Genomic DNA, 57,671 nt, shown 5'->3' with positions numbered 1-57,671 from the left:
CTTGTAAATGGAGGAGGAGATAATCAGGACCGCCTGCTTTCGAATCTGTACCTGACATATTGAAGCCTCCAAATGGTTGATAACCAACGATAGCACCTGTACAGCCACGATTGAAATATAGATTCCCAACATGAAAATCTTCGCGCGCTTGTTCTAAATGATCGCGGTTATTTGAAATGACTGCTCCTGTTAATCCATATTCTGTGTTATTGGCTATTTTGATTGCGTGCGTAAAATCCCTAGCTTTAGAAAATGCTACTACAGGTCCAAAAATTTCCTCTTGCATAATCCGAGCATTAGGGTCAGCATCTGCAAAAATGGTCGGCTGTATGAAATAGCCTATTGTGTCATCACCTGCTCCACCAATCATTAACCGACCTTCATCCATGCCAATTTCAATATAGTTCATTATTTTATCAAAAGCATTTTGGTCATTAACTGGCCCCATAAAATGATCTGGATTTGTTGGATCCCCTACGGTTAGTTCTTTCGTTAATTCAACCGCACGGCCTAAAACTTGATCGTAAACATCCTCTACAATGATCGCACGGGAACATGCAGAGCATTTTTGTCCGGAGAAACCAAAAGCTGAACGAACTATGGATTGGGCAGCCAGTTCTAAGTCAGCTTCTGTATCAACGATAATCGTGTCTTTACCTCCCATTTCAGCGATGACACGCTTTAACCAAATTTGTGACTCATTTACTTTTGCAGCACGTTCATAAATGCGAGTACCTACTTCTCGAGAACCAGTAAAGCTAATAAATCGTGTTTTAGGATGATCGACAATGTAATCACCAATTTCCGATCCACTACTTGGTATAAAATTTACTACACCTTTTGGTAAGCCAGCTTCTATTAACACCTCAATAAATTTTGCTGCAATAATCGGTGTCGTTGATGCAGGTTTTAACAGTACCGTATTCCCTGAAACAAGTGCAGCTACGGTAGTTCCTGCCATGATTGCGAAGGCAAAATTCCACGGTGAAATGACCACACCTACGCCGAGTGGAATATAGTCATAGCGATTATATTCACCAGGTCTACTCTCCACTTTTTTTCCGTTCTTCATTTCTAACATTTGTCGTCCATAATATTCCAAGAAATCAATGGCTTCCGCAGTATCTGCATCCGCTTCGTTCCATGGTTTTCCAGCTTCCTTCACTAACAATGCAGAGAACTCATGTTTACGGCGACGAATAATGGCACTAGCTTTAAAAAGGATATTTGCTCGAACTTCAGGTTTCGTTTTTTTCCATGTTTCAAATGCCCTTAAGGCACTTTCCATTGCAAGTTCGACCATTTTTCGATCTGCTTTTGAGACACGTCCTATAACCTCTTTTTTATTCGCTGGATTAATAGAAATAATATGATCTTCCGTAGTGATAGACTCGCCATTGATGATTAGCGGATAGTCTTTTCCTAGATAACTTTCAACAAGTTGTATAGCTTTAGCAAATTCTTTTTGATTTTTTTCTTTCGTAAAATCAGTAAAAGGTTCATGTTTATACGTAATCAATACTATCACTCCTAAAAAATGTATTTAACTATTTTTTTGTTAGTCCCTTAAATGCAAAAGCAATATTTGCAGGCCTTTCTGCTAACCTTCTCATAAAGTAACCGTACCAATCCTCACCATAAGGTACATAAACCCTCACTTTATAGCCATCCTGAACTAGGATTGACTGCAAATTATTTCGCATTCCATACAACATTTGAAATTCAAATTGCTGCTTAGATATGTTCAAGTTTGTAGCCAATTCTTTAGTGTAGTCGATCATAGTATCGTCATGAGTGGCAATAGCAGTATAAAGGCCGTATTCTAAGCTGTGCTTAATCAGCTTTTTATAGTTATCATCTACATCTTTCTTATCAGCAAAGGCGACGTTAGGGGATTCTTTATACGCACCTTTAACTAACCGTAAAAATGGTTGGTACGTGCTAAGATCTTTCAAATCCTGTTCAGAACGATATAAATAGGCTTGGAGCACGGTACTTACACAGGTATAAGATTCTTTAAATTGCTTAAATAAATGAATCGTTTCATGACAACGAGTGGCATCCTCCATATCGATAGTAATCATGACATTGCTTTTTTCTGCCTCATCCAAAATGTTTACCATGTTTTTTATTAAGAGATCACGGCTAATATCTAAGCCTAAAGAAGTTAGCTTTAGTGAAACATGAGAATCAAGTTTTTTATCTTTAATCATTTGAATAGTATGAATACATTCATTAGCCCTTTCTTTAGCAATATCCTTAGAGTTAACAAATTCACCAAGATGATCGACTGTAGTGGATAAACCGCTCTCATTTAGTTTTTGGATGTAAGGAATCGTTTTTAAAAAATCCTTTCCTCCGATGATTTTCCCTGAAACAAAATGAACTCCTCTTTTCTTTGCGATTCTATTGAGCACTTTATTTTTAGACATGAACAAGAATACATTCCTAGTGATTGCTTGCATATCATCTCCGCCTTTAAAAATCAATTCCAAATCAATCGTATTACCTCGCAATTAATCTAACAATGTTTGTTTAAAACAATTATTTGAAGATTTAATTGTAGATAAGAGACAATTCGCAGTATTTAAATAAATTAACTTCCGTGTAATTTTGGAATCTTTTGCGAAATGGATTGATATACGGTGAGAAGTTTGTTATCATTTTCCTAATAGAAACCGATTACATTATGAAATGTGATTTTGATTATAAAAGTCGACATTGTAAAAAGGTGAGTATATGGATGAAAAAACATATTACAATTTATGATATTGCCAAAAAAGCAAACACTTCAACAGCANAAGTTCATTGGAATCCGATTTTCGAAGAAATGAAAACAAAAGCAAAAACAGCCCTTGAATGTGATAAGAAGGCAGCTATCTACGCTCGGCGCAAGATTGAGGTGGAAAGCGTGTTCGGTCACATCAAGGGCAATCGGTCATTCCGTAGATATTTACTACGGGGTCTTGAAAAGGTCCACACTGAATTCGGAATTGTGGCCTTGGCTCACAATCTCCTGAAAATAGCCAGCTATTTTCAGGTAATAAGCAAAAAAACACAAAAACAGGAGGAGAAAAAAGTGTCATTTTTCTCCTCCTGTTTTATTCGAGGGACTTATAGGACAGCCCCTTTATTCATCCGTTTTCATTAACTGTATATCAATATATAATTGACAATTCATTAGAAAGCTATCAAATTGAATTGAAGTTAATTCTGCAATTTGATTTAATCGATATTTTAATGTATTCGTGTGAATATATAATTGTTCAGCTGATGGCTTTAAACGACAGTTATTTAATAAAAACAACTCTAATGTTTCGATTAAGCTTGTTTGGCTTTCCTCATCTTTCTGCTTTAAGATTAATAAATCACTATTAGTATAATTTAATTTTGTGTGATAGCTAGAAATCGTTTCAAGATACCGCAAAATCCCAAGGTTTTTGTATTCGAAAGAGGGGAGCTTGCCTAAACCTAGGAATTTTCCCGTTTTTATCACTTCAAGTGCTTCTAAGTAGCTATGTTTTAATTTGAGAACAGATGAGTGTTCATTACTGATGCCAGAATAAATGGTTTGTTCTGGAAAATGATCTAAAATAAGGGATGTTAAGTTTTTGGTACTTTCCGTTAATTCGCGAGAAGGAGCTAAGTCACTTCCAATTAAAACGATAATTTTTAAATGATCTGTAAATAGATGAGTAGGGTATTTTAAAGTATTTAAATACAGTATTATTCTATCTAAAAGATCGTTAAAAATATGTTCGTTTTCTTGAGGTACGGAAAATACATTTAGAATAAAAAATTTTGGGAACTTAACATTCACATTAGCTGCTGCCGACTTCATTTGTTTCTCTGTTTGATAAAAGTCACCTATAACTTTTTTGAAAAATATATCTTTTTCTTGGCTTTTCTTAAGTTTATTTTGATTGTTTTCATATAGTAGCTTAGCAATATGAGAAGAAACCTCGTGTATGAATGCAAATTCTTTGTCAGTCAGTAGAGGAGCTGTTTCTTGTATCCATATATAGCCTAAGATTGTCCCTTTATATTTAGCGCTTACAACAACCCTCTGATTAAGGCCAATTTCTTTCATTTCCTTAACTCTGAAAGGTTTTGAAGATGTTTTAAGTTGGTCCACAATCCCTTCATCGAAAAATTTTTCTACAATGGAAATTGGCCAACGTTTTGCAAAGATCGTTAATTTGTTTACCTCATCAAACCGGTCAATGTAAAAGGAATTATAGGCCAATAAAGAAAATTGATGATCTTCAATAATGATCGGTTTTTTTAAATGATTGCTTATTAAATCGGCTATTTCATCAATATCAGATAGTGTAAAGATTTTTTCTAATAATGGCTTCAAGAATATTCACCTCGCAAAGCATTCTTACCATAGTCTACCATAGTGATAGCTTAGACAGTAAAAAAAGCTAGAGATAAAGGAGACACTCCCTTATTTCTAGCTCGATGCATGCAATTTGTTCAGAGCTCATCCCCTATGATAAGTCAAAGGGACCGAAGTTTGTACTTCGCTAAACAGTGCATTTTCGCTTTCCTTATTCAAAGCATTTCCGAAGTTGTTTTTGCTTGTAAATGGAGGAGGAGATAATCAGGACCGCCTGCTTTCGAATCTGTACCTGACATATTGAAGCCTCCAAATGGTTGATAACCAACGATAGCACCTGTACAGCCACGATTGAAATATAGATTCCCAACATGAAAATCTTCGCGCGCTTGTTCTAAATGATCGCGGTTATTTGAAATGACTGCTCCTGTTAATCCATATTCTGTGTTATTGGCTATTTTGATTGCGTGCGTAAAATCCCTAGCTTTAGAAAATGCTACTACAGGTCCAAAAATTTCCTCTTGCATAATCCGAGCATTAGGGTCAGCATCTGCAAAAATGGTCGGCTGTATGAAATAGCCTATTGTGTCATCACCTGCTCCACCAATCATTAACCGACCTTCATCCATGCCAATTTCAATATAGTTCATTATTTTATCAAAAGCATTTTGGTCATTAACTGGCCCCATAAAATGATCTGGATTTGTTGGATCCCCTACGGTTAGTTCTTTCGTTAATTCAACCGCACGGCCTAAAACTTGATCGTAAACATCCTCTACAATGATCGCACGGGAACATGCAGAGCATTTTTGTCCGGAGAAACCAAAAGCTGAACGAACTATGGATTGGGCAGCCAGTTCTAAGTCAGCTTCTGTATCAACGATAATCGTGTCTTTACCTCCCATTTCAGCGATGACACGCTTTAACCAAATTTGTGACTCATTTACTTTTGCAGCACGTTCATAAATGCGAGTACCTACTTCTCGAGAACCAGTAAAGCTAATAAATCGTGTTTTAGGATGATCGACAATGTAATCACCAATTTCCGATCCACTACTTGGTATAAAATTTACTACACCTTTTGGTAAGCCAGCTTCTATTAACACCTCAATAAATTTTGCTGCAATAATCGGTGTCGTTGATGCAGGTTTTAACAGTACCGTATTCCCTGAAACAAGTGCAGCTACGGTAGTTCCTGCCATGATTGCGAAGGCAAAATTCCACGGTGAAATGACCACACCTACGCCGAGTGGAATATAGTCATAGCGATTATATTCACCAGGTCTACTCTCCACTTTTTTTCCGTTCTTCATTTCTAACATTTGTCGTCCATAATATTCCAAGAAATCAATGGCTTCCGCAGTATCTGCATCCGCTTCGTTCCATGGTTTTCCAGCTTCCTTCACTAACAATGCAGAGAACTCATGTTTACGGCGACGAATAATGGCACTAGCTTTAAAAAGGATATTTGCTCGAACTTCAGGTTTCGTTTTTTTCCATGTTTCAAATGCCCTTAAGGCACTTTCCATTGCAAGTTCGACCATTTTTCGATCTGCTTTTGAGACACGTCCTATAACCTCTTTTTTATTCGCTGGATTAATAGAAATAATATGATCTTCCGTAGTGATAGACTCGCCATTGATGATTAGCGGATAGTCTTTTCCTAGATAACTTTCAACAAGTTGTATAGCTTTAGCAAATTCTTTTTGATTTTTTTCTTTCGTAAAATCAGTAAAAGGTTCATGTTTATACGTAATCAATACTATCACTCCTAAAAAATGTATTTAACTATTTTTTTGTTAGTCCCTTAAATGCAAAAGCAATATTTGCAGGCCTTTCTGCTAACCTTCTCATAAAGTAACCGTACCAATCCTCACCATAAGGTACATAAACCCTCACTTTATAGCCATCCTGAACTAGGATTGACTGCAAATTATTTCGCATTCCATACAACATTTGAAATTCAAATTGCTGCTTAGATATGTTCAAGTTTGTAGCCAATTCTTTAGTGTAGTCGATCATAGTATCGTCATGAGTGGCAATAGCAGTATAAAGGCCGTATTCTAAGCTGTGCTTAATCAGCTTTTTATAGTTATCATCTACATCTTTCTTATCAGCAAAGGCGACGTTAGGGGATTCTTTATACGCACCTTTAACTAACCGTAAAAATGGTTGGTACGTGCTAAGATCTTTCAAATCCTGTTCAGAACGATATAAATAGGCTTGGAGCACGGTACTTACACAGGTATAAGATTCTTTAAATTGCTTAAATAAATGAATCGTTTCATGACAACGAGTGGCATCCTCCATATCGATAGTAATCATGACATTGCTTTTTTCTGCCTCATCCAAAATGTTTACCATGTTTTTTATTAAGAGATCACGGCTAATATCTAAGCCTAAAGAAGTTAGCTTTAGTGAAACATGAGAATCAAGTTTTTTATCTTTAATCATTTGAATAGTATGAATACATTCATTAGCCCTTTCTTTAGCAATATCCTTAGAGTTAACAAATTCACCAAGATGATCGACTGTAGTGGATAAACCGCTCTCATTTAGTTTTTGGATGTAAGGAATCGTTTTTAAAAAATCCTTTCCTCCGATGATTTTCCCTGAAACAAAATGAACTCCTCTTTTCTTTGCGATTCTATTGAGCACTTTATTTTTAGACATGAACAAGAATACATTCCTAGTGATTGCTTGCATATCATCTCCGCCTTTAAAAATCAATTCCAAATCAATCGTATTACCTCGCAATTAATCTAACAATGTTTGTTTAAAACAATTATTTGAAGATTTAATTGTAGATAAGAGACAATTCGCAGTATTTAAATAAATTAACTTCCGTGTAATTTTGGAATCTTTTGCGAAATGGATTGATATACGGTGAGAAGTTTGTTATCATTTTCCTAATAGAAACCGATTACATTATGAAATGTGATTTTGATTATAAAAGTCGACATTGTAAAAAGGTGAGTATATGGATGAAAAAACATATTACAATTTATGATATTGCCAAAAAAGCAAACACTTCAACAGCAACTGTATCACGGGTCTTAAGCAATAGTGACTATCCCGTAAAAAAAGATCTCCGTGAGAAGATCCTAAAAGTTGCGAAAGAGTTAAACTACATACCCAATATGATTGGAAGACAATTGAAGACAAATAATAGTATGACAATTGGTGTCATTATTCCTTCTATTACAAACCCTTTCTATGCATCTCTTGTATTAGGAATCGAGGATATTGCCCAAAGCCGTGGGTACCATGTTTTATTATGTAACTCACATAGGAATCCTGAACTTGAAAAGAAATATGTAAAAACCCTTTTTGAAAAACAGGTCAAGGGGGTGATTGTTTCCTCTATTTCTTCAAACCAAAGATTACTAGGAGAATTGATCGAAAAAGGTTTGAATCTAGTAGCTTTTGACCAAACGGTTGAAGGATTAAACAGTAGTCAAATTCATTTCGATTATCGCAAAGGGGGATTTATGGCTGTTGAATATTTAATAAATAAAGGTCATAGAAAAATTGCGTTTATTAGTTCCCCTTTAAGCAGGCCTAGTCGAAGAAGCACCTATCATGGTTATAGGGATGCATTAGATCAACATGGTGTGCAAATCAAGGAAGAATGGATTCAAATAGCTGCAAGGGAAGAAGAGGATTCGGAAAAAAACTATGAATTTCATAATGGCATTGAAATGACGAAAAAATTACTTGAAAAGCAAGAATTACCAACAGCAATTTTTTGTTGTAATGATATGACAGCATTTGGTGTCATGAATGAACTAGCAACGCAAGGGATAAGGATTCCAGATCAAATATCGGTTATGGGGTTTGACAATATAGAGTTTGCGGAGATGGTAACTCCTCCTTTAACAACTATTCAACAACCCGATTACGAAATGGGAAGGATGGCGTGTAATTTACTGCTAGATACATTAAGTAGAAAAGTAAAGGAAAATGTTAATATTATGTTGCAACCAAAAATTGTGGAACGTAAATCAGTATCGATAATTGAAGAAAGTTTATGATTAAATTTAAGTTATTAAGAATAGTAATCGGTTTCTAGAATATAATTTGCTGTAGTAATAATCTAAAAATATATCAAGTACAAAGTTACGAGGTGATCCTTTTGTCGGATAAAATGAAATTTGCCATTGTTGGCGCAGGTGTTATATCGGATTTTCATGCTAAAGCTATTACAGCCCATAATGAAGCTGAATTGATTGCAATTTGCGATATCGAAATTGAAAAGGCGGACAAGTTAGCTAAAGAATATGCAAGTTCAGCTAAAGTCTATACCAATTATGAAGATATGTTTGCAAGTGAATCGATTGATATTGTCTCGATTTGTGTTCCTAGTGGAAATCACGCAGAGGTAGCGATTGCTGCTGCCACAGCTGGTATTCATATTTTATGTGAGAAACCATTAGATATTAAAGCTGAAAAAATGACCGAAATGATTGCTGCTGCCCGAAATAACAATGTAAAACTAGGCGGTGTGTATCAACGAAGAACACTAGAGGCGGCTATTATTACGCGCAATGCTATCCAGGAAGGGAAACTTGGAAAGCTCGTTCTTGGAGATGCTTATTTAAAATACTATCGTAGTCCAGAATATTACAAAAGTGCAGGTTGGAGAGGAACATGGGAATTAGATGGCGGCGGCGCTCTCATGAATCAAGGTGTCCATGGTATTGATCTAATTCAATGGATGGTCGGCGATATTGAGTCAGTTTTTGCTTATGCGGCTCCGTTAGTTCGCGACATTGATGTTGAAGATACTGCAGTTATTACAGTGAAGTATAAAAACGGGGCATTTGGAGTGATACAAGGAACTACGTCCGTTTATCCTGGTCAAGAAACAAGATTTGAAATTCATGGAGAAAAAGGCTCTATCATCTTTGGGGATAGCGGGATTAAACAATGGGAGATAATCGATAGTAATGAGGGGCCGCCAGAAGTAACTAATCAAGAAGGTGGAAGTAATGATCCGAAAAGCATCTCCAATCAAGGTCACTATATTTTCGTTGATGACATTATTCAAGCTGTAAGAGAAGATCGAGATCCTCTAGTATCGGGAGAAGAGGCTAGGAAAGCCGTTGACTTAATACTAGCAATCTATGAATCATCGAGAACAGGAAAAGAAGTTAAGGTAAATTATTAATACTTTAAATAAAGGGTGATGAAGAGATGAACAAAATGAAAATTGGTATCATCGGTTTAGATACTTCACACGTATCCGCCTTCACGAAACTGTTAAATGATCCGCAACATCCTCACTATGTCCCTGGGGGAGAAGTAGTAGTTGCTTATCCAGGTGGATCATCTGACATGGAACTTAGTTACTCTCGAGTGGAAGGGTTTACAACAGAGTTGCGTGATCAATTTAACGTCGAGATTGCTCAGACCCCTGAAGAGGTTGCAGAAAAGTCAGATGCGATTCTTTTAGAATCTGTCGATGGACGTGTTCACCTTGAACAATTTCAAAAGATCGTATCCTATGGGAAACCCGTTTTTATTGATAAACCGTTAGCCATCTCATCAAAAGAAGCCAATGAAATCTTTAAACTATCTGATCAATATGGGACACCTATTATGAGTTGTTCCTCTCTCCGATATAGTGAAGGTTTTTCAAATGCGTTAGCAGATCCAGAAAAAGGAGAAATTATTGGAATCGACTGTTCTGGCCCACTTGCGATTGAGCCCAGTCATGGTCTATTTTGGTACGGTATTCATACGGCTGAAATGCTCTACCGTGCACTTGGTTCAGGTTGCGAGAAAGTAACCGTAGTGAAAAACGATGACCATGATTTAATCGTTGGAGAATGGAAGGACGGAAGGATCGGAAGTTTGCGGGGAAATCGCAAAGGGAACTCTGTTTTTGGAGCTCTTATTCATCGAGAAAAAGGAACACAGTTTGTAGATGTAAGTGAAGATAAGACGCCTTTTTACGCATCTTTGATGGAAGAAATTATCCATCTTTTCAAGGACGGTGTTGCTTCTATCGATCGAGAAGAAACATTAGAAATTATCCGCTTCCTGGAAGCTGCTACTGAGAGCCGTTCCACGGGGAAAACTGTACTTTTATAAAAAGGAGGTATGAATTTCTTGGTATTTAATCGATTAGGCATCCTCACTGATGAAGTTTCACAGAATTTAGTCGAGGCTTTGGATTGGGTTGTTAACAATGATTTAAAGCATGTAGAACTTAGGACTTTTGATGGGATGAATATCTCTGATGTTACAGATGAAACATTGGACAAAGTGATGGGTGAAATAGAAAAAAGAAATATATTTGTGTCGGGAGTGGCTTCGCCCGTCTTTAAATGTGCACTTGATCCTACAAGGCCGGTTGCTTCAGGTGATACATTTGGTCAAGCAGAAGAAAGTGTTGAAGCACATTTTCAAAAGCTTGACAGAATGATTGAAATTAGTAAAAGGTTAAAAACGAACAAGATTAGAATATTTTCTTTTTGGAGGGAAGAAACTCCTGAAAAATACGAAGATGAGATTGTAGGTCATTTAAAGAAAGCTGCGAAACGTGCTGAGGAAGAAAATATACTTTTATTACTTGAAAATGAAGTTGCTTGTAACGGGGGCTATGCGTCTGAGGTCGCGAGGATTGTAGAAAAGGTAAATTCTCCAAATCTTAAAGCATTATGGGATCCGGGAAATGAAGAGTATGGTGGTCGTTCTTCTTATCCAGAAGGTTATGAAAACGTGAAAAGTGTGATCGGCCATATCCACTTGAAAGACGCTTATATTCAAGAAAATGGCGAGCCTAAATGCGTTCCCATTGGTGAAGGAAATGTACCTTACCTTGATCAACTCCAAGCACTTGAAGAAAGTCAATATACTGGCTTGTTTACTATTGAAACCCATTATGTGCCTGTTTCTGGGACACCAATGGAAGGCAGTAATAGGACATTAATTGGTTTACAGAACATCATTAAAAAGATGAGAAACCTCACATAGAAAATACTTGAAGGGAGTTTGTTCGAATAGAGTGAATACAAAAAATCAACCTGTTAAAAATTTTCGGGCCGATAAACTTAATGTAAAAGTGTATCAAAATCGACTATCCATGGGTCAGGCAGCTGGTGAAGAGGTTGTTAGAAAATTAAAAGAGCTGCTAAAAAATCAAGATTCTGTTCGAATGGTATTTGCATCAGCTCCATCACAAAATGAATTTCTAGAAACTATAAAAAGTGCTGATATTGATTGGGCACGTGTTACAGCATTCCATATGGATGAATATATAGGGCTTGCACTAAACCATCCACAAAGTTTTGGTTATTTCTTAAAGATACAATTATTTGATGTGGTTCAACCTGGAGTTATTCATTATATTAACGGAATGAATGATAGTGATAAAGAGATGGAAAGATATAGTAAACTTTTACAGGACGCACCTATTGACATTATCTGCTTAGGGATTGGTGAAAATGGACATATCGCATTTAATGACCCACCTGTAGCAGATTTTCATGATCCTTATATTATTAAAATGGTAGAGTTAGATGCGATAAGTCGTAACCAACAAGTAAATGATGGTTGTTTNGCTGCCACAGCTGGTATTCATATTTTATGTGAGAAACCATTAGATATTAAAGCTGAAAAAATGACCGAAATGATTGCTGCTGCCCGAAATAACAATGTAAAACTAGGCGGTGTGTATCAACGAAGAACACTAGAGGCGGCTATTATTACGCGCAATGCTATCCAGGAAGGGAAACTTGGAAAGCTCGTTCTTGGAGATGCTTATTTAAAATACTATCGTAGTCCAGAATATTACAAAAGTGCAGGTTGGAGAGGAACATGGGAATTAGATGGCGGCGGCGCTCTCATGAATCAAGGTGTCCATGGTATTGATCTAATTCAATGGATGGTCGGCGATATTGAGTCAGTTTTTGCTTATGCGGCTCCGTTAGTTCGCGACATTGATGTTGAAGATACTGCAGTTATTACAGTGAAGTATAAAAACGGGGCATTTGGAGTGATACAAGGAACTACGTCCGTTTATCCTGGTCAAGAAACAAGATTTGAAATTCATGGAGAAAAAGGCTCTATCATCTTTGGGGATAGCGGGATTAAACAATGGGAGATAATCGATAGTAATGAGGGGCCGCCAGAAGTAACTAATCAAGAAGGTGGAAGTAATGATCCGAAAAGCATCTCCAATCAAGGTCACTATATTTTCGTTGATGACATTATTCAAGCTGTAAGAGAAGATCGAGATCCTCTAGTATCGGGAGAAGAGGCTAGGAAAGCCGTTGACTTAATACTAGCAATCTATGAATCATCGAGAACAGGAAAAGAAGTTAAGGTAAATTATTAATACTTTAAATAAAGGGTGATGAAGAGATGAACAAAATGAAAATTGGTATCATCGGTTTAGATACTTCACACGTATCCGCCTTCACGAAACTGTTAAATGATCCGCAACATCCTCACTATGTCCCTGGGGGAGAAGTAGTAGTTGCTTATCCAGGTGGATCATCTGACATGGAACTTAGTTACTCTCGAGTGGAAGGGTTTACAACAGAGTTGCGTGATCAATTTAACGTCGAGATTGCTCAGACCCCTGAAGAGGTTGCAGAAAAGTCAGATGCGATTCTTTTAGAATCTGTCGATGGACGTGTTCACCTTGAACAATTTCAAAAGATCGTATCCTATGGGAAACCCGTTTTTATTGATAAACCGTTAGCCATCTCATCAAAAGAAGCCAATGAAATCTTTAAACTATCTGATCAATATGGGACACCTATTATGAGTTGTTCCTCTCTCCGATATAGTGAAGGTTTTTCAAATGCGTTAGCAGATCCAGAAAAAGGAGAAATTATTGGAATCGACTGTTCTGGCCCACTTGCGATTGAGCCCAGTCATGGTCTATTTTGGTACGGTATTCATACGGCTGAAATGCTCTACCGTGCACTTGGTTCAGGTTGCGAGAAAGTAACCGTAGTGAAAAACGATGACCATGATTTAATCGTTGGAGAATGGAAGGACGGAAGGATCGGAAGTTTGCGGGGAAATCGCAAAGGGAACTCTGTTTTTGGAGCTCTTATTCATCGAGAAAAAGGAACACAGTTTGTAGATGTAAGTGAAGATAAGACGCCTTTTTACGCATCTTTGATGGAAGAAATTATCCATCTTTTCAAGGACGGTGTTGCTTCTATCGATCGAGAAGAAACATTAGAAATTATCCGCTTCCTGGAAGCTGCTACTGAGAGCCGTTCCACGGGGAAAACTGTACTTTTATAAAAAGGAGGTATGAATTTCTTGGTATTTAATCGATTAGGCATCCTCACTGATGAAGTTTCACAGAATTTAGTCGAGGCTTTGGATTGGGTTGTTAACAATGATTTAAAGCATGTAGAACTTAGGACTTTTGATGGGATGAATATCTCTGATGTTACAGATGAAACATTGGACAAAGTGATGGGTGAAATAGAAAAAAGAAATATATTTGTGTCGGGAGTGGCTTCGCCCGTCTTTAAATGTGCACTTGATCCTACAAGGCCGGTTGCTTCAGGTGATACATTTGGTCAAGCAGAAGAAAGTGTTGAAGCACATTTTCAAAAGCTTGACAGAATGATTGAAATTAGTAAAAGGTTAAAAACGAACAAGATTAGAATATTTTCTTTTTGGAGGGAAGAAACTCCTGAAAAATACGAAGATGAGATTGTAGGTCATTTAAAGAAAGCTGCGAAACGTGCTGAGGAAGAAAATATACTTTTATTACTTGAAAATGAAGTTGCTTGTAACGGGGGCTATGCGTCTGAGGTCGCGAGGATTGTAGAAAAGGTAAATTCTCCAAATCTTAAAGCATTATGGGATCCGGGAAATGAAGAGTATGGTGGTCGTTCTTCTTATCCAGAAGGTTATGAAAACGTGAAAAGTGTGATCGGCCATATCCACTTGAAAGACGCTTATATTCAAGAAAATGGCGAGCCTAAATGCGTTCCCATTGGTGAAGGAAATGTACCTTACCTTGATCAACTCCAAGCACTTGAAGAAAGTCAATATACTGGCTTGTTTACTATTGAAACCCATTATGTGCCTGTTTCTGGGACACCAATGGAAGGCAGTAATAGGACATTAATTGGTTTACAGAACATCATTAAAAAGATGAGAAACCTCACATAGAAAATACTTGAAGGGAGTTTGTTCGAATAGAGTGAATACAAAAAATCAACCTGTTAAAAATTTTCGGGCCGATAAACTTAATGTAAAAGTGTATCAAAATCGACTATCCATGGGTCAGGCAGCTGGTGAAGAGGTTGTTAGAAAATTAAAAGAGCTGCTAAAAAATCAAGATTCTGTTCGAATGGTATTTGCATCAGCTCCATCACAAAATGAATTTCTAGAAACTATAAAAAGTGCTGATATTGATTGGGCACGTGTTACAGCATTCCATATGGATGAATATATAGGGCTTGCACTAAACCATCCACAAAGTTTTGGTTATTTCTTAAAGATACAATTATTTGATGTGGTTCAACCTGGAGTTATTCATTATATTAACGGAATGAATGATAGTGATAAAGAGATGGAAAGATATAGTAAACTTTTACAGGACGCACCTATTGACATTATCTGCTTAGGGATTGGTGAAAATGGACATATCGCATTTAATGACCCACCTGTAGCAGATTTTCATGATCCTTATATTATTAAAATGGTAGAGTTAGATGCGATAAGTCGTAACCAACAAGTAAATGATGGTTGTTTTGCGGAATTGTCCGAGGTTCCAACCCATGCATTGACATTGACAATACCAACTTTAATGGCGGGAAAACATTTATACTGCATGGTGCCTGGACCGACAAAAACGAATGCGGTTAAAAAAGTTCTGAACGATGGAATTTCAACTGATGTTCCCGCCTCAATTTTGCGTCAGCATTCAGATTGTACTCTTTATTTAGATAATGAATCCTATGGTGAGGTAGACTAATATGAAAAATCAGATTGTCGGGATTCATTATGCAACCAAAAAGCCAACAGTCATCGAAGTGGAGGATGGGTTCATAACCGATATTCAGCCACTAGACGATGATACACTAGAGACATTACCTTATATAGCTCCTGGGCTAGTTGATTTGCAGATTAATGGCTTTCGTGGATTTGATTTTAATAGTCTGCCTTTTTCCGAACAACTAGTTATTGACGTAACGAAAGAACTTTGGAAAGAAGGCATCACTACTTATTATCCTACTGTCATTACGAATAGTGACGATGCCATTGAAGAAGCGGTAAGAACGATTGTTCGAGCGTGTGAAAAAGATCCGTTGACATGTGAAACAATCGGTGGAATTCATATTGAAGGACCATTCATCTCTCCGGAGGATGGTCCTCGGGGTGCTCATGGAAAAGAATATGTGAAAGCACCAGATTGGGATCTTATGCAAAAATGGCAAAATGCAGCTAAGGGAAAAATAAAAATTGTCACCTTATCCCCTGAATGGGAAGGATCAGCAAGTTTTATAGAAAAATGTGTGGAAAATGATATAATTATTTCTATCGGTCACACAGCTGCTAACTCAGAGCAAATATCGGAAGCTGTTCGAGCGGGAGCAAAAATGTCAACACATATAGGCAATGGTGCTCATTTAATGTTACCTCGCCACCCTAATTATCTCTGGGAACAATTAGCTGATGATCATTTATGGGCATGTTTAATCGCTGATGGATTCCATTTGCCCTTGTCATTCCTCAAAGTTGCAATGAAAGTGAAGGAATCCCAAGCCATGCTTGTTAGTGATGCCGTTTATTTAAGTGGGTTAGAACCTGGTGAATATGATACTCATATTGGCGGGAAAGTGGTTCTAACACCTGAAGGAAAATTGCATACAAAGGACAACTCGAATATTCTAGCAGGGTCTGCACAAATGTTAATACATGGAATTGCTCACCTAGTTAACAACCAAGTGACTACTATTCAAGAGGCTTGGGAAATGGCCTCGGTCCGGCCATCTGTTTTTATGGGGCATACTACGCAACAAGGTTTATCAATAGGTGCGCCAGCCGATATCGTACTGTTTAAACAGCCAGAAAACACAATAAATGTCCTACAATCTTACAAATCTGGATGTTTAGTCTATTCCGTGTAATCGTTTTGCGGAATTTGCACAACCCTTTTTGCAAAATTCTATTTTTCCTAAATAATTGCCACATTTTGTAGCATATGATAAAATAAGTGTACTTTCTGGTGGTACATATTCTATCGAGTGGGGACAGTTTATACCCTTTGGGAGGTAAACTGTCCTTGTTTACTTATATAGACTATCCCTTCACCCATTGAATTTAAGGGTATTTCTTAAGTTTAGTAGTATTAATAAGATTTGAAAAAAATGTTTTATTACAGTAAAATATTGCAGAATAAGGAGGATGATCATATGAATGATTCTGCTGATTTGAATTCGGTGTTACGTAGTGATGTCAAAAAACTTGGCAATATATTGGGCGAAATCCTAATACATCATGGCGGGGAAAAACTTTTTAATGAAGTAGAAGTTATTAGGGAGATGACCAAAAGTCTGCGCAAGGAATTTGATGAAAAGATTTATATGGAATTAAAAGATAGGATAAAACAACTGAAACCCCCCATTCGTCAGCAAGTCATCAGAGCTTTTTCAATATATTTCCATTTGATTAATATAGCCGAACAAAATCATCGGATTAGGCGGAGAAAACAATATCAACTGAACGATCAGGGTGGACAACCATTTTCGATAGAGAACGTAGTATCTAGGGTGAAAGATTATCAAATGTCTCATGATGCTCTTCAAAGTGTATTAAACGAATTATCGATTGAATTAATTATTACTGCGCATCCGACGGAAGCAACTAAAAGAACCGTGTTAGAAATTCAAAAAAGGATTTCGACGATTCTCCAAAAATTAGATAGTCCTGCGTTATCAAAAAATGAGCGAAAAAACTTGGAGAACAGTCTTTTTGATGAAGTGACCGCGTTATGGCAAACTGATGAATTGCGTCATAGGAAGCCAAGAGTACTTGATGAAGTACGTAATGGACTATATTATTTTGATGAAACATTGTTTAATACAATTCCTTCTGTACATGAAGAATTGGAATTTCAACTAAAAGAACATTTCCCAAATTATGAATGGGATGTTCCTAACTTCCTTCATTTTGGTTCATGGATTGGTGGCGATCGTGATGGAAATCCGAATGTAACACCAGATATTACATGGGAAACACTAGAGTTGCAACGAAGTCTTGTTTTAAAGAAATACGATGAAGCTATTAATGAACTGATGAAAAGATTTAGTCATTCCTCATATCGAATTTCAGTTTCTGATAAATTAACAGATTCTGTTGAGCGAGAAGAAAGGATCTACCTAAATGAAGAAGAAAAATGGCCGGTTGAATCTGAATTGTATCGTCGCAAATTCGCCATTATTCTTAAACGGCTTCACGAAGTAGGAAAATCCGAGCTTGGTTATAAGAATCCGGATGAACTTTTAAATGATTTAATCTTAATACAAGATAGTGCAGAAAAACATCAACCAACGGGACATACATTGAAATCAATTCGTACATTAATTAGACAAGTCCGACTATTCGGTTTTCATTTGGTGACACTTGATATACGAAACCATAGTGGTGAACATGAATTTGCAGTAAATGAAATATTAAAAGCTGTTAATATTACAAAACATTATTCTGAACTACCTGAAGAGGAAAAAATAAAAATATTAAAAGATGTTTTAAGTGATCCTCGACCACTCCTGCTTTATGAAGAGGATTATACGAAACAAACACAAGGTATTTTAAAGGTATTTAAATTAATTAGACAAGCACATAAGGAGTTTGGCAAACGTTCGATTCAGGTTTATTTAATTAGTATGACTCAATCTTCGAGTGATCTTTTAGAAGTGTTATTACTAGCTAAAGAAGCTGGAATTTATCGTCTATATTCTGATGGAACTGTCGAGTCAGATTTAAATGTGGCTCCTTTACTAGAAACTATTGATGATTTAATTGCAGGTCCTAATATTATGAAACGCTTGTTTGAAATGGACGTGTACCGAAACCATCTTAAGGTAAGGAATAATCATCAAGAAATTATGTTAGGATATTCTGACGGTAGTAAGGATGGCGGAACTTTAACTGCTAATTGGAAGCTTTTCAAAGCACAGCAAGAGATTCATAATATGGCTAAAGAATTTGATATTCGTTTGAAATTCTTCCATGGTCGCGGTGGCTCATTAGGGCGTGGCGGCGGCTCCTTGAATACTAGTATTCTTTCACAGCCAGTAGAAACACTAGGAGATGGCGTGAAAATTACTGAACAAGGAGAAGTATTATCTTCAAGATATTTACTAGAAGATATCGCTTTTCGTAATCTCGAACAGGCAGCATCTGCGCTCCTTGAAGCGTGTGCTCGAGTTTCAACAGAGTCTAAAGTCGATTATTCTCGCGAAAAAGAATGGGAAACAGCTATGGAGGAAATTTCCACTCATTCGTTAAAAAAATATCAATCTCTAGTATTTGGGGATCCTGATTTCTTAACTTATTTTAATCAGGCTACACCATTAAAAGAAATAGGTGCTTTAAATATTGGATCACGTCCGATGAGTAGAAAGAACAGCCAACGATTTGAAGATTTACGAGCTATACCTTGGGTATTTGCATGGACTCAATCGAGACATATGATTCCCGCGTGGTATGCCTCTGGGACGGGGTTAAAAACATATATTGAAGAAGATGAAAGTCATTTAATAACATTACAGACTATGTACCAAAAATGGCCATTCTTTAGATCAACTATCAACAATTTACAAATGGCTTTAATGAAAGCTGATATGACGACAGCTAAGGAATATTTAACATTAGTTAGCGATCCGGATGTCGCCGAGCGGATTTACGGTGACATCAGAAGTGAGTATTTCCGGACGAAAGAAGCTCTATTAAAAATAACTGGTAATGAAGAGCTACTTGCTCATACACCAAATATTCAAGAATCTGTCTATAGAAGAAATCCATACGTGGATCCGTTGAACTTCTTACAAGTCTACTTAATTCATGAATTAAGAGAAACAGATGAGCCTTCAGAAGATTTAGTAACAGAAGTACTATTAACGATCAATGGAGTAGCTGCTGGACTTGTGAATACAGGTTGACCCTATCTGAACTCTTTCTTTTAAAAACCTTGAACACATAAAGTGTTCAAGGTTTTTTTGTATTTCTTTTTATATTTCAAATTCCTCTCATAGTCTAGCAATTCTCTTCATAAGGATAAATAAAGCCAAATTATTAAGGGAATGAAGCTAATGTTTAAAATTGCCGCAAGATCTACATTATCCATTATCGCCATTTTTTGTCTAACATCTGTCATTGCTTTTTCCAGCATTAAAGTTAGTTCGCTCTCTTTTTTAGGTAATGATTTTTCACGTAGCGAGTCGCTTCTGTATATCATGTCTCTTGAAAATCACTCTTTTACAACGGTGTTGCCAAATCAGCAAGAAAGATCATTAGGAGAAGTAGCTCTAGAAATTTTTACAAATATTAATCTTGCTGATATGAAAACATTTTTAATAACAGAAATTTCTGGTCTCCGAGCAGTTACACCTAAAATACTGATTGCTGGAGAAGGTACAGACTTTACTAATTTACCAATTGAGTCGCCTCCACCCGATGATTTTGCGTATTGGGGCGAGGATGAGTCGGATGCAAAGGAAGATGTACCAAAAGACAAACCTTTAACGAAAGATTTCAAAGCGTATATATATCATTCACATAATTATGAATCCTTTTTTGATATGGTACCAGGAGCAAAAACACCAAATGAAGCATTCCATAAAGAAAAAAATATTTCTATGCTAGGTAAGCGATTGGGGGAAAAGCTTGAAGAAAAAGGAATAAAAACATTAGTTGAAACTACCGACATACAGGCGCTATTAGTAGAACGAAATATGAAATATTATCAATCGTATACTGCATCACGAGAGGTTGCTACTGAAGCAATCAAGCAAAACAAAGATGTTGAGCTAGTATTTGATCTTCATAGAGACGCTGCTAGAAGAGGGTTAACTACTATTGAAATTGGTGGGAAAAACTATGCGAAATCGATGTTTGTCATAGGAACGGGCAACCCTAATTTTGAACAAAATCTTGAGATGGCTAATTCCTTACATCAGATTTTGCAGAAAAAATATCCAGGTCTTTCTAGGGGGGCAGTTGAAAAACCAAAAACGAGTGGGTCAAATGGGGTTTACAATCAGGACTTAGCTAGTCATTCACTTCTTATAGAGATAGGTGGAGTTGATAATACTGAGGAAGAGTTGAATCGTACAGTTGATGCCTTAGCGGAAGTTATTAGCGAATATTACTGGGGAGAGGCAGTGGAAACTAGTAAATAAGTAAACCTTAATTTTGGAGAACTATACAAAAAAACGAAAACGAGCCTTAACTATAATAGTAATAGCTAGGGCTCGCATATATCAATGAATATCATTCCGATAGAGACCAATTACTTTGCCTAAAATGGACACATCCCGTAACACGATAGGTTCCATACTTGAATTCTCTGGTTGAAGTCGAAAATAACCATTTTCTTTGAAAAATCTTTTTACAGTCGCTTCGTCTTCTTCAGTCATGGCAACTACGATATCTCCATTGTTTGCTGTATGTTGTTGACGGATGATTACATAATCACCATTCAAAATCCCTGCTTCAATCATACTGTCACCGACTATTTCTAGCATGAAAACTTGTTCATCAGCGGGAGCAAGTTGTTCAGGGAGTGGGAAATACTCTTCGATGTTTTCAATAGCAGAAATAGGTAATCCTGCAGTTACTTTACCAACAATCGGAACATTAACGGTATTTTGTTGAGGAATCTGCTCCTCTTCCGATTGTAAAACTTCAATAGCTCTCGGTTTAGTAGGATCACGTCTAATCAATCCCTTGCTTTCAAGCCTAGCAAGGTGTCCATGAACAGTGGAACTTGAAGCAAGACCTACAGCCTGCCCAATTTCACGAACAGAAGGTGGATAACCTTTAGTTTTGACTTCAGCTTTGATGAAATCCAGTATATCCTGTTGTCGTTTTGATAACTTTACCAAATCACTCACTCTCCCCATCTCTTTTTATCTTATCCATATTATAGCATGAACTACTAGAATGGACAAACGTAGGTTCGAAAAAATGTTGACAACAAACGGACGTTTGGTTAAAATGGAATCAAATGGGAACAAACATTCCAAGAACAAGTATTCGGAAGAGGGGATTTATAATGAGTCATGTATGGAAAAAATATTCATTTGTAATCTTATTTGTTGCTACTAGCTTTTTGATGTGTATGTATATTATAAATACAGATTCAGACAACTTAGATAAACAAGTTATTGTAAAGGTACAAGAGGGAGATACTCTTTGGTCTATAGCTAAACCATACGCTGAGTCTTTTGGGGTTAATACATCAAGTGTTGTACAATGGATTGAAAGAGAAAATCAATTGAATGGATTACCTATTAAAGATGGAGATCAGCTTGTTATTCCGGCAGTCTTCAGTAAGGATCGAGATGTAGAGGTAGCCTTGGAAAGGGAATGAGAGGTGCAAAAGTTTGAAAACAATCATCTATTGTAGAGTGAGCACAGATAAGGAAGCTCAGCAAACTTCACTTGAAAGACAAGAGGAAGAGTTAGTTTCAGCAGCTAACCTTTGGAATTTGGAAGTTGACACTATTATTTGTGACCAAGCCAGTGGGTATGATTTAGATCGACCTGGTGTTTTTACAATGCTAGACCTCATAAAAGAAAAGGAAATCCAAGCTGTTCTCATTCAAGATGAAACGAGACTTGGTAGAGGAAATGCTAAAATAGCTTTACTACATTGCTTAGTGAAAGAGGGAGTAAAAGTATATAATTTTTCTCAGGATGGTGAACTTGAACTATCAGAAGCGGACTCTATGGTTCTAAATATTGTTAGTATTGTTGAAGAGTACCAAAGAAAACTCCATAATTTGAAAATAAGAAGAGGGATGAAACGGGCTGTTCAGAATGGCTTTCGGCCAGAGAAGAATTTAAAACATAAAGGGAATATAGATGGACGCGAGCGAAAGATTATCCCAGTTGATGAAATTATTCGGCTTCGTCATAATGGACTAACATTTGACGAAATAGCAGCTACTCTAAGAGGATTTGGGTATGATGTTTCTAAAGCTACTGTACATAGAAGATATCGTGAATATGAACAGGATGAAATTGTAAAACACTAATCGGGGCAGATCATTTGTGATCTGGCTTTTTTTTTAGTAGGATTTCATAAAGCATGTTAAAAAATAAAAGGGGTAATTCCATGTTATCAAAGGATAAAATTTCAAGGATAAATGAATTGGCAAAAAAAGCAAAAAGTCAAGGATTGTCAACGGAAGAAGCTAAAGAACAGTCAAAACTTCGCGCCGAATATTTAAATAGTTTTCGCTCGTCAATGCGGGAAACTATTGAAAACGTCCGTGTTTTCGATGCTGCTGGAGAGGAAGTAACTCCACAAAAAGTAAAAAATATCCAAGCAAAAAAAAGATTACATTAATCGAAAAAGTGAATGCCCGCGTTATAGCTAATATGCTGTCGCACTGAAATAAAGGAAACAGAATAATAATGCAAAAAGCGATTTTTCAATTTTTCTAAATGCTTGTTAATTCACATATCAATTATGGTAGAATATAGGAGATAGAAGAGAAAGGGAGTTGCCAATGTTTACACAAGTAGATCAATTAGCTGTTAATACGATTCGAACTTTATCGATTGATGCAATTGAAAAGGCGAATTCAGGACATCCAGGTTTGCCAATGGGAGCAGCACCAATGGCTTATACACTATGGACACGATTTATGAACCATAATCCTCAAAATCCAGATTGGTTTAACCGAGATCGATTTGTTCTGTCTGCTGGACATGGTTCAGCGTTACTTTATAGTTTATTACATCTCTCTGGTTATGGTGTTGAAATGGAAGACCTTAAAAATTTCCGTCAATGGGGTAGCAGAACACCAGGTCATCCAGAATATGGCCATACGCCAGGTGTAGAGGCTACAACAGGCCCGTTAGGACAGGGGATTGGTATGGCTGTTGGTATGGCTTTAGCTGAACGTCATTTAGCAGCGGTGTACAACAAAGATGGATATAATATTGTTGATCATTATACATATGCTCTTTGTGGAGACGGTGACTTAATGGAGGGGGTAGCTTCTGAGGCGGTATCCCTAGCCGGTCATTTAAAACTTGGAAAAATGATATTATTATATGACTCCAACGATATTACACTTGATGGTGAACTAGATAAATCTTTTTCTGAAAATGTTGGAGACCGATTTAAGGCTTATGGCTGGCACTATGTACGAGTTGAAGATGGTAATAATCTGGAAGAGATTGCGAAAGCCATTGAGGAAGCTAAAGCTGAAACTTCAAAACCAACAATGATTGAGGTAAAAACAATTATTGGTTATGGTTCCCCAAATAAATCAGGTAAATCTGCGGTACACGGGGCTCCGCTTGGTGAAGATGAAATGAAGCTTACGAAAGAATATTATAAATGGACGTATGAAAAAGACTTCTATGTACCATCTGAAGTATATGAAGAGTTTGAAAAGACAACTGTTCAGAATGGTAATGATAAGGAAGCGGAATGGAAAAGTCTCTTTTCGAAGTATAAGCAAGACTATCCAGAACTAGCTACTCAACTTGAAACAGCAATATCCGGAAAATTACCGGATGGTTGGGATAAGGATCTTCCTGTCTACGAAGAAGGTAAAAGTTTGGCAACAAGGAAGTCAAGTAATGAAGCTTTAAATGGTATTGCAAAAAATTTCCCGCATTTACTCGGTGGAGCTGCTGACCTAGCAGGGTCAAATTACACAATGATCAATGGCGAAACAGACTTAGGCGCTGAAAATTACTCAGGCAAGAATATTTGGTTTGGAGTAAGAGAATTCGGCATGGGTGCGGCCATGAATGGGATTGCTCTTCATGGTGGTCTTAAAGTGTTCGGTGGAACATTCTTTGTATTTTCCGATTATTTGCGTCCTGCCATTCGTTTGGCAGCCCTAATGGGACTTCCTGTCACATATGTTTTCACACATGATAGTATCGCGGTTGGAGAAGACGGTCCTACTCATGAGCCTATTGAGCAGCTTGCTTCTTTGCGTGCAATGCCGGGATTATCAATCATTAGACCGGCTGATGCAAATGAAACGGCAGCAGCATGGCGTCATGCTTTAAAATCAAAGAATAAACCAACAGCCCTTGTATTGACACGACAAAATTTACCTACTTTACCTGGTACTGCAGAAAAAGCGGATGAAGGTGTCGAAAAAGGAGCTTATATAGTCTCTCCTACAATTGATAAGAAAGCAGATGTTCTATTGCTTGCAACTGGATCAGAAGTTAGTTTGGCAGTCGATGCTCAAAAAGCATTAAATGATAAAGGTATTCAAGCTACAGTCGTTAGCATGCCTTCTTGGGATCGTTTTGAAGAACAACCGAAGGAATATAAAGAGTCCGTTATTCCATCTGATGTAAAAAAACGGTTAGCTATTGAAATGGGATCTTCACTCGGTTGGGAAAGATATACAGGTAATGAGGGTTCAATTATAGCTATAGATCGATTTGGAGCGTCAGCACCTGGGGAGAAAATTATAGAAGAGTACGGCTTTACTGTAGACAATGTTGTAGCCAAAGTAGAAGAACTCTTGAAAAATGAATAGTAAATAAAAGAGAGGGCTCGTTCCTCTCTTTTGTTTATAAAAAATTAAAAAGTTTGTATTACAATACAGTTTTAGACAAATATTTTACATTACCTCATCTACAATGGAAGAAAGAGTGGCTGAGGAGTGAAAAATAGGTGAGAGTATATTTTATTTATTTAATAGAAGATGAATTTGCCGAATACTTTTATGGTCGCGAATACAAAATAGTAGAGCTTTTTAAAGCTGAACGGAAAATGAAAGGTGAGCAATTAAGTATTACAAAGAAACAGATCAATCATATCACTAGATCTTTACCTTATTTTGATTTACATAAACATCTTGCTTACTCAGTAGATAGCAGAGAAATTTTTATTAAAGGTAAGGTTTATTGTTCTAATGTTAATGGAATCAATGAAGGAGCGGAACTATTTATAGGTGAAAGATGGTTACAATTAAAAGCGTGGGGCAGCTTTGAAAGTGAAACCGTCTTTTTTGAAATACTGAGAAGGTTTGATGGCCGTTTCTTAGCGATAGATCTCGAACATAACCATTACGGCTGGGTTAAACCAATGAAAGAAAGAAAATATGTGTAAAAACGGGATGCTATATTGTATAATATTCAGGTATTTAGTAAACTGAATGATAGACAACTTGAAGGAGGAAGACATATATGGGCTGGTATATTCTAACGGGCGTATTATGCTTAGCTGCTGGTGTAGCACTTGGCTTTTTTATTGCTCGTAAATATATGATGGATTACCTAAAGAAAAATCCACCAATTAATGAACAAATGCTAAAAATGATGATGATGCAAATGGGTATGAAACCATCGCAAAAGAAAATTAATCAAATGATGAGTGCTATGAATAAGCAAATGAAGTAGTAACCCCTTGATATAACAATGTTTACAAAGGATTCTGTCTTCATTAACATTGACAATTTGATTGATCCTTCAAAACCACTTTTTCTGTTAAGATTCAGCAGAGAGGGTGGTTTTTTCGTACTTTTACAGGACAAGATTAAGAAATATGCCAATCATTTGCTGATTAAAGGTCTTACAAATGATAAACAGAAATTAAACACTGTTTTTTAAATAAACTCTACATTAAACCTTTACATTAATTTCATACCGTTTAAACAAAGAAGTGTTAAATTGTATGTGATAGAAAAAATGATATAAAATGAGGTGATTAGATGTTTAAAAGAATTCTATGTTTTTTTAAAGGCGAATCTAATGAAGATGTTCTTTATTTTGATGAAGAATATGAATTTGAAGATGAAGAATACGAAGAAGAGTGTGAATCTGAAGATTGGACTTATTACCATTAGGTGGTGAAGGCTTGTTTATTAGGGTAAGTATACTCTTTATTCTTATAATGGCTCACTTGTATATAGCCTAAATAATGTTTGCTAAAAATTCACATCTCTATTGAGGTGTTTTTATTTTGTCTAAAAAGTGCAATCAGATAAAGGATTGATTAGGGAGGAATGCTCCTTTAGTTGAATGGTATAGCAGTAGTCGGGGAAGCTTTCAGAAGTGATTATGATTTTCTTATTCAGAACCATTTTTAACGGTGATCGTTCATAACTTTGTAACGATTGCATATTATCACAGAAGATTCACAGTGTATAACAATCTTATTAAGCGATTATTTGTTAAAATAGATAGAAATGAATGTAGGAGTTGTGTTTATATGACAGGGGATATTAATCTGTTTCTAGCGTTCGGTGCTGGGTTTTTAAGCTTTATTTCTCCATGTTGCTTGCCTTTATACCCGGCATTTCTATCCTATATTACTGGCATGTCAGTTAGTGAATTGAAAAATGAGAACGCAATGTTTAGGCGTAGAAGTATGTTGCATACTCTCTTCTTTTTATTAGGATTTTCAGTCATTTTTATTGCCCTTGGATTCGGCTCGTCGTTTATTGGTAATTTCTTTAAAAGTTATCAAGACCTAATCCGCCAAGTTGGGGCTGTTTTTATCGTGTTTTTCGGTTTAGTAGTTTCGGGAATTTTTTCTTTTGATTTTTTAATGAAGGAGAAGCGGTTTGAATTCAAAAATCGCCCTGCAGGTTATTTTGGTTCTTCACTAATTGGTATGGCATTCGCAGCAGGTTGGACACCTTGTACCGGTCCTATTCTTATGATTGTTCTAGGTTTAATTGGATCGAACCCTAGTTCGGGGGTTGTTTATATGTTATCATACACCCTTGGTTTTGCTATTCCGTTTTTTATCCTTTCATTTTTCATCGGTAGAATGAACTGGATTCGCAAACATAATGTTAAAATAATGAAAATTGGCGGATACATTATGATTTTAGTAGGAATTCTACTTTTCTTTGATGGTTTGACTTATATAATTAGCCTGTTTCAATTATTATTCGGAGGATTTACAGGGTTTTAACTAAGATAGGGCTAAATCTGATTGGATTTAGCCCTATTTTAGTTCTGGTATTATGTAATAAATTCTATTGGAAATATTCTTCATATGGAGAAATATCAATATTCATTTGCCCTAGTTTTTTTCTCAAAAATTTATGATCCCTTTTTGGCGTTGCTAAAATATATCCCCTGATTACGACATCGAGATCAATTTTCTTAACTCTTTCCTTTAAGGCTAATTCTCCAATTTTTCCAGCAATTTTTTGTCTAGCGATATCTCGAAAAAGTTCTGGAACCGGGCTTACCAATTCATCGAGCAAAGATTCCTTTTCAGGAGTCCATAATTTTTTTGTTTTTTGAACGTAATATTCTTCCCAATCTAGATCGGATTTACCATCTTCTTTAGGAAGTCTTTTTAAAAATTTCCTGAACATAAAAAAACCGCCGATTCCCATAAATGAAACAAGGATCACAACCCAAAAAAGTATAAACCATAAGAACCAACCTTCTAGCATTTTCTCACCCCTTAAAGATGATGTCATCTTTCTAATTATTATACGAATGGGTAAATGTAAATACAAGCAACAAAAAGTGAACAATTAACTCTTAGTTATTTAATTGATGGTAAATATAATACTTTATAGATGTTCATAATCTTGTTTGTTATAATGATAAGACTCTACCTTCAGTAGTGGAGCGTTTTGGCAAAGTTATCTCTCTTCTATAGTCATAACTATTTCAATTTTCTGTAATATAAGTTATACAAAAAGAACCTTTCTCCGAAAAGAGAAAGGTCTATACACTAAGTTATCTAAAGGCGAGCATTGTTGAATAGGCTTATTAGACCTTTTAGAATGATCAAAGCTGCAAACAACAGAATGACAATAATTCCAATAGTTTTTAGAACGTTAGCTACAACGCCTAAAAGAACTGTCACTCCTGGAAATAATAGTAATCCAAGGACTGCGAATCCTGCCAAGATACATACAAAGTACAGTGAGATTTTACTATCCAATTGCATCATTCTCTTCACCCTCCTTACGTTATTTTACGTACAAGGGTGTTAATCTGTGTTGGCTAAAAGTCAAAATGGTTATTAAACTATTAATTGTTTTTTGTGCAAGGAAGACAAAAAGAAAGGTGATCCAATTGCAAACTGCGGCTTTAAAATCGCATCAACAGTTATGGACGAAATCATTTTCGATGATGGTTATCGCTAATTTATTTGTATTTATGAGTTTTCAAATGTTAATTCCAACGTTACCGCCGTATGTAAAATCATTAGGCGCTTCTGGGTTTGAAATAGGAATGATTACCACGATGTTTTCCATTGGCGCTGTGTTGATTCGCCCTTTTATCGGTTACTTGTTAGAATTTAGCAAAAGACGGCATTTGGTGCTAATTGGAAGTGCCGCCCTTTTATTTATGACAATAATGTATCCACTTTCGCAAATAGTTATGTTGCTTTTATTATTACGGTTACTACACGGTATCATGTGGGGATGGTCGACAACCGTTAATGGTACCGCTGCAGTTGATATTGTCCCTAATAACAGAATCGGTGAAGGAATAGGCTATTTTGGTTTATCTATTACTATTGGTATGATTATGGCCCCTAGTCTAGGAATCTATATTTATCAACATTTTGATTTTAACGCTGTAATTATCATTTCTGCTGTATTGGGATGCATTGCGTTTGTTTTACTTTCGCTTATTCACTTTGAAACACCGCAATCAGTTAAAAACATAAAAAAAGCTGATATTAAGTTTTCCTTTTTCGGTTCCTTAATTGAAAGGAATAGCTGGTACCCGGCTTTTGTAACATTAATGGCAACTTTTGGGTACGGAACTATTGTCACATTTATTGTCATTTTTGCTGAGGAGAGGAAAATTGAACAAATATTTGTATTCTACCTTATGAATGCATTAATGGCCACTTTGATTCGTCCGTTTACTGGTAGATGGTTTGATAAAAGAGGACCTAAAGGGTTGGTTATTTTATGTTCAATACTTGCGTTTGTAGGTATGTGGGTTTTATCCTTTTCATTTTCATGGGTGGGCATATTAGTAACAGGTATCATTTTCGGTGCTGGATACGGATCTTTGATTCCAGCATTGCAATCTTGGGTTCTTGCCAAAACGCCAAAGCTGCGTAGAGGTGTTGCTAATGGCATGTATTACTCTGCCATTGATTTAGGAATCGGATTAAGTGGTTTAGTCTTTGGTATTTTTGCGAAATTCCTTGCGATAAACTATTTATTCCAAATTTCTTCTAGTTTTTTTCTAATCGTTATTATTTTTACAGTATGTGCTAACAAAAAACAATTTTCAATGTACTCTACTGATTAAGGGTAATTTTTAAATACATAATGCATGTTCAAGTGTGAATTTTAAAAAAGTTTAATAAAAACAGTCTCTTTTTGAAGAGCACCCTAAAAGTTAGAGTCAAAATCTAACTTTTGGGGTGTTATTTGTTTGAAATAAGTGTGTGATTGGTAAAACCTCCAAACGAAAGTGTTCATTATTTATTAAGAACATTTCTTTAAATATGTTTTTGTTTTGAATAGAAAAAAAGAGGGAACTCTAACGAAAAGGAGGTATAAAAATGGACAGTGCAAGAATTGTTGGAATTTTTGATAGTGAAGAAGAAGTAGTGAAGGAAATAAAAAAATATGAGTCAGATGGCGTTACAAGTGATAATTTTTCTGTATTAGCAAGAGATGATCAAGTAATAAAAACATTAAAAGAACAAATCAATTTGGATGAGGCGAAACCAGATGGATTAGGATTATTGGGTGGATTCTTTACTAATTCAGGTGGGACTGTTAATGCTGGAGCATCTTCAATGACTGGAGGAGCGACTGGTGCAAATCCAGGGCCTGGTATGTTTGCCTTTGGTCCATTTGCTCCTGGAGTTATCGATAGTGAAGAATTAATAGGCTTAGACAGTAATGGGAAAGAGCGATACTTAGAAGAATTGGATAACGGAAAAATTATCCTCTTCTTAAAATAAACATTAGAAGCACCTAGGGTTCGCCTAGGTGCTTCTGTTTTGTGAAATTTAAAACGGAAGTTCAAACTGCTGTTTACGTATTTTTACGACCTCTAGCTACTGCGCCTAAAATTAAACTTAGAACAAATACAAGTATTAACGATCCAATTAATGCTGGGACTATAGCAATTCCCGCAATATCTGGTCCCCAGTCGCCTAGTAATGCTCCACCTAACCAGGCACCGATAATTCCAGCGATGATATTACCTACTACACCGCCAGGAATGTCCTTACCAAGAATCAGACCAGCTATCCAGCCAATAATCCCACCTACGATCAAATATAGCAAAAAGCCCATATCCATTCATCTCCTTTAGGATAAATTCATTAACCGAGGCTTCTATTATTATTACCTCAGATAGAGATACATAAACATGAAATTTAGTGTTATACTTCATTCCCATCATTTGGCATATTACTCAGATTTTTAAACTTTTCATTTTCTTTAAACGAATTGTTTGATATGATAGACAGTGGATTAATTTCCGTTGTCCAACATAAACTACATAAGTTTCTCTTATCAAAAACCATAACTTTCTTAATATTTACTTATACATAATATTGTATTAACATTGTAGTAAGGAAAGATGGTTAATTTTAATTAGTTAAGTTGTTGGACTTAATATGTATTACTCAGGGAAATGGGGGATTAATTTTATGCCTAAATCTAAAAACGATCAATTTAATGCAAGATCATCGTTTGAATTGAATGGCAAACGCTATCACTATTATCGTTTGTCTGCATTAGAAGAGGCAGGGGTGGCTAAGGTATCACGTTTACCTTACTCTATCAAGGTATTGCTTGAATCCGTGCTTAGACAAATGGATAACCGCGTAATTAAAAAAGAACATGTAGAAGATTTAGCAAGATGGGCTGAAAATCAAACAAATGATGGTGAAGTACCTTTTAAACCATCTCGTGTAATTTTACAAGACTTTACAGGTGTTCCAGCTGTAGTTGACCTTGCTTCGCTTAGAAAAGCGATGGCAGACATTGGTGGAGATGCTGAGAAAATCAATCCTGAAATTCCAGTAGATCTAGTTATTGACCACTCTGTACAGGTAGATTCTTACGGAACGCCTCAAGCTTTGCAAGTTAATATGGATTTTGAATTTGAAAGAAACGCTGAGCGCTACGAATTTTTAAGTTGGGCTCAAAAGGCCTTTAACAATTACAGAGCTGTACCACCAGCAACCGGTATTGTGCACCAAGTTAACTTAGAATATTTAGCGAATGTAGTTCATTCCATCGAAACACCTGATGGAGATTTTGAAGCTTATCCTGACACATTAGTTGGTACAGATTCTCATACAACGATGATTAATGGAATCGGTGTATTAGGATGGGGAGTTGGAGGCATTGAAGCTGAAGCTGGTATGCTAGGTCAACCATCATACTTCCCTATTCCAGAAGTTGTAGGTGTGAAACTTACTGGAGAATTGCCTAATGGTGCAACGGCTACCGATCTTGCCCTAAAAGTTACACAGGTACTTCGTTCCCATGGAGTTGTCGGGAAATTTGTTGAATTTTATGGTCCAGGAGTGTCTACTCTTCCATTGGCTGATCGTGCAACGATTGCAAACATGGCACCAGAATATGGAGCTACTTGTGGTTTCTTCCCTGTAGATGAAGAAACATTAAACTATTTACGTTTAACAGGTCGCCCTGAAGAACAAGTTGCACTTGTTGAAAAATATTTATCAGAAAATGATATGTTCTATACGATTGATAGGGAAGATCCTGTTTATAAAGATATTGTAGAGCTAAACTTATCTGAAATTGAAGCCAATTTATCTGGTCCTAAACGTCCGCAAGATTTAATTCCACTTTCACAAATGAAAGAAGAATTTGAAAAGGCGTTGCAAGCACCTATTGGAAATCAAGGTTTCGGATTAAAGTCTGAAGAAGTAAATAAAGAAGCGATCGTCAAATTTGATGATGGGGAAGAAGTAAGTATGAAAACGGGCGCAGTAGCTATCGCAGCTATTACGAGTTGTACGAACACTTCTAACCCATATGTTATGTTAGGTGCGGGTCTACTCGCGAAAAAAGCGGTTGAAAAAGGTTTGAATGTGCCAAAATATGTAAAAACGTCGCTAGCACCTGGTTCCAAAGTTGTAACAGGTTATTTACGTGACGCTGGATTGATGCCATATTTGTCACAACTTGGTTTTGATCTTGTAGGTTATGGATGTACGACATGTATTGGAAACTCTGGCCCGTTAAAAGAGGAAATTGAGAAATCGATCGTTGAAAATGATCTTCTTGTTACTTCTGTTCTTTCAGGTAACCGAAACTTTGAAGGCCGTATTCATCCACTTGTTAGAGGAAACTATTTAGCATCTCCTCCACTTGTTGTTGCCTATGCGCTTGCTGGTACAGTCGATATTGATCTGAACAATGAGCCGCTTGGAAAAGATAAGGACGGAAATGATGTATTCATGAAAGATATCTGGCCATCTAAAGAAGAGATTGCCAATGTTGTGAAGAGTACTGTTACTCCAGAATTGTTCCGTAAAGAATATGAACATGTATTTAGTGATAACAAGCGTTGGAATGAAATCAAAACAAGTAATGATCCATTGTATAAATGGGATGCTGATTCAACTTATATTCAAAACCCACCATTCTTCGAAAATCTATCCAATGATTTAGAAATCGTTAAACCATTAACTGGGTTGAGGATCGTTGGAAAGTTTGGGGATTCTGTAACAACAGATCATATTTCTCCAGCAGGAGCTATAGGTAAGGATACTCCAGCAGGAAAACATTTACTTGAAAAAGGCGTACAACCTCGTGATTTCAATTCATATGGTTCTCGTCGTGGCAACCATGAAGTTATGATGCGTGGTACATTTGCAAATATCCGTATTCGTAATCAAATCGCTCCTGGTACAGAAGGCGGTTTTACAACATATTGGCCGAATGATGAAGTTACAACCATTTATGATGCATGCATGCAATATAAAGAGGACGGAACTGGCCTTGTTGTACTAGCGGGTAAAGATTATGGAATGGGCTCTTCCCGTGACTGGGCTGCTAAAGGTACAAATCTGTTAGGTATTAAAACTGTCATTGCTGAGAGCTTTGAAAGAATTCACCGCTCCAACCTTGCAATGATGGGAGTACTGCCTTTGCAATTTAAAAAAGGTGAAAATGCCGATACACTTGGGTTAACTGGTAAGGAAGTACTGAATGTCCAAGTGGATGAAACGGTGAAACCTCACGATCTTGTAACTGTAACAGCAGTTAAAGAAGATGGAACAGAAATCAAATTCGAAGCATTAGTCCGTTTTGACTCAGAAGTTGAAATTGACTATTATCGAAATGGTGGAATTTTACAAATGGTTCTGCGAGGAAAGCTTGCTGAATAAATATTCAGCTAGAACACTTTGTCGGATAAAACGGCGAAGTGTTCTTTTTTAAAGTGAAGTGTTTGAAAATTGGGTTTAGTCAGTCGCCCGTTGGTTAATAATAATAGTAGTATATGTGAAGGAGTGAATAAGTGATGAGAAGAAATAGGAAAAAATCATTTCTTGATCTTGTCAAAGAAAATAAAGAAGCGTTACTAAACGATTCTAAAGCAATGAAAATAATAGAAACAAGGCTAGAAGAAAAACATTCAAAAAGGGCTTAAATCGATCTCATAAATCATCTCCCTCTTGGTAATGATAAGATAGAAAGGGGGAGAGCAAAATAAATAAGCCAAAACATAGTCAAGAAAACTTTACTACAAATCACAAAGGTGAGAAAAGTGTAGCAGTTGACGCAAATAAAGGCAGGAAAATGGCGGATAAATCCGGACAACATCCTGATGTGATCCAGACAAAAGGGGAGTAATTATCAACGATTTATCATCTAAGAAAGGGTGTTTTTGAATGGTAAATGACAAATACAAACCTAAGCCTGATGATCGCAGCGATAACGTTGAAAAGCTTCAAAATATGATACATGATACTATCGAAAATATGGAAGAAGCGGAAGCAACGATGGAATTTTCTGATGGCGAGCAAAAGAAGCAAATTGCTGCTAAAAATGAAAGAAGACGCCAGAGCATCGAGGGAATGCGCGAAGAAGTAAAAGATGAAGCGGAAGACCATTATAAATAATTAAAACCGGCTAATGGCCGGTTTTTCTTATGTATGAGAGTGTTTTTCTACATAGATGAACATGCATATGCTAAACTTTAATTGATTATATGAAGATAGGGGTATTTTTGATGGTTATTTCTGAGACGAATATTGAAGTACGTTACGCTGAGACAGATCAAATGGGGATCGTTTACCATGCAAATTATCTTGTTTGGATGGAAATTGGAAGGACTAAATTAATAGAAGACTTAGGCTTTAAATATACTGAAATGGAGAAAGATGGTATATTGGCACCTGTTATTGATGTTAATGTATCTTACCATCAACCTATTCGATACGGAGATAAAGTTAATGTGAAAACCTGGATTGAAGAATATAACGGATTAAGAACTACATATGGTTATCAAATCTTTTCAAATAATGGAGATCTTGCTGTTAGCGGTTATACGAAGCATGTTTGTGTGAAAAAGGAGAATTTTAAACCGGTCTCCCTTCGAAAGTTATATCCCAATTGGCATGAAGTATATACGAATGCAAAAAAGAATTCTGAAGGAGAAGGATAAGGAAATGGCGTTCGGAATTTCAAGAAAAGAGCTAGACCAATGGAAGAAGGAAATCGATGGAGGGAAGCTCGCTTTTATCACCCATTATTGGCTTGATGAACGTTTTCCTGATTGTAATACAGTAACAAAAGTTGGATGTAATGATTTAGTTAAGTTGGCAGAGTGGGGGAAAGTCTATCATTTAAAAGAAGAGTGGATTCATCATAGAAAAGATGGCTATTCCCATTTTGATTTATTAGGTCAAAAACAGGTGAAAATTTTGACTAAAGAAGGTTTACTACATCAGCTTAACCATTTGAAGATATTAGGGAAAAAATAAACGGTTGAAGGGCGAACCTTTCAACCGTTTGATCTATTTACTAAACATAAAATCATTTATTACTTTACTATTATGGTTTGTAAAACCTTTTTCTTTCGCTTCATCTATAGGATAGACTCGATAATTACGGAATTGTTGACTAGAGCTAAATGTTGGGTAAAAATTAACTTCTTTAATTGTTGTGTTTTTTTGTTCGGGCCCAACATTCTTTTCAAGGGTTACTTCAATCATTCCACCAATATCCTTATAGTCTCTAATTTGACCGGATAGGAAATTTCCTAATGAATAGATTACTAAGCCCTTTTGCCCGTCAGGTTTTTCAATCCATTCAATCGGTTGTAAAACATGGGGATGGTGTCCGAAAATTATATCGGCTCCTGCTTCAATAAATTGATGGGCCAAGTCTTTTTGGTTTTGATTCGGTTCACGGATATACTCATCACCCCAATGTAAAGCAAGTAAGACGATATCTGACTTCCCTTTTGCTTCCTCGATATCTTTTAGGACCTTGTCTGGTTCCAACATACTTACAAGATAATCTTTACCTTCTGGAATAGGAATTCCATTCGTTCCATAAGAATAAGCTAAAACGGCGATTCGAATTCCATTTACTGTCATAATTCTCATGATTTCTTTATCTTCAGGACTTTTAAAAGATCCAGTATAAGGCAAATTTTTCTTTTCATAATAGTCAATGGCGCTTACAATGGCTTTCTCGCCTCTGTCTAACATATGATTATTAGCGGTTGTTACCATATCGACCCCAGCATTCATTATAGCGTCAACAATCTCATAGGGACTATTGAAAGAAGGGTAACTAGAAATACCGATTTCTTCACCGCCTGGAACAGATTCTTGATTTGCTATTAAAAAATCTGGTTTTTGCAGTAAATCTTTCACAGGGGCAAACATAGGGTTGAAGTCATATCCACCATTTGTTTTGGCGTCATTATATACCCAGTCATGAATTAAAATATCTCCAATCCCGCCGATTGTAGCTTCTGTAGTAAAATGCTTCGGTGTGTATGAAACATCATTCGTATAATGTTGAGCTACATTCGTCAATGTTGGTGGTGTTTGGTTTAATTTTTGGAAAACGAGTAAAAACGCAATACCTATTAGTAAAAGAAAGATAAGAAGAGTAATAATAGTTTTTTTATATTTCATATCTATCCGTCTTTCTGCCACTGGCCTTGATATTTAAATCCATTTAACTTTTGGCTCCGTTTTATTTCGAATGCGTTTAATGTTTGTCCTATGGCGAACAATTACGAAAACGGCTAAGATCGTCACGATAATAATTAATGGTATATCTTTTGTGAATAATGTATAGATGATAGCAAAAATTGAAACGATGATCGATGATAATGAGACATATTTAGATAATTTTAAACTAATCAAGAATACGATAACTAGTGATATAAAGAGAATGGGATCGTACCCTAAAAGTAATCCGCCAGAAGTAGCAACTGCTTTTCCACCGCGAAAATTGGCGAAAATCGGGAACATGTGGCCTACTACAGCAAAAATACCAGCTATAAGTGGATGAATATCGTCGAAACCAAATAACACGGGTAAAAAGATCGCTAAAGTTCCCTTTAAAGTATCAGCAATAATGACAACTGTACCAGCTTTTTTTCCTAGTGTTCGGAAACTGTTCGTTGCCCCTAAATTGCCACTGCCGTGTTCTCTAATGTCTATTTTGTAAAAAACTTTACCTACGATCAGTCCCGATGGGATTGATCCTAGCAGATAAGCCACTAAAAATACTAAAATATACTGCATATACATAGCTCCTTTAAAGGATAAAAGTAATTTGGTTGCTTTACAGTTTATAAGTAAGTAATGAGTACGAATAATCTTAACGCTACCGTCCATTCATTGTACCATGAAGACTAAAATGAAAAAACAATTTTTCCAAAAAATGAATCATTGGTTATCAAGGTTGATTATGAATTTGTTATCTATTACGATAACTATAGAAGCGTAATTAAAAGGAGGATCTTTTATGGCTATTGAAAACCCAGATCGTCAAGAAATCGGTAAAATCCTTAAAGACGCTAAAAGAATTGCAGTAGTTGGACTAAGCGATAATCCGGAAAGAACATCTTACATGGTGTCTAAAGCTATGAAAGATGCTGGCTATGAAATTATTCCGGTTAATCCTACGGTACAAGAAGTATTTGGAGTTAAAGCAGTAGCTTCATTGAAAGAAATCACAGGCCATGTTGATATCGTAAATATATTTAGGCGAGCGGAGTTTTTGCCGGAACTTGCGAAAGAATTTGCTGAAATAGATGCCGATGTTTTTTGGGCTCAACAAGGGATCGAAAATCAAGAAGCTTATGATTTTTTAAGTGAAAAAGGCTACACAGTTATAATGAATCGCTGTATCAAAGTGGAACATTCTTTATCGAGATCGGACCGATGATAAGCGCACATAAGCGCTTATTTTTTTCGCTCAAAAATACATCTTTACCAAATGCAGCTATTATCATTCATTTTTAGTATGATGGTTATTTGCCAAAAACATTTAAACAGATATAGAATAAGATATATTTGAATTTATATGGTAAAATAGAAGGTAACGCACGTTTGTTCGTCTTTGAAGTTTGGAAAGGGGTATATGAGTGTCTAATAATGTAAAGAACTTTGAATATAATGATGATTCAATTCAAGTCTTAGAAGGGTTGGAAGCAGTTAGAAAACGCCCTGGGATGTATATTGGATCAACAGATGCACGAGGATTGCATCACCTTGTATACGAAATAGTCGATAATTCCGTTGATGAAGCATTAGCTGGTTACGGAAATGAAATTATTGTTACTCTTCATAAAGATCATAGTGTCAGTGTAAAGGATAAAGGTAGAGGAATGCCTACAGGAATCCACCAAACAGGGAAACCTACAACAGAAGTCATATTAACGGTACTTCATGCGGGTGGTAAATTTGGACAAGGTGGTTATAAAACGAGCGGGGGTTTACACGGAGTAGGAGCATCTGTTGTAAATGCCTTGTCTGAATGGCTAGTCGTTACGATTAATCGCGACGGCATAGTTTATGAGCAGAAATTTCAAAACGGTGGAATTCCTGTAACAACACTTGAGAAAGTTGGGAAAACAAGGCAATCGGGTACAACGATTCATTTTAAACCCGATCCGTCTATTTTTAGTTCGACAGTATTTAATTATGATACTTTGTGCGAAAGGTTAAGAGAATCTGCCTTTTTATTAAAAGGATTAAAAATTGAAATTATCGATCTCCGTTATGATCAAAAGGAAACATTCTTTTATGAAAATGGAATTGAGGCATTTGTAAAATACTTAAACGAAGAAAAGGATGTTCTTCACCCTGTTGCTTATTTCGAAGGAGAATCTAATGATATTGAAGTAGAATTTTCTTTTCAATTTAATGATGGGTTTTCAGAAAATATGCTCTCCTTTGTTAATAATGTCAGAACAAAAGATGGTGGTACCCATGAAATGGGTGCTAGAGCAGCAATGACTCGCATCTTTAATGACTATGCGAGAAAAACTGGCTTATTAAAAGAAAAGGACAAAAATTTAGAAGGAACAGATATTAGAGAAGGTTTGTCAGCTATTGTTTCTGTTAAAGTTCCTGAAGGCATGTTACAGTTTGAAGGTCAAACAAAGGGAAAGCTAGGGACTGCGGAAGCAAGATCGGCTGTTGATACCGTTATCTCTGAGCATCTCGCCTATTTCCTTGCAGAAAATCATGATGTAAGTTCCTTATTAGCTAAAAAAGCGGTAAAGGCAGCACAAGCAAGAGAAGCTGCTCGTAAAGCTCGTGAAGAAGCTAGAAGTGGGAAAAAACGCCGCAAGACAGACGCTATTTTGTCCGGTAAATTAACTCCAGCTCAATCACGAAATCCACAAAAAAATGAGCTATACCTTGTTGAGGGAGATTCTGCAGGAGGATCAGCCAAACAAGGGCGTGATCGGAAGTTTCAAGCCGTCTTGCCCTTAAGAGGTAAAGTTATTAATACGGAGAAAGCTAAGCTTCAAGATATTTTTAAAAATGAAGAAATCAACACGATTATTCATACGATCGGTGCAGGTGTAGGTCCTGATTTTAATATTGAAGATATTAATTATGACAAAATTGTCATTATGACCGATGCTGATACGGATGGTGCTCATATTCAAGTATTATTATTAACTTTTTTCTATCGATATATGAAACCTCTCATTGAGGCTGGAAAAGTTTTTATTGCCTTACCACCTTTATATAAAGTTAGTAAGGGGAGCGGAAAAAAAGAGATCATTGAATATGCATGGACTGATGAAGAACTTGATAGTGTTATAAAAAAGGTAGGAAAAGGTTATATGCTGCAACGATATAAAGGGCTAGGAGAAATGAATGCCGACCAATTATGGGAAACAACAATGAATCCTGAATCCCGAACGTTGATTCGTGTATTGATTGATGACGTTGCAAGAGCGGAAAGAAGAGTCACCACCTTAATGGGAGATAAGGTAGAACCACGTAGGAAATGGATTGAAAATAATGTTCAATTTGGGATGGAAGAAGATTCTAGTATTTTAGATAAAGAAGGGGGTTATCCATTCTCATGAGTGAAGTATTTCAAGATTTACCATTAGAAGAGGTTATGGGTGACCGCTTTGGGCGGTATAGTAAATATATTATTCAAGATAGAGCGCTACCTGATGCAAGGGATGGACTGAAGCCTGTTCAACGGCGGATTTTATATGCGATGCATATGGAAGGGAATACGGCGGACAAAGGTTTTCGGAAATCCGCTAAAACTGTTGGGAACGTAATCGGTAATTATCATCCACATGGTGATACATCTGTTTATGATGCGATGGTAAGAATGAGCCAATCTTGGAAAGTGCGACAAATGCTTGTAGAGATGCATGGAAATAACGGTAGTATTGACGGTGATCCACCTGCAGCAATGCGTTATACAGAAGCAAGACTTTCGAAGGTAGCTTCTGAACTTCTTAGAGATATTGAAAAGAGTACAGTGGACTTTGTCCCCAATTTTGATGATACCTCATCCGAACCGATTGTCTTACCAGCTCGATTTCCAAACTTATTAGTCAATGGTTCTACAGGTATATCCGCAGGTTACGCTACGGACATTCCTCCCCACCATCTTGGTGAAGTAATAGAAGCCACGATCTTAAGAATGGATAAACCAAGTTGTACTGTGGATGAGCTAATGGATATAATTAAAGGTCCAGATTTTCCAACTGGTGGCATTATTCAAGGAAGAGATGGTATCAAAAAAGCTTACGAAACAGGAAAAGGCAGGATCATAGTAAGAGGTAAAACTGAAATTGAAACTATTAGAGGCGGCAGAAGACAAATTGTCATTACTGAAATTCCATATGATGTGAATAAAGCCAATCTTGTCAAAAAAATGGATGAATTTCGTTTGGATCGAAAACTTGAAGGAATTTCCGAAGTCCGTGACGAGACAGATAGAACTGGTCTAAGAATTGTTGTGGAATTAAAAAAAGAGGCTGACGCTGAAAGTGTTTTAAATTATCTATTCAAAAATAGTGATTTACAAGTAACATATAATTTTAATATGGTTGCGATCGATAATCATCGTCCAAAACTGATGGGCCTATCTGATTTATTGGACGCCTATATTGGTCATCAAAAAGAAGTCATTACGAAGCGTACCCGTTACGAGCTTGATAAGGCAAAGGAAAGACATCATATTGTCGAAGGGCTCATAAAGGCTCTTTCCATATTGGACGAAGTAATCGCGACTATTCGGGCATCAAAGGATAAGCGCAATGCTAAAGATAATTTAATTCAACAGTTCGATTTTACAGAAAAACAAGCTGAAGCAATCGTTTCCCTACAACTATATCGTTTAACAAATACAGATGTAACAGCTTTACAAGAAGAGGCAGGGGAATTGCTAAAATCAATTACTCACTTAACGGCCATTCTTGCTAGCGAACAAAAGCTTATGGCGGTTATAAAAAAAGAACTGAAAGAAATTAAGAGCAAATATGTTGATGAACGCAGAACGATTATTGAGGAAAATATTGCGGAGATTAAGATAAATCTAGAAGTAATGATTCCGAGCGAAGATGTGATCGCTACTGTAACTAAAGAAGGTTATATTAAAAGAACTAGTCTTCGTTCGTATTCAGCTTCTAACGGCCAAGACTTAGCAATGAAAGAATCAGATTGGCTTTTGCTTCAACAGGAAGTTAATACGACGGATACATTGATATTGTTTACGAACAAAGGCAATTATTTATTTATTCCAGTTCATGAAATTCCTGATATTAGATGGAAAGATATGGGGCAACATGTCGCTTCTATAATACCGATTGAACGAGATGAAGAGCTTGTAAAGGTTATTCCCATTAAGGAGTTTACAGAAGATCATTATTTTGTCTTTTTCACTAAAAATGGCATGGTTAAGAAAAGCCAATTATCCGCTTATAAAGCGGTTCGACATTCCCGACCACTCGTTGCACTTAACTTAAAGGAAGATGATGAGGTTGTAAATGTGCATTTAACGAATGGAACGATGGATATTATAATCGCCACACATATAGGGTATTTGCTTCGATATTCGGAAGATGAAGTAGGACCAGTAGGACCGCGAGCAGCAGGAGTTAAAGCGATCAATTTAAAGTCTGGTGATTTTGTTGTAGCGGCTGAGATGTTTAATGTTGATTCTTCAGATTCAGATAACGGCGTTTTCGTCGTGACGCATCGTGGCGCCATTAAGAAAATGAAACTTACCGAATTCGAACAGGCTGGCAGGAATAAGCGAGGGGTTATAACACTTCGGGAATTAAAAAATAATCCTCATCGGATTATTGGTATGAAAATAATTAAACATCATGACACTCTTACGATAGTGACAGAAAAAGGTAAAGAAGCAACTATTTCATTGGCAACAATTAGGTATAGTGACCGTTATTCTAACGGTTCGTTTATCTTTGATGAAAATGCAGATGGGAAAACCATTACATTATTTCAAAAACCACAGATCAATGAAGAAAAATAAAAAATGAAGTCTTCCTTAGTGAAGGCTTTATTTTTTTGTGAAAAGTTATAAATATACTATTGTATTTATTTTTATTCACAGTATAATAATAAACATCAAATAATTTTTTAGTATTATATGTAAATTTGTAAATTCCATTATAATTGAAACTTATCGTTATACTATTTTTATACATAACTGCTAAAAATAAACAGGGAGTGAAATCAATGAAAGTAGGCATTGTGGGTGCGACAGGATATGGTGGAGCAGAGTTACTAAGAATTTTAGGATCACACCCGGAATTTGCCATCACATCCCTGTATACCTCTTCTCAACAGGGAAATCTAATTGAACAACATTATCCGCATTTAACGGGGATCTTTCCACAAAAGCTTGAGGAAATCAATCCTGTTGAAATGGCGAAACATACGGATCTTATCTTTTTAGCTACACCGTCCGGAGTTTCATCAGAATTAGCTCCGAAATTACTTGAAAAAGGCTGTACTGTTATAGATTTATCAGGAGATTTTCGTTTAAAAAATCTAGAAAACTATGAGACTTGGTATAACAAGCCAGCTCCACTGCAAAAGTGGGTTAATCAAGCGGTTTATTCAATTCCTGAATTAAATCGAACTGAAGTAAAGGGAGCCAAATTTATTTCAAATCCAGGGTGCTATCCGACTGCGACACTATTGGGGCTAGCTCCAGTCATAAAAGAAAATTTGCTTGCTGAAGGTTCTGTCATAATAGATGCAAAATCTGGCGTGTCCGGAGCGGGACGATCAGCAAGTTTAGGAACTATTTATAGTGAATTGAACGAAAACTTAAAAATTTATAAAGTTAACCAACACCAACATATTCCTGAAATTGAACAAACACTTCAACAATTCGGTTATCAATCTCCTATTACATTTCAGACACATCTTGTTCCAATGACTAGGGGAATTATGACGACTATATATGGAACAATCGATTCATCTATGACAGAAGAACGTTTATGGAATCTTTATCAAGAGTTTTATGAAGATAAAATATTTGTAAGAGTTAGAAGGTTGGGCACGTTTCCTACTACAAAAGAGGTGCTAGGTTCAAATTTTTGTGATATAGGAGTTGCTCTTGACAATCGGACGGGTAGAGTAACGATTGTTTCTGTAATTGATAATTTAATGAAAGGTGCCGCGAGTCAAGCGGTGCAAAATGCTAATATTATGTTTGGATTTGATGAATCTCTCGGACTAACATTCAGTCCAGTTTATCCTTAATCTTCTATCAGGGGAGTGTCAATAATGAAAACAGTCAGTAAACAGCCGATTGCCAAGGTGACAGAAGGGAGTATTGTATCACCGCAAGGGTTTTCAGCAGCAGGCCTTCATACAAAAGTTAAACGTAAACGCAATGATTTAGGGATCATTTACAGTGAGGTTCCCGCAGACTCAGCCGCTGTATACACATTGAATCAAATTATTGCAGCACCTCTCCTTACGACGAAGGAAAGTTTGGACCAGGAAGGTAAACTTCAAGCCGTTGTAATTAATAGTGGCAATGCTAATGCTTGTATGGGAAAACAAGGATTATTGGATGCCAATGAAATGAAAAAAGCGGTATCAGATACATTTTTAATCAAAAGTCACTATGTTGCAGTTGCATCAACAGGGGTAATTGGAGAAAAAATGCCAATGGATAAAATTATCCCAGGTATTCAAAAACTAAAACCGTCAAAAAGTAATGAAGCTGCCGAAGATTTTAATGAAGCCATTTTAACAACAGATACGTGTAAGAAAACAACCTGTTATGAAACGTACATCAATGGAAAAAAGATAACGATGGCTGGCTCTGCTAAAGGTTCAGGAATGATTGCACCTAATATGGCTACAATGCTAGGTTTTATTACAACAGATGCTGCCATTTCACATGAACATTTGCAAATAGCCTTACGGGATGTTACGAATCAAACGTTTAATCGTATTACTGTTGATGGAGACACATCTACAAATGATATGGTACTCGTAATGGCCAATGGGTTAGCAGGAAATGAGCCCCTTTCACCTAAACATGAAGAATGGGAAACATTTACGCAACTGTTGAATCAGGTTTGTGAAGATTTGGCTATTATGATTGCTAAAGATGGAGAAGGTGCGACGAAATTAATTGAAGTAACTGTGAATGGTGCACTCTCTAATGAAGATGCAGGGAAATGTGCTAAGACGGTTGTTGGCTCAGATCTTGTTAAAACAATGGTCTATGGTGCTGATCCTAACTGGGGTAGATTAATGATGGCGATTGGTCGGAGCGGCATTACATTAAACCCTGAAACGATTGATATTTCAATCGGTCCGAACTCTTTGCTCCAAGATAGTGAACCGGTTGATTATAGCGAAGAAGTTTTAAGTAATTATTTACAGCAAGAAAAGGTAGAAATCGACATTAATCTAAATATCGGATCCGGAACGGGTAAAGCTTGGGGATGCGATTTAACATATGAATATGTAAGAATAAATGCGAGTTATCGAACGTGATAAAAGATGATAAATTTGGAGGAAGGATATCATGGATAAAATCATTGTCATCAAATGTGGCGGCAGTATGATTGAGACATTGTCAGATGAATTTTTCTTGAATATCAAAAAAATTCAAAGTCATGGATATAAACCTATAATCGTTCATGGGGGAGGACCCGCGATTAATAAATTACTCGATAGTTTGCAAATTCAAGCCGAATTCATTAATGGGCTAAGGAAAACAACTCATGAAGTGATGGAAGTTGTTGAAATGGTTTTATCGGGCAGTATGACGAATAAATTAGTTCGCACACTGCAAAAACATGGAATTTCAGCGATTGGCATCACTGGTTCAGACGGGGGATTAATGAGCGGCAAAGCAAAGGATTCTGAGAATTTAGGCCTTGTAGGAGAAATTACTGACGTCAATCAAAGCTTTATATTTGATTTGCTCTCGATCGGTATGATACCCGTTATTTCTCCAATTGCTGTAAGCGAGGATAAAAATCATTTTTATAATGTGAATGCGGACTCAGCTGCTGCAGCTATTGCACTAGCTGTCCAAGCAGAAAAAATACTATTTGTGACAGACGTTCCTGGAATTTTAAAAGAAAATCAGTTGATTGAAAAAACAACTAAATCTGAAATGATGGATTTAATTGAGAATGGTACCATTTCAGGTGGTATGATCCCTAAAGTAATGGCTGCGATCAAAAGTATAGATGGTGGAATGAATGAAGTGATGATCGTCAGTGGGAAAACACCTTTATTTAAAGGAGTTCATTTCATTGGAACGACCATTCAAAAAGAATTGGAGGCAGTGAATTAGAGATGAGTTTTCTATTCGAAAATTATGGCCGTTGGGATTTGGAACTTACTTCTGGAAACGGAACGATTGTAATCGATTCAGAGGGGAAGGAATATTTGGATTTTACAGCTGGAATAGGTGTTTGTAATCTTGGTCACTGCTATCCGAAAATTGTCGATGCTCTGATTGAGCAAACTAAAACATTATGGCATACTTCGAACTTATTTAAAAGTTCATTACAGGAAGAGGTAGCTGAAAGGCTAACCGCTAATTCTGTTGGAGATGTAGTATTCTTTTGTAATAGCGGAGCTGAAGCGAATGAAGCAGCAATAAAACTGGCAAGAAAACATACAGGTAAATCTAAAATTATTACGTTTAAGCAATCCTTTCATGGACGTACTTTTGCTACGATGGCTGCAACTGGTCAGGATAAAGTGAAACAAGGTTTTGGAAACATGCTAGAAACGTTTATACATGTACCATATAATGACATTCAAGCTCTCGAAGAGGCAATCGACTTTGACACAGCTGCTATTATGCTAGAAGTTATTCAAGGCGAGGGTGGAGTACATCCAGCAAGAGAGGATTTTTTAAATAAAATCGAAAAACTTTGTTGCGAATATGGAACGTTACTAATAGTAGATGAAGTCCAAACAGGGATTGGCCGAACCGGAAAACCTTTTGGTTATCAACATTATTCCATTTCACCGGATATTATTACATCTGCTAAAGGACTTGGAAATGGCTTTCCTGTCGGAGCGATAATCGCTAAAGAAGAATTGAAATCTACCTTTAACCCCGGAAGTCATGGGTCAACCTTTGGTGGGAATCCATTAGCAATGGCAGCCGCTAAAGAGACGCTAGATACGATTTTTAATGACAAATTCCTTTTAGAAGTTCAAAGAAAAGGTGAATTTTTGGCGGGAAAACTCCAACAATTATTTAGCGAAATGCCGAACTTTAAAGGGATACGTTATAAAGGATTAATGTTTGGTTTAGAATTTGAAGATGAAGTTGCTCCAATGCTTGCTGAATTAAGGAAGAGCGGTTTAATTGTCTTAAATGCTGGACCGAATGTTATACGTTTGCTCCCACCATTGACAGTCACCAATGAAGAATTAGAAAAGTCGATTGAAATTATGAAGAGTACATTATTTCATAAGGTTAGCTAACTATATTTTTTTACTTTGAAATGTATAAAAATTCATTTGCGAAAATAAACATACAAAAAGGAGTCGGTGCATAATGGAAGGTATTCTAAAATTTGCTAATGGAAAACGGTATACCGGCCATTGGCACGGGGACATAGGGGAATATACAGGAGACGTTATATTTTATACAGGTATGGGAAATTTCCTAGAATTTATGACAGACCCTGCTATAAAAGGGAAAATAGTTATCGTTACTTATCCTGGTGTCTTACATTCAAGCTTTGATTTATCTAATTTTGAAAGTGAAGATCTTCAACTAGCAGCCTTGGTTACTCAACAAGAGTTATTGAAAACCTCGATTACAACCCAAAAGTGGATGTCTCTATTTAAAGAACAATCTATTCCTGTCTTAACAGGAACAGATACAAGGGCAATGGTAAAGGATCTCTTAAATAATGGAGAAATGTCTGCCACGATTTATGCTGATTATGAGGAAGTATCAAAGACAATTATTAAAAAAACGATACTAGGAAGAAGTGGAAAAGAAGTAATTAATCCTAATAGTGAAAAACATCTAGTTGTTCTTGACTTCGGTATTAAAAAATCACTAATTTCTTGGCTTCGTTGTTTAGATTATAAACTTACCATTATTTCTGGTGAGACGAATTTTTCGGAAATAAATAAGCTAGAGCCAGATGGTCTTGTTTTTTCTGGGGGTTCCGGAAATCCAACAGTTTGGAATAAATATTTAAAAGATTACAAAGAACTAGCCACAAAATTCCCAACTATCGGTTTCGGACTCGGTCATCAAATATTAGCTCTCTCATTCGGTGCAAAAGTTGACAAAATGAAATGGGGCCATCGAAATTTCAGGCAGCCTATTATTCATATTGAAACAAAAAAGATATATTCATCGAATCAAAATCACGGCTACAGTGTCTCAAATAAAGAGCTTGAATTAACCGGTTTTAAACCTTCATTTCTTTCAATACAGGACGGTTCCATTGAAGGACTTACACATGAGAAATATCCGATTAATACTTATCAATTTCATCCAGATGGAAGGAATCTTAAACTAGAGGCGCTTATGAAATCGGCCTATTTCCAGCAACTGGAACAGAGTAAAGGAGTAAAAATGTATGCCTAAAAGAAATGACATCAAGAAAGTCTTAGTGATCGGCTCAGGTCCGATTATGATCGGTCAGGCAGCAGAGTTTGATTACGCCGGAACACAGGCTTGCATGGCACTGAAAGAAGAAGGGGTTGAAGTTGTTCTTGTAAACAATAATCCCGCAACAATTATGACGGATGAAGAGTTTGCTGATGTTGTATATTTTGAACCTATGACGACTAAAAGTATTGAGCAAATAATCGAAAAGGAAAAACCAGATGGTATTTTAGGAACTCTTGGAGGTCAAACAGGTCTTAATTTAACCGTTCAGTTGTATCAAGAAGGAATATTAGAACGTCATAATGTTGAAGTGTTAGGAACATCTCCAGAATCGATCATACAAGGGGAAGATAGAGAAGCATTCCGATCACTGATGCATGATTTAGAGGAACCTGTACCTGAAAGTGCTATTATTCATACCATTCAGGAAGCATTAAACTTTGCCAATCAAATTGGTTACCCTGTTATTATTAGACCGGCTTATACATTAGGAGGCGGTGGCGGGGGCATTGTTTCAAATAGTGAAGAACTCGTTTCGGTAGTAGCGAAAGGCCTTGACGCAAGTCCTATTACTCAATGTTTAATAGAAAAAAGTATTGCAGGATTTAAAGAATTAGAATTTGAAATGATCCGTGATGAAAATGATACTTGTATTTCTATCTGTAGCATGGAAAACTTTGACCCAGTTGGTGTGCATACGGGTGATTCTATTGTCATAGCACCCCAACAAACTTTAAACGATCAAGAATTTGAAAATCTTTATACATCTGCAGTAAAGATAATTCGCGCTTTAAAAATAATCGGGGGCTGTAATATTCAATTTGCTCATGATCCAAATTCCGATCAATATTATTTAATTGAAGTAAACCCAAGACTTAGTAGATCATCGGCTCTAGCATCTAAAGCAACAGGCTATCCAATCGCAAAAATGGCCGCAAAATTGGCACTTGGTTATCATCTCCATGAATTACTTAACCCTGTTACAGGAACTACTTATGCTAGCACAGAGCCTGTCGTAGACTATGTTGTAGTTAAGATGCCTAGATGGCCATTTGATAAATTTGTTGGTGCAGATCGAACTTTAGGCACCCAAATGAAAGCGACAGGTGAAATTATGGCGATTGATCGCCACCTCCCTGGTGCTATTCAAAAAGCTGTCCGTTCATTAGAAATGAAAACGATTGGCCTTGAGTTAAAAGGAATTTCGGAGATAGACGATGAAACACTATGGGATTCAATTCAAAAACCTGATGATTTACGTTTTTTCTCCATTTTGGAACTAATGAGAAGAGGCATTACTACTCAAAATCTCCATGAAACAACGAAAATTGATCTGTTTTTCTTAGAGAACCTTTCCTTTTTAGTGGCGATGGAGGAAAAGGCGAAACAACAAACTCTAGCTACAATCGATCAAGATTTACTGCGAGAATTAAAGATCTTTGGTTTCTCAGATAAATGGTTAGCTAAAATTTGGAACATAGAATATAAAGCAGTTCGAGAAAAACTCAAACAGTTAGAAGTTTTGCCAGTTTATAATATGGTAGATTCATGTGCAGGGGAATTTCCGGCAGCGGCGCCCTATTTTTATTCAACTTGGAAGGGGCAAGGTGATCCGGTTACAGTAACAGGAAAACCGAAAATTGCCATCATCGGATCTGGACCAGTTCGGATCGGGCAAGGGATAGAATTTGATTATTGTACTGTCCACGGTGTTTTAGCTTTGAAAAAAGCAGGGTATGAGACAATTCTTATTAATAATAATCCAGGTACCGTCAGTACGGATTTTCAAATAGCTGATCGCCTATACTTTGAACCGCTCAGTACTGAAGATGTTTTAAATGTTTTAGAACATGAGAAACCTGAAGGAGTAATTATTCAGTTTGGTGGGCAAACATCGATTAATTTAGCGAAGGATTTGGAAGAAAACGGAGTGCCGCTACTTTCAATCTCTCAAGAACAAATTGATTTTCTTGAAGATCGCGATCGTTTTTATTCTTTATTAAAAGAGCTGAAAATTCCCCATATACCTGGGGTAACTGTTATAAATGAAAGTGAATTGAAGGAAAAAATTAAAGATATCGGTTTTCCTTTACTATTAAGACCATCCTATGTAATTGGTGGGCAGGGCATGCTTATTATCCAGGCTGAAGAAGATTTGGAAAATCATGTGCATAATATTCATTATCCTGTCTTAATAGATGCATATTATAAGGGAACTGAAATGGAAGTTGATGTTTTATCTAATGGGGAAAATATTTATATACCTGGATATTTCGAGCATATTGAAAAAGCAGGAGTCCATTCTGGAGATAGTATTGCCGTTACACCCCCAATTAGCATTTCGTCTGATCTGCAAAAGTGTGCTTTCGAATTTACGGAGAAAATTGCTCAAAAGCTCAAATTTAAAGGTATTTTCAATGTGCAATTTGTTATCTATCAAAATGAGCTATTTGTATTAGAAGTTAACCCGCGTGCATCACGAACTGTACCAATCATTAGTAAAATGACGGGTGTTAACTTAATAGAAGAAAGTATAAATATATTGATTGGTAAGGATTTCCAAATACCAAACAACTATAAACAATCGTACTACGCTATAAAAAATCCCATTTTTTCAACTGGAAAATTAAATGGAGTGGATCCCATTTTAACTCCTGAAATGAAATCAACAGGAGAGTTAATTGCTTTTGGGAATACATTTGATGAAGCGTTAGCAAAGGCCATTAATTGGAAAACAGACGAAGAGGGAAAGAATCTAAATGTTTATATTGACGCTCAAGAAGATAAAGACTTCAAAGCAATTAAGGACGAGTTGAAAAAACACGATGCATTTATTGCTAATGATCATATGCCTTTCACTGAATGGTTGAAAAAGAGTAGGCATGCTATTCTTATTAGTTTTGGAAAGTCGGATCAATCTAAACAAATGCGGATGCAAGCTTCAAGTGCTCAAGTTTCTGTCATAACAGAGATGGAAACAATGTTAACTTATTTAGCAGCTAAGAATCAAAAGAAGAAGGTTAAACCAGTTTCTCTTCAGGAATGGCATGATAAAATGGTAGAAAAAGAAAAGGTGATGTAATGGAAACGTTAGTAAACAGCTTAAAGGGCAAGCACCTCCTAACATTAGCAGATTTTTCAGGAGAGGAAATTACCCAGATTATAGATGCAGCAATTGAATTAAAGGAAAAGCAACACAATGGCGTTGTTCACCATTATTTAAAAGGGAAAACGTTAGCGATGATATTTGAAAAATCATCTACTAGAACACGCGTTTCCTTTGAGGTCGGAATGAGTCAACTAGGTGGTCATGCATTATTTTTAAGCCGTAATGACATCCAACTAGGAAGAGGGGAAACAGTTCCAGACACTGCAAAGGTTTTATCACGTTATGTTGATGGTATCATGATTCGTGCCCATGAACATTCTGCTGTTGAAGAATTAGCGGCTAATTCAAGCATCCCTGTGATCAATGCGTTAACTGATGATTTTCATCCGTGTCAAGCATTGGCGGATTTGATGACTCTTTATGAAGCGAAAGGGACTTTTAATAAGAAAAAATTAGCCTATATAGGTGACGGGAATAATGTGGCACATTCTTTAATGATTGCATGTGCAAAACTGGGTGTTGATTGTTCTATAGCAACTCCGGAAGGATATGAACCAAAAGCCGAAGTGATTGATTTATGCAAAAAGGTTGTAAGTGAAACGGGAGCATCTTTAATCGTCACAAATGATCCTAAGGAAGCAGTTCACGAAGCAGATGCTGTGTATACAGACGTATGGACGAGCATGGGCTGGGAAGAAGAACAAGAAGTTAGACTAAAAGCATTCCAGCCATACCAAGTGAATGCAGAATTAATGAGTTTTGCGAACAAAGATGCTATTTTCCTACACTGTCTGCCCGCAAAGCGTGGGCAAGAGGTGACTGCGGAAGTAATTGACGGACCACAATCATATGTTTTTGATGAAGCAGAAAATCGGCTGCATGTGCAAAAAGCTTTAATGGTGGCACTGATGGCATAACGAATTATAAAGACAGGAACAAGGGTAGATGGAAACCTAATATTTGGGCTCCATCTATCCTTGTTTGTTATGGTTAGGTATATCACCTATTATAGGCATTTCCATACAATATATTAGACCAGTTGAAGGGGGAGTTGCACGATGGAAAAGCTCCAATCCGGGCAGTTTACTGTTATGATTGTACCGCCTGCCACTTCATTCGGACCTGTGGACGGACGAAAATATACGATGAAATGGAGTGAGGAGGGGAATGCGCAGGTACTAACCATTGAAACGGCAAATAATATGCTTGGATTTAATACAAATAAGGGAGACCAATTAAGATTGGAATGGATGCCAAAGCTGGGTGAATATGTACTAGTGGGTATAGTGTACATGGATGAAGGTCATGAGAATGAAGAAAGAGTTCGAAATCGGTATAATCAATGGAAAACATCGATTCCTGAAATGCTATCTTTTATAATTCAATCGGATTTCGCATTATTTCAACACGTTCCATGGCTACTTGATGCACCTATTTTAGTACAATTTAATTCAGTATTTGAGCAATATAGCAAATTAGTCAATTTCGGAACACCTAGGAATTATCTATTTAACAGAAATTGAAGAATATATAGTTTAGCCGGATGTTAATTAATCCGGCTAATATTATTTTCTTTATAAAAATTCGATTTCGTCTCAATGTTAAAAGTATACTTTTGATATGACACAACATTTAATCATTTTAGTTAACTTCCGATAATAGATATTATGGTGGGGGCGTTTTGTGAGTTTTAATATTACCTACTCTATCCTGTGTTTATAATCGCTTTTTTTCACATTTATAATATCAATATACCTAACGCTTGTTTCGATTACATCATTAATAAATAATTGATTTGCTTTAGCGAATTCTTTTACTTTTTCGAGTAAGTCTTTGTTATAGGTTGTCTTATATTGGATTCTGTCATTTGGTCTTAAATCTTTGTTAAAAATAATAGTTCCTTTGGATAGAAGATTTTCTAAACCATTTTCAATAAGATAATTTACATGAGTATTGTTATCAATTGCTAAAGAATTTAGTTCCTCTAATATGTTTTTACTTACATTTGTTCTGAATTTAACTCTTGATATATCTGTTGTTTGGATCAATTTTCCGTTAACTAATTTCCACATTGTAGTTCCTCCTATTTTTTATTTAAGGTGTTGAATCATATTATATTTTTTACGCTTTATATAATTATCGTTGGCATTTTTATATATTATTTTAGCAAGTCTGGGCAGATTATGCTTTCCTTTTACCCAAACACGATAAATAGAATTTCCTTTATTAGTGATTGTTATGGTAATCTCCGACCGTAAGTTCCAAGATTGAAAAACAGAAAATAAACCTTCTGCAAATTGTAAACTCCCAGTTGTTACATTCATGACGTATCCAGTTTTTTGGACCCAACCATCCCCATCAATAACTCCTCTTACAAAACAAGGCAAATATTTCTCTGGTACTTTTGGAAATGGAACTGTTAAAGATTTATTAGGTTTAATACCTAATCTTCCAAGATCATCTTTTATTTCTTTAGAGTTTATCACTAACGTTGGAGTTATCATTGTTTTACCGAATGGGGCAAGGACATAGTCTGCATCCATATAATTTGCTACCTTCCGAAGAACTTCCTCGTCTTTTTGTGATAAGGATACACTATGTATTTGTTCATTAACATGGCCATCCGTAATAAACAACCCTAAAACCCATGCCATTTGATATGTCCATGTTTTGAAAAAGTCTTCATTTACTTTATTCTTTCGTGGGCGTCCAGATGATTGTTCCCGATTCATCTTTACTCCATGCTTATAAAGTACGTTTCGGATAGCTCTGTCTGATAGCCCTATGATTGGTACCATTTCTTTAAAAGGCATTCCACTTATGTACATATCAATAATTCTTTCGTCCGTGATACCTGGATTCCGCGGCATATAAATCCCCTCCTTCTTGATCTAAAACAGGTGTAACGAAGAAGTATTAAAAAATAGTATCTATTTTAATTATACAAACAAATGTTTGTGCAGGCAAGTGAAAATGTATAAAAGCCCGGGAAAAATGCACCCACTTGTCAAACAGTCAATTTCTCAAATGAGTATAAGACTAAGAACCCTTCACTGTCATAACAGTTAGGGTTCTGATTAAATATTACCTTTTTACAGCTTCATAAACGATCTTTTGGTTACCACTGGTCGGTTGTTTACCATATTCAAAATCGGCATATACTTGAATATCAGTAAATCCAATACTTTCTAAAATATACTTAAATTCATCAACACCGTACCATCGCACAGCAAAACGTTGCAATTCAGTTTGAATTAGCTCTCCATTTCTCCACTTTTCATATTTTAATAGCGTTACTTTATGTTGATTAAAAAATAAATCAACTTCCGTACATTTCTCTTCTAACGTGATAATATCGCCGTTTGGACAGTTAAAGATACTTGAACCACTCCACTTTCCTACTTCATCACTGTTCCAATTGTTTTCAGGCAGGAAAAGATCAAGTATTATCCGACCACCTATTTCCAAATGTTCATAAAGCCGCATTAAAACTTCCATTGCTTCTTCTCGATTTTCGATTAACAAAAATGAGCCTGCAGGAATAATGATGGCTTCATACTTATATGGAAGATTAAGTTCCTTCAGATCCGCTTCATACAAGTTTGTATTTAAGTTACGTGCTTCACAGCGCAGACGACAAGAAGCGAGCATTTCTGGTGAATAGTCTACCCCTTCCATGTTAAGTCCTGATTCTAGAAGTGGAATAATCACACGGCCCGAACCAACCATTGCTTCCAAAATACGCCCTTTACAATTTTTAAGTCTTTCACGGTAATATTCTATATCACCATCAAAAGATTGACCGATCTTTTTTGTTAAATTATAAACTTCGGTACAAAGTTCACCATAATAGCTAAAAGACATATCCACTAACCCTCCGTGTTTTTTTACGCACGAAAGGAACAGCATAAAAAAACTGTTTATCCCTTTCGTACCTCATAATTCATAACTTTAACAACCGATTTTCCCACTTTCACAAAAATCACTCACTTTCAAATAGTATAAAATAATTTTACCACAACATTTATTTAAGGAGGTATAAATGTTTGATAGATTTACCTAAAGGGAATATACAAATTAAGGGGAAAAAGGTCGTTTTATTGCATCTTTTGTAACGACCTTGTAACAATTGAAATATTCTTGGTAAAAAACTGAAACTTTTTATAACCTAAATCCGTCTATGATAATGAACGTCTTTTAAGGGGGAATTATTAATGAAACGAAACTGTTATAGAATGGTCATGATATCTTTATTGTTTTTAGTTATGGTAATATTTCAGTATGAAGGAACTCCGAAGTTGGCGACCGCTACTTCTGTTGCTGCAGATGAAACATATATCCCCTTAAATCAAGATGTGTCTAGTATTGAAAAAGATCTTATTGAAGAACCAGATGAACTTGCTAATAGTAAAATCGACAACGTTGGAAAAGAAAATGAGTCATCTGAGCTTGTAAGTGAAATTGAAAATAAGGTAATTGATAACCAAAACCAAGCTGCCGAAAATTCGAGTGAAGAAATAGTTAAAGTCGCTAATGATGAAATAACTATAGATGGTGATAGATATGTTAATATCATGCATGAGGAAAAATTTGCAGCTTTAAGCAACATTGCCCAAAAAAATGATGCTACTTTATACGCTATCCCGTACAGCGATTGCTTTGCAATAGTGAAAGATGAAGCACCAATTTTTCAAATGAGCACAGGCATCGCTACATCTTTAGTTGAAGATAGTGAAATTCTCTTAGAATTTTTTGCTGATGATGATTTTAAAGAATATACCGGACTATTAGAAAATATAGAGACCGTCTTAGAAACAGGTAAGGAAGTTAATATAGATCTAGGCAATTATCTTTTCTACAATATTTATGAAGAAAATGGAGCGATTTTTGTACTTTGGTAATATATTTTAAATAGAAATATCGTTGAAGAACCTCTTTTGTAACACGGAGGTTCTTTTCGATTAATAAATTAGTTGGCAGTACCATAGGTCAATTGAGCTTTACATCACCCTCCTCCCTCTTTTAAAACTTAAATGCTCCTTTCAAACAGAGGTTTACAGATGAAATTCTTTTGATATTAAACTGAAATTTTTACATACAAATAGAAAAAGGATAAGAAAAAGAGGCGTTTAAATGCAGGGATTTTTAAGTGTTTTTTTCATAACTTTTATTAGTGACATTGATAATTTATTAATTCTAGGTGCAATCTTACGCAAACATTCTTATTTGAGAATAGCCTTTCCTGCTGTCGTTATGCTAACACTTACAAGGACCCTGTATATTATCTTAATCAATGGTTTTTCCTATCTTCCTATGATCCAATTATTAATGGGAATGATTTTACTTTATATTGCCTTTAAATTTGCGACTCGGCCGGTAATGTTAGATGAGATTAGACCTAATTACTCCCTATGGGCGAGACTTAAAGTTTTATTCCTCATAGTGGGGACAGACTTTTTGATTAGTATGGATAGTGTCATAATCATTTCAGGCATATCAGAAACACGATTATACTTAATACTTGGTATCTTCTCTAGTCTCCTAATTTCATTCTTTTTTTTACCATTTATTATAAAGCTAGCTATCAATTTTTCTTGGATAACTATCATTGCCGGAGGTTTTATTGCTAAAAGCGCTGTTACTAGTATTTTAAATGATCCTGTGCTCGTAGATTGCATAGTTTATATCGAGTCGATCTATCCAAGGGTCAATATATTTAATAAAATGTCCAGTGGAGTTGCTCTAATTGTTGTGGTAATTGGAGTTACCCGTTATCATAACAGTCAATATATAAAAACACATAAGCGATAACGTTCTGTATGTAATCCCTTCGATGTTTTTACCATCAAATTATTGACTAATGTATAAAAATGTATATAATACAAGATAATTGCATATGTTAAATGTTTTCTAGGGTTCCGCAACAATCACTATGTTGGTCTGGTCCGAGAGAAGACTCACAGCTAAACACTGTGTCACGGAAGGATAAAAGCCTGGGAGAAACTGTTTACAGTTATCTCCTAGGCTTTTTTTTTGTTTTCAAAATGATAAAATCGGAGGTTGTTTAAATGAATAAAGACTGGCTTAAGGTAATTATTGCTGCTTTTTTCGAAGTTTTGTGGGTTATTGGCTTAAAACATGCTAACGATTTTTGGACCTGGACCGGAACGGTTATTTCTATCGTTATTAGTTTTTATGTAATGATTATGGCTGGACGAAAACTACCTGTGGGAACTGTTTATGCCGTTTTTGTTGGATTAGGAACTGCTGGAACGGTCTTTTCTGAGATTCTATTCTTTGGTGAACCTTTTAAAGTAGCAAAAATACTTCTAATTTTAGCCTTAATAGCAGGAGTCATTGGCTTGAAATTAGTTACAAAAGACAACATTCAGGAAGGCGATGATATCTAATGGCATGGATTTCCTTAATCTTAGCGGGTTTATGTGAAATG

57 protein-coding genes and 1 riboswitch (2 of these 58 running past the window's edge) are annotated in these 57,671 nt (G+C 36.2%); of the genes, 43 read left to right on the top strand and 14 right to left on the bottom strand.

Translation table 11 applies throughout. The features are described 5' to 3' along the window. On the bottom strand, positions 1–1,525 hold the 5' portion of the coding sequence (pruA, locus tag BN1243_RS04210) for an L-glutamate gamma-semialdehyde dehydrogenase (protein ID WP_062110397.1). Its footprint begins 26 nt before the window's first position; only the first 1,525 of its 1,551 coding nucleotides appear in the window; it begins with the start codon at positions 1,523–1,525; its stop codon lies off the left edge, out of view. 22 nt (positions 1,526–1,547) lie between these two features. Next, positions 1,548–2,465 carry a proline dehydrogenase family protein gene (locus BN1243_RS04205; RefSeq protein WP_062110395.1) on the bottom strand — a complete coding sequence of 306 codons (918 nt, stop codon included), beginning with the start codon at positions 2,463–2,465 and terminating at the stop codon, positions 1,548–1,550. Positions 2,466–2,689: 224 nt separating this feature from the next. Here BN1243_RS04205 and BN1243_RS04200 point away from each other — a divergent pair, with 224 nt between their 5' ends. Further along, entirely contained in the window at positions 2,690–3,151 is a 462-nt protein-coding gene (locus tag BN1243_RS04200; protein WP_154669798.1) for a transposase, read from the top strand. On the opposite strand, the gene BN1243_RS04195 is transcribed toward BN1243_RS04200, so the two are convergent. The 3 genes from BN1243_RS04195 to BN1243_RS04185 form a co-directional block, all read right to left on the bottom strand. Next, positions 3,131–4,360, bottom strand: coding sequence for a PucR family transcriptional regulator (locus tag BN1243_RS04195; protein WP_062104995.1), 1,230 nt, complete (start codon positions 4,358–4,360; stop codon positions 3,131–3,133). The genes BN1243_RS04200 and BN1243_RS04195 overlap by 21 nt on opposite strands. A gap of 197 nt (positions 4,361–4,557) precedes the next feature. Beyond that, positions 4,558–6,108, bottom strand: coding sequence for an L-glutamate gamma-semialdehyde dehydrogenase (gene pruA / locus BN1243_RS04190; protein ID WP_062110397.1), 1,551 nt, complete (start codon positions 6,106–6,108; stop codon positions 4,558–4,560). 22 nt (positions 6,109–6,130) lie between these two features. Further along, positions 6,131–7,048 carry a proline dehydrogenase family protein gene (locus tag BN1243_RS04185; RefSeq protein ID WP_062110395.1) on the bottom strand — a complete coding sequence of 306 codons (918 nt, stop codon included), beginning with the start codon at positions 7,046–7,048 and terminating at the stop codon, positions 6,131–6,133. A 278-nt stretch (positions 7,049–7,326) separates the two neighbouring features. Here BN1243_RS04185 and BN1243_RS04180 point away from each other — a divergent pair, with 278 nt between their 5' ends. The 11 genes from BN1243_RS04180 (at position 7,327) to spoIIP (ending at position 20,736) form a co-directional block, all read left to right on the top strand. Beyond that, a complete protein-coding gene (locus BN1243_RS04180) occupies positions 7,327–8,376 on the top strand; it encodes a LacI family DNA-binding transcriptional regulator (RefSeq protein ID WP_062104994.1) in 1,050 nt (349 codons plus the stop codon). Between the two features lie 113 nt (positions 8,377–8,489). After that, positions 8,490–9,512, top strand: coding sequence for a Gfo/Idh/MocA family protein (locus tag BN1243_RS04175; protein ID WP_062110393.1), 1,023 nt, complete (start codon positions 8,490–8,492; stop codon positions 9,510–9,512). 26 nt (positions 9,513–9,538) lie between these two features. Beyond that, the gene (locus tag BN1243_RS04170) at positions 9,539–10,438 is read left to right on the top strand and encodes a Gfo/Idh/MocA family protein (RefSeq protein ID WP_062104992.1); all 900 of its coding nucleotides are present in this window, start codon (positions 9,539–9,541) and stop codon (positions 10,436–10,438) included. An 18-nt stretch (positions 10,439–10,456) separates the two neighbouring features. Further along, positions 10,457–11,323: a sugar phosphate isomerase/epimerase family protein gene (locus BN1243_RS04165; protein WP_230200097.1), complete on the top strand. Its 867-nt coding sequence runs from the start codon at positions 10,457–10,459 to the stop codon at positions 11,321–11,323. A gap of 109 nt (positions 11,324–11,432) precedes the next feature. Further along, on the top strand, positions 11,433–12,686 hold the full coding sequence (locus BN1243_RS22455; RefSeq protein WP_456061828.1) for a Gfo/Idh/MocA family oxidoreductase: 1,254 nt from the start codon (positions 11,433–11,435) through the stop codon (positions 12,684–12,686). Positions 12,687–12,712: 26 nt separating this feature from the next. Then, positions 12,713–13,612 carry a Gfo/Idh/MocA family protein gene (locus tag BN1243_RS04155; RefSeq protein WP_062104992.1) on the top strand — a complete coding sequence of 300 codons (900 nt, stop codon included), beginning with the start codon at positions 12,713–12,715 and terminating at the stop codon, positions 13,610–13,612. 18 nt (positions 13,613–13,630) lie between these two features. Next, on the top strand, positions 13,631–14,497 hold the full coding sequence (locus tag BN1243_RS04150; RefSeq protein ID WP_230200097.1) for a sugar phosphate isomerase/epimerase family protein: 867 nt from the start codon (positions 13,631–13,633) through the stop codon (positions 14,495–14,497). A 31-nt stretch (positions 14,498–14,528) separates the two neighbouring features. Beyond that, entirely contained in the window at positions 14,529–15,305 is a 777-nt protein-coding gene (locus BN1243_RS04145) for a glucosamine-6-phosphate deaminase (protein ID WP_062104990.1), read from the top strand. A 1-nt stretch (position 15,306) separates the two neighbouring features. Further along, positions 15,307–16,461 carry an N-acetylglucosamine-6-phosphate deacetylase gene (locus BN1243_RS04140; RefSeq protein WP_062104989.1) on the top strand — a complete coding sequence of 385 codons (1,155 nt, stop codon included), beginning with the start codon at positions 15,307–15,309 and terminating at the stop codon, positions 16,459–16,461. A gap of 285 nt (positions 16,462–16,746) precedes the next feature. Beyond that, positions 16,747–19,497, top strand: coding sequence for a phosphoenolpyruvate carboxylase (gene ppc / locus BN1243_RS04135; RefSeq protein WP_062104988.1), 2,751 nt, complete (start codon positions 16,747–16,749; stop codon positions 19,495–19,497). Positions 19,498–19,647: 150 nt separating this feature from the next. Continuing rightward, positions 19,648–20,736 carry a stage II sporulation protein P gene (spoIIP, locus tag BN1243_RS04130; protein WP_062104987.1) on the top strand — a complete coding sequence of 363 codons (1,089 nt, stop codon included), beginning with the start codon at positions 19,648–19,650 and terminating at the stop codon, positions 20,734–20,736. 81 nt (positions 20,737–20,817) lie between these two features. Here the strand turns inward: spoIIP and lexA are convergent, their stop codons facing one another. Next, a complete protein-coding gene (gene lexA / locus BN1243_RS04125; protein ID WP_062110391.1) occupies positions 20,818–21,441 on the bottom strand; it encodes a transcriptional repressor LexA in 624 nt (207 codons plus the stop codon). 170 nt (positions 21,442–21,611) lie between these two features. Here lexA and yneA point away from each other — a divergent pair, with 170 nt between their 5' ends. From yneA to BN1243_RS04090, 8 genes are all read left to right on the top strand, one after another. Next, positions 21,612–21,929, top strand: a complete 318-nt coding sequence (gene yneA / locus BN1243_RS04120; RefSeq protein ID WP_062104986.1) for a cell division suppressor protein YneA — start codon at positions 21,612–21,614, stop codon at positions 21,927–21,929. 13 nt (positions 21,930–21,942) lie between these two features. After that, positions 21,943–22,596: a YneB family resolvase-like protein gene (locus BN1243_RS04115; RefSeq protein ID WP_062104985.1), complete on the top strand. Its 654-nt coding sequence runs from the start codon at positions 21,943–21,945 to the stop codon at positions 22,594–22,596. A gap of 80 nt (positions 22,597–22,676) precedes the next feature. Continuing rightward, the gene (locus tag BN1243_RS04110; RefSeq protein ID WP_062104984.1) at positions 22,677–22,910 is read left to right on the top strand and encodes a DUF896 domain-containing protein; all 234 of its coding nucleotides are present in this window, start codon (positions 22,677–22,679) and stop codon (positions 22,908–22,910) included. A 163-nt stretch (positions 22,911–23,073) separates the two neighbouring features. Further along, entirely contained in the window at positions 23,074–25,083 is a 2,010-nt protein-coding gene (gene tkt / locus BN1243_RS04105) for a transketolase (protein WP_062104983.1), read from the top strand. A 137-nt stretch (positions 25,084–25,220) separates the two neighbouring features. Then, on the top strand, positions 25,221–25,658 hold the full coding sequence (sirA, locus tag BN1243_RS04100; protein WP_062104982.1) for a sporulation inhibitor of replication protein SirA: 438 nt from the start codon (positions 25,221–25,223) through the stop codon (positions 25,656–25,658). Between the two features lie 77 nt (positions 25,659–25,735). After that, the gene (locus BN1243_RS04095) at positions 25,736–25,948 is read left to right on the top strand and encodes a YneF family protein (RefSeq protein WP_062104981.1); all 213 of its coding nucleotides are present in this window, start codon (positions 25,736–25,738) and stop codon (positions 25,946–25,948) included. A 311-nt stretch (positions 25,949–26,259) separates the two neighbouring features. Beyond that, positions 26,260–26,394, top strand: coding sequence for a hypothetical protein (locus BN1243_RS22825; protein WP_268258061.1), 135 nt, complete (start codon positions 26,260–26,262; stop codon positions 26,392–26,394). 365 nt (positions 26,395–26,759) lie between these two features. Further along, positions 26,760–27,470, top strand: coding sequence for a cytochrome c biogenesis CcdA family protein (locus BN1243_RS04090; RefSeq protein WP_062104980.1), 711 nt, complete (start codon positions 26,760–26,762; stop codon positions 27,468–27,470). 64 nt (positions 27,471–27,534) lie between these two features. On the opposite strand, the gene BN1243_RS04085 is transcribed toward BN1243_RS04090, so the two are convergent. Further along, positions 27,535–27,963 (bottom strand): DUF2621 domain-containing protein, encoded by a 429-nt coding sequence (locus tag BN1243_RS04085; protein WP_062104979.1) that lies wholly within the window; start codon positions 27,961–27,963, stop codon positions 27,535–27,537. A 296-nt stretch (positions 27,964–28,259) separates the two neighbouring features. Then, on the bottom strand, positions 28,260–28,472 hold the full coding sequence (locus BN1243_RS04080; RefSeq protein ID WP_062104978.1) for a hypothetical protein: 213 nt from the start codon (positions 28,470–28,472) through the stop codon (positions 28,260–28,262). A gap of 179 nt (positions 28,473–28,651) precedes the next feature. Between BN1243_RS04080 and BN1243_RS04075 the strand changes: the two genes are divergently transcribed. Both BN1243_RS04075 and BN1243_RS04070 read left to right on the top strand, forming a co-directional pair. Continuing rightward, on the top strand, positions 28,652–29,797 hold the full coding sequence (locus tag BN1243_RS04075; protein WP_062110389.1) for an MFS transporter: 1,146 nt from the start codon (positions 28,652–28,654) through the stop codon (positions 29,795–29,797). Between the two features lie 256 nt (positions 29,798–30,053). Then, the gene (locus BN1243_RS04070; protein WP_062104977.1) at positions 30,054–30,461 is read left to right on the top strand and encodes a general stress protein; all 408 of its coding nucleotides are present in this window, start codon (positions 30,054–30,056) and stop codon (positions 30,459–30,461) included. A gap of 73 nt (positions 30,462–30,534) precedes the next feature. On the opposite strand, the gene BN1243_RS04065 is transcribed toward BN1243_RS04070, so the two are convergent. Beyond that, positions 30,535–30,798, bottom strand: a complete 264-nt coding sequence (locus BN1243_RS04065; RefSeq protein ID WP_062104976.1) for a GlsB/YeaQ/YmgE family stress response membrane protein — start codon at positions 30,796–30,798, stop codon at positions 30,535–30,537. 359 nt (positions 30,799–31,157) lie between these two features. On the opposite strand from BN1243_RS04065, the gene acnA reads away from it, so the two are divergent. From acnA to BN1243_RS04045, 6 genes are all read left to right on the top strand, one after another. Then, entirely contained in the window at positions 31,158–33,875 is a 2,718-nt protein-coding gene (gene acnA / locus BN1243_RS04060; protein ID WP_062104975.1) for an aconitate hydratase AcnA, read from the top strand. Between the two features lie 134 nt (positions 33,876–34,009). Next, on the top strand, positions 34,010–34,138 hold the full coding sequence (locus BN1243_RS21530; RefSeq protein ID WP_084781804.1) for an FbpB family small basic protein: 129 nt from the start codon (positions 34,010–34,012) through the stop codon (positions 34,136–34,138). 59 nt (positions 34,139–34,197) lie between these two features. Next, positions 34,198–34,341 carry an acid-soluble spore protein N gene (locus tag BN1243_RS21525; protein WP_084782271.1) on the top strand — a complete coding sequence of 48 codons (144 nt, stop codon included), beginning with the start codon at positions 34,198–34,200 and terminating at the stop codon, positions 34,339–34,341. A 38-nt stretch (positions 34,342–34,379) separates the two neighbouring features. After that, positions 34,380–34,610 (top strand): small acid-soluble spore protein Tlp, encoded by a 231-nt coding sequence (gene tlp / locus BN1243_RS04055; protein WP_062104974.1) that lies wholly within the window; start codon positions 34,380–34,382, stop codon positions 34,608–34,610. Positions 34,611–34,720: 110 nt separating this feature from the next. Further along, on the top strand, positions 34,721–35,155 hold the full coding sequence (locus BN1243_RS04050) for an acyl-CoA thioesterase (protein WP_062104973.1): 435 nt from the start codon (positions 34,721–34,723) through the stop codon (positions 35,153–35,155). 4 nt (positions 35,156–35,159) lie between these two features. Then, entirely contained in the window at positions 35,160–35,474 is a 315-nt protein-coding gene (locus BN1243_RS04045) for a hypothetical protein (RefSeq protein WP_062104972.1), read from the top strand. 33 nt (positions 35,475–35,507) lie between these two features. On the opposite strand, the gene BN1243_RS04040 is transcribed toward BN1243_RS04045, so the two are convergent. Both BN1243_RS04040 and plsY read right to left on the bottom strand, forming a co-directional pair. Continuing rightward, a complete protein-coding gene (locus BN1243_RS04040) occupies positions 35,508–36,641 on the bottom strand; it encodes a CapA family protein (RefSeq protein WP_062104971.1) in 1,134 nt (377 codons plus the stop codon). Positions 36,642–36,674: 33 nt separating this feature from the next. Continuing rightward, the gene (plsY, locus tag BN1243_RS04035) at positions 36,675–37,259 is read right to left on the bottom strand and encodes a glycerol-3-phosphate 1-O-acyltransferase PlsY (RefSeq protein ID WP_062104970.1); all 585 of its coding nucleotides are present in this window, start codon (positions 37,257–37,259) and stop codon (positions 36,675–36,677) included. A gap of 223 nt (positions 37,260–37,482) precedes the next feature. On the opposite strand from plsY, the gene BN1243_RS04030 reads away from it, so the two are divergent. The 11 genes from BN1243_RS04030 (at position 37,483) to BN1243_RS03980 (ending at position 52,743) form a co-directional block, all read left to right on the top strand. After that, complete coding sequence (locus BN1243_RS04030) at positions 37,483–37,905, top strand: CoA-binding protein (RefSeq protein WP_195892069.1); 423 nt, start codon at positions 37,483–37,485, stop codon at positions 37,903–37,905. A gap of 199 nt (positions 37,906–38,104) precedes the next feature. Beyond that, positions 38,105–40,069, top strand: coding sequence for a DNA topoisomerase IV subunit B (gene parE, locus BN1243_RS04025; RefSeq protein ID WP_062104969.1), 1,965 nt, complete (start codon positions 38,105–38,107; stop codon positions 40,067–40,069). Beyond that, positions 40,060–42,504, top strand: a complete 2,445-nt coding sequence (parC, locus tag BN1243_RS04020; RefSeq protein ID WP_154669796.1) for a DNA topoisomerase IV subunit A — start codon at positions 40,060–40,062, stop codon at positions 42,502–42,504. Before parE ends, parC begins: the two co-directional genes overlap by 10 nt. A 206-nt stretch (positions 42,505–42,710) precedes the next feature. Continuing rightward, entirely contained in the window at positions 42,711–43,745 is a 1,035-nt protein-coding gene (argC, locus tag BN1243_RS04015; RefSeq protein WP_062104967.1) for an N-acetyl-gamma-glutamyl-phosphate reductase, read from the top strand. A gap of 24 nt (positions 43,746–43,769) precedes the next feature. Beyond that, positions 43,770–44,999: a bifunctional glutamate N-acetyltransferase/amino-acid acetyltransferase ArgJ gene (gene argJ / locus BN1243_RS04010; RefSeq protein ID WP_062104966.1), complete on the top strand. Its 1,230-nt coding sequence runs from the start codon at positions 43,770–43,772 to the stop codon at positions 44,997–44,999. A 31-nt stretch (positions 45,000–45,030) separates the two neighbouring features. Next, the gene (gene argB / locus BN1243_RS04005; RefSeq protein WP_062104965.1) at positions 45,031–45,810 is read left to right on the top strand and encodes an acetylglutamate kinase; all 780 of its coding nucleotides are present in this window, start codon (positions 45,031–45,033) and stop codon (positions 45,808–45,810) included. Between the two features lie 2 nt (positions 45,811–45,812). Beyond that, positions 45,813–46,961 carry an acetylornithine transaminase gene (locus BN1243_RS04000; protein WP_062104964.1) on the top strand — a complete coding sequence of 383 codons (1,149 nt, stop codon included), beginning with the start codon at positions 45,813–45,815 and terminating at the stop codon, positions 46,959–46,961. Between the two features lie 73 nt (positions 46,962–47,034). Beyond that, positions 47,035–48,087: a carbamoyl phosphate synthase small subunit gene (locus BN1243_RS03995; RefSeq protein WP_062104963.1), complete on the top strand. Its 1,053-nt coding sequence runs from the start codon at positions 47,035–47,037 to the stop codon at positions 48,085–48,087. Beyond that, positions 48,080–51,193 (top strand): carbamoyl phosphate synthase large subunit, encoded by a 3,114-nt coding sequence (locus BN1243_RS03990; RefSeq protein WP_062104962.1) that lies wholly within the window; start codon positions 48,080–48,082, stop codon positions 51,191–51,193. Before BN1243_RS03995 ends, BN1243_RS03990 begins: the two co-directional genes overlap by 8 nt. After that, on the top strand, positions 51,193–52,137 hold the full coding sequence (gene argF, locus BN1243_RS03985; protein WP_062104961.1) for an ornithine carbamoyltransferase: 945 nt from the start codon (positions 51,193–51,195) through the stop codon (positions 52,135–52,137). The genes BN1243_RS03990 and argF overlap by 1 nt, the downstream gene beginning before the upstream one ends. Positions 52,138–52,278: 141 nt before the next feature. After that, complete coding sequence (locus tag BN1243_RS03980) at positions 52,279–52,743, top strand: staygreen family protein (protein ID WP_062104960.1); 465 nt, start codon at positions 52,279–52,281, stop codon at positions 52,741–52,743. Positions 52,744–52,920: 177 nt separating this feature from the next. Here BN1243_RS03980 and BN1243_RS03975 read toward each other — a convergent pair whose 3' ends face one another. From BN1243_RS03975 to BN1243_RS03965, 3 genes are all read right to left on the bottom strand, one after another. Next, positions 52,921–53,292 carry a hypothetical protein gene (locus tag BN1243_RS03975; RefSeq protein WP_062104959.1) on the bottom strand — a complete coding sequence of 124 codons (372 nt, stop codon included), beginning with the start codon at positions 53,290–53,292 and terminating at the stop codon, positions 52,921–52,923. Between the two features lie 18 nt (positions 53,293–53,310). Next, on the bottom strand, positions 53,311–54,090 hold the full coding sequence (locus BN1243_RS03970) for an LAGLIDADG family homing endonuclease (RefSeq protein ID WP_062104958.1): 780 nt from the start codon (positions 54,088–54,090) through the stop codon (positions 53,311–53,313). 214 nt (positions 54,091–54,304) lie between these two features. Then, positions 54,305–55,084 carry a class I SAM-dependent methyltransferase gene (locus tag BN1243_RS03965; RefSeq protein WP_062104957.1) on the bottom strand — a complete coding sequence of 260 codons (780 nt, stop codon included), beginning with the start codon at positions 55,082–55,084 and terminating at the stop codon, positions 54,305–54,307. 350 nt (positions 55,085–55,434) lie between these two features. On the opposite strand from BN1243_RS03965, the gene BN1243_RS03960 reads away from it, so the two are divergent. The 4 genes from BN1243_RS03960 to BN1243_RS03945 all read left to right on the top strand — a co-directional run. Then, positions 55,435–56,121: a hypothetical protein gene (locus tag BN1243_RS03960; protein ID WP_062104956.1), complete on the top strand. Its 687-nt coding sequence runs from the start codon at positions 55,435–55,437 to the stop codon at positions 56,119–56,121. A gap of 232 nt (positions 56,122–56,353) precedes the next feature. Beyond that, positions 56,354–57,031 (top strand): TerC family protein, encoded by a 678-nt coding sequence (locus BN1243_RS03955; RefSeq protein WP_062104955.1) that lies wholly within the window; start codon positions 56,354–56,356, stop codon positions 57,029–57,031. Positions 57,032–57,119: 88 nt separating this feature from the next. Continuing rightward, positions 57,120–57,222: riboswitch (guanidine-I (ykkC/yxkD leader) on the top strand. Positions 57,223–57,288: 66 nt separating this feature from the next. Next, a complete protein-coding gene (locus BN1243_RS03950; protein ID WP_062104954.1) occupies positions 57,289–57,630 on the top strand; it encodes a DMT family transporter in 342 nt (113 codons plus the stop codon). Continuing rightward, positions 57,630–57,671: the 5' portion of a DMT family transporter gene (locus BN1243_RS03945; protein WP_062104953.1), read on the top strand. The gene runs 273 nt beyond the window's last position; the window shows 42 of its 315 coding nt (coding positions 1–42); its start codon is at positions 57,630–57,632; its stop codon lies off the right edge, out of view. The genes BN1243_RS03950 and BN1243_RS03945 overlap by 1 nt, the downstream gene beginning before the upstream one ends.

The sequence above is a fragment of the Bacillus niameyensis genome (genome assembly GCF_001375535.1).
In the GTDB taxonomy this organism is placed as follows: Bacteria; Bacillota; Bacilli; order Bacillales; family Bacillaceae_C; genus Lederbergia; species Lederbergia niameyensis.
This window is presented reverse-complemented; position numbering and strand designations above follow the sequence as displayed.

Coding starts and splice junctions, on each gene's coding strand:
- acnA (WP_062104975.1), top strand. CDS start 31,158: ATGCCTAAATCTAAAAACGATCAATTTAATGCAAGATCATCGTTTGAA.
- yneA (WP_062104986.1), top strand. CDS start 21,612: ATGAGTCATGTATGGAAAAAATATTCATTTGTAATCTTATTTGTTGCT.
- argC (WP_062104967.1), top strand. CDS start 42,711: ATGAAAGTAGGCATTGTGGGTGCGACAGGATATGGTGGAGCAGAGTTA.
- argF (WP_062104961.1), top strand. CDS start 51,193: ATGGAAACGTTAGTAAACAGCTTAAAGGGCAAGCACCTCCTAACATTA.
- argJ (WP_062104966.1), top strand. CDS start 43,770: ATGAAAACAGTCAGTAAACAGCCGATTGCCAAGGTGACAGAAGGGAGT.
- tlp (WP_062104974.1), top strand. CDS start 34,380: ATGGTAAATGACAAATACAAACCTAAGCCTGATGATCGCAGCGATAAC.
- BN1243_RS03960 (WP_062104956.1), top strand. CDS start 55,435: ATGAAACGAAACTGTTATAGAATGGTCATGATATCTTTATTGTTTTTA.
- BN1243_RS03980 (WP_062104960.1), top strand. CDS start 52,279: ATGGAAAAGCTCCAATCCGGGCAGTTTACTGTTATGATTGTACCGCCT.
- BN1243_RS21530 (WP_084781804.1), top strand. CDS start 34,010: ATGAGAAGAAATAGGAAAAAATCATTTCTTGATCTTGTCAAAGAAAAT.
- BN1243_RS03955 (WP_062104955.1), top strand. CDS start 56,354: ATGCAGGGATTTTTAAGTGTTTTTTTCATAACTTTTATTAGTGACATT.
- BN1243_RS04090 (WP_062104980.1), top strand. CDS start 26,760: ATGACAGGGGATATTAATCTGTTTCTAGCGTTCGGTGCTGGGTTTTTA.
- BN1243_RS04140 (WP_062104989.1), top strand. CDS start 15,307: ATGAAAAATCAGATTGTCGGGATTCATTATGCAACCAAAAAGCCAACA.
- BN1243_RS04085 (WP_062104979.1), bottom strand. CDS start 27,963: ATGCTAGAAGGTTGGTTCTTATGGTTTATACTTTTTTGGGTTGTGATC.
- BN1243_RS03995 (WP_062104963.1), top strand. CDS start 47,035: ATGGAAGGTATTCTAAAATTTGCTAATGGAAAACGGTATACCGGCCAT.
- BN1243_RS04040 (WP_062104971.1), bottom strand. CDS start 36,641: ATGAAATATAAAAAAACTATTATTACTCTTCTTATCTTTCTTTTACTA.
- BN1243_RS04080 (WP_062104978.1), bottom strand. CDS start 28,472: ATGATGCAATTGGATAGTAAAATCTCACTGTACTTTGTATGTATCTTG.
- BN1243_RS04045 (WP_062104972.1), top strand. CDS start 35,160: ATGGCGTTCGGAATTTCAAGAAAAGAGCTAGACCAATGGAAGAAGGAA.
- ppc (WP_062104988.1), top strand. CDS start 16,747: ATGAATGATTCTGCTGATTTGAATTCGGTGTTACGTAGTGATGTCAAA.
- BN1243_RS04110 (WP_062104984.1), top strand. CDS start 22,677: ATGTTATCAAAGGATAAAATTTCAAGGATAAATGAATTGGCAAAAAAA.
- BN1243_RS04000 (WP_062104964.1), top strand. CDS start 45,813: ATGAGTTTTCTATTCGAAAATTATGGCCGTTGGGATTTGGAACTTACT.
- BN1243_RS04170 (WP_062104992.1), top strand. CDS start 9,539: ATGAACAAAATGAAAATTGGTATCATCGGTTTAGATACTTCACACGTA.
- BN1243_RS03970 (WP_062104958.1), bottom strand. CDS start 54,090: ATGCCGCGGAATCCAGGTATCACGGACGAAAGAATTATTGATATGTAC.
- BN1243_RS03965 (WP_062104957.1), bottom strand. CDS start 55,084: ATGTCTTTTAGCTATTATGGTGAACTTTGTACCGAAGTTTATAATTTA.
- tkt (WP_062104983.1), top strand. CDS start 23,074: ATGTTTACACAAGTAGATCAATTAGCTGTTAATACGATTCGAACTTTA.
- BN1243_RS22825 (WP_268258061.1), top strand. CDS start 26,260: ATGTTTAAAAGAATTCTATGTTTTTTTAAAGGCGAATCTAATGAAGAT.
- BN1243_RS04065 (WP_062104976.1), bottom strand. CDS start 30,798: ATGGGCTTTTTGCTATATTTGATCGTAGGTGGGATTATTGGCTGGATA.
- BN1243_RS04070 (WP_062104977.1), top strand. CDS start 30,054: ATGGACAGTGCAAGAATTGTTGGAATTTTTGATAGTGAAGAAGAAGTA.
- BN1243_RS04095 (WP_062104981.1), top strand. CDS start 25,736: ATGGGCTGGTATATTCTAACGGGCGTATTATGCTTAGCTGCTGGTGTA.
- BN1243_RS03990 (WP_062104962.1), top strand. CDS start 48,080: ATGCCTAAAAGAAATGACATCAAGAAAGTCTTAGTGATCGGCTCAGGT.
- BN1243_RS04205 (WP_062110395.1), bottom strand. CDS start 2,465: ATGCAAGCAATCACTAGGAATGTATTCTTGTTCATGTCTAAAAATAAA.
- argB (WP_062104965.1), top strand. CDS start 45,031: ATGGATAAAATCATTGTCATCAAATGTGGCGGCAGTATGATTGAGACA.
- BN1243_RS04050 (WP_062104973.1), top strand. CDS start 34,721: ATGGTTATTTCTGAGACGAATATTGAAGTACGTTACGCTGAGACAGAT.
- BN1243_RS04180 (WP_062104994.1), top strand. CDS start 7,327: ATGAAAAAACATATTACAATTTATGATATTGCCAAAAAAGCAAACACT.
- BN1243_RS04075 (WP_062110389.1), top strand. CDS start 28,652: ATGATGGTTATCGCTAATTTATTTGTATTTATGAGTTTTCAAATGTTA.
- BN1243_RS04030 (WP_195892069.1), top strand. CDS start 37,483: ATGGCTATTGAAAACCCAGATCGTCAAGAAATCGGTAAAATCCTTAAA.
- BN1243_RS03975 (WP_062104959.1), bottom strand. CDS start 53,292: ATGTGGAAATTAGTTAACGGAAAATTGATCCAAACAACAGATATATCA.
- spoIIP (WP_062104987.1), top strand. CDS start 19,648: ATGTTTAAAATTGCCGCAAGATCTACATTATCCATTATCGCCATTTTT.
- BN1243_RS04175 (WP_062110393.1), top strand. CDS start 8,490: ATGAAATTTGCCATTGTTGGCGCAGGTGTTATATCGGATTTTCATGCT.
- plsY (WP_062104970.1), bottom strand. CDS start 37,259: ATGCAGTATATTTTAGTATTTTTAGTGGCTTATCTGCTAGGATCAATC.
- BN1243_RS03950 (WP_062104954.1), top strand. CDS start 57,289: ATGAATAAAGACTGGCTTAAGGTAATTATTGCTGCTTTTTTCGAAGTT.
- BN1243_RS04155 (WP_062104992.1), top strand. CDS start 12,713: ATGAACAAAATGAAAATTGGTATCATCGGTTTAGATACTTCACACGTA.
- BN1243_RS04185 (WP_062110395.1), bottom strand. CDS start 7,048: ATGCAAGCAATCACTAGGAATGTATTCTTGTTCATGTCTAAAAATAAA.